A 55198-nucleotide genomic window follows, 5' to 3' on the forward strand; every position below is an offset into this window, starting at 1 on the left:
TGCGGCGAGACGGGGTTATTATGCGGGTGGTTTGAGCGCGTCTGATCCAGAGCGGTGAGAAAGTTGTAAGGGGTTGGATTGGTTGGGGTTTGATCTGAGCTCGACGGGGATCCAGCTTCGTCTGTCCCCGTCAGCAGACCTCCAACCGTAAAATCCCCGCGAAAGCGGGGACCCAGGCTTTTTCTGAAACGCGTGGCGCTCGACGATAAAACACCTGGGTCCCCGCTTTCGCGGGGATTTTACGGGGAGGGCGTTCGGCGGGTTGGAAGCTGAGAACGCCCCCCTCCGGCCCTTCGGGCCACCTCCCCCAGAGGGGGAGGATCTCTAAGCCATACCCTCGACGATCAGGTTCGGCAGCGCCGCGTCGTCGAAGTCGAGCCTCGGCCGGCCGATGCGCACGATGACGAGGTCCCGCGACGGCGAGACGTAGACGCGCTGGCCGCCGAAACCGTCGAAATAGATGAGGTCGTCGGCGATGAACGGCGCGGAGTGCGGGGCGGCGTAGGCGGTGGAGGGGCCGTAGAGGCGCTTGCCGTTCTCGATGGGGGCGGCGCGCCAGACCAGCAGGCCGTAGGCGGGGTTGAGCGGGTTCTCGGCGGTGATCGTGGCGATCCAGTCGGCCGGCAGCACCTGGCGGCCGTCGATCTGGCCGCCGCCGGCGACCAGACGGCCCAGCTGAAGCCAGTCGCGAGCCCGGGCCTGGAGGCCGGCGAAGAAGCGGGGCTCGCCGTCCTCGCGCTCGACCCACAGCCGCGCGTCGGCGCCGCCCATCGGACCCCACAGCGCCTTCGACAGATAGGTCGCCGCGTCGCCCAGCCCCTTGGCCGCGACGGCGCGCGACAGGGCCAGGCCCGCCACCTGGGCGGCGACGTTGTAGTAGTCGAAGACCTCGCCGGACGGCCGCTGCGCCTGGACGGAGAGGGCGGTCTCGCTGATGCGGTCGCCGAGCATCAGGGCCAGGGCCACCGGATCGCCCTTGTCGAGGCTGTGCACGGTGAGACCCGAGCTCATGCCCAAGAGGTGGCGCAGCGGGATCTGGCCGCGCGGATCGTCGCGCCATTCGGCGATGTAGAGGCCGAGCGGATCGTCGATCGAGCCGATCGCCCCGTCGCGGATGGCCGCGCCGTAGAGCAGGCCCAGCGCCGACTTGTGCATCGAGAAGGTCTCGAACAGGCTGTCCTTGGTGACGTGCGGAGCGTAGGCCTCGTGGCGCAGCGCGCCGCCGGACCAGACCAGCAGGGCCAGGCCGTCATAGCTGTCGGAGAAGGCCTGGGCCGCGTCGAGGGCGGCCTGCGAGACCCCGCCGGCGACGACCGGTGAGGCGTCCGGCGCGGCCGCGCCGGCGACGGGTCGCAAGGGGGCGTAGCCGTGGATCTCGTCCACGCCGCGTCCGTTCATCGTCGTCATCCCAAGCCCCCGGAACCGTCACTGAAAACCCCGTGACCCTAGGCTCTAGCGCGGTTCGCAAACGGTTGCGCGCAAAGGCGCCCGCACAGCGGATAGGCGTTCTGTGACCCCTGTGAATCGAGGTCGCGAGGACTAGCGTCGAGCCTGGAATTTCAGCGTCCCGGGGAATGCGCCATGACCTTCGTCGTCCGTTCGGTCGAACCTCAGACGGAGGGGGCGAAGGCCTTCCTCGCCAAGCGTCGCAAGCAGCTCTTCATCGGCGGCGCCTGGGTCGACGCCCATGGCGGCGACACCTTCCCGACCAAGGATCCGGCCACCGGCGTCGTCCTGGCCGAGATCGCCAAGGGCGGGGCGGCCGATGTCGACGCCGCCGTGGCCGCCGCGCGCAAGGCCTTCGACGGCGGCGAGTGGCCCTCGCTCACCCCCATGCAGCGCTCGCGCCTGCTGTGGACCCTGGCCGACCTGATCGAGGCCAATATCGACGAACTGGCCGAGCTGGAGACGCTTGACCAGGGCAAGCCGCTGTATGTCGGCCGCTGGGCCGAGATCCCGGGGGCGGTGAACCAGTTCCGCTACTATGCGGGCCTGGCGACGGCCATCGAGGGCCGCACGATCGACAGCTCGATCAACTATCAGCCGGCCGGCAAGCAGATGGCCAGCTGGACCCTGCGCGAGCCGGTGGGCGTGGTCGCCGCCATCGTGCCGTGGAACTCGCCGCTGGTGCTGACGGCCATGAAGCTGGCGCCGGCCCTGGCCGCGGGCTGCACCGTGGTGCTCAAGCCCGCCGAAGACACCTCGCTGACCGCCGTGCGTCTGGCCGAACTGGTGCAGCAGGCCGGCTTCCCGGCGGGCGTGCTGAACCTGGTGACGGGCCTGGGCGGCGAGGCGGGCGCGGCCCTGGCCGCGCACCATGACGTCGACAAGGTGGCCTTCACCGGCTCGACCCCGACGGGGCGGGCGATCCTCGACGCGGCCAAGGGCAACCTCAAGAAGGTCAGCCTGGAGCTGGGCGGCAAGTCGCCGGTGGTGATCCTGCCCGACGCCGACCTGGATCTGGCAATCCCCGGCGCGGCCAACGCCATCTTCTTCAACGCCGGCCAGGTCTGCGTGGCCGGCTCGCGGCTCTACGCCCACCGCTCGATCTACGACCGGGTGGTCGAGGGCGTCGCGGCCCAGGCCAAGGGCTTGCAACTGGGCCATGGCCTGGATCCGGCGACCCACATGGGCCCGCTGGTGTCGCGCAAGCAGGCCGACCGCGTGGCCGGCTTCGTGGCCGGCGCGGCGGCGGCCGGCGCCGAGGTGCTGACCGGCGGCGTGCAGGGCGGCGACGAGGGCACGTTCGTGACCCCGGCCGTGGTGGCGCGGGTCACCCCCGACATGGCCATCGTCCGCGAGGAGGTGTTCGGCCCGGTCGTCGTCGTCCAGGCCTATGACGAGATCGACGAGGTGGTGGCCGCCGCCAACGACAGCGAGTTCGGCCTGGCGGCCAGCATCTGGACCGAGAGCCTGTCGCACGCCCACCGCCTGTCGCGCCGCATCAAGGCCGGCACAGTGTGGATCAACTGCCACTCGATGTACGACAACGCCCTGCCGATCGGCGGGGTCAAGGCCTCGGGCTGGGGGCGCGACAGCGGCCAGGTCGCCCTCGACGGCTACCTGGAATGGAAGACGGTCTGCGCGGTCGTCTGATGAGCCTGGACATCGTCGAGATCGCCGTCGGCGATCGCACCGTGGGCCTCGCCGTGGCGCGGCCCGCCGGGCCGGCCAAGGCCGCGGTTTCCTTCTCGCACGGGGCCTTCTCGGCGCCGGGCAAGTATGCGGCCCTGCTGGAAGGCTGGGCGGCGCGGGGCCTGCTGGTCGCAGCGCCCCTGCATGTCGACAGCACCGACCACCCGCAGCGCGAGGCCTACGACCAGGGCGCCGTCTGGCGCACGCGGCTGGAGGACCAGGCCGCGACCCTGGACTGGCTGGCCGGGCAGGGGCGTTTCGGCCTCGCCGCCGCCGGGCACTCGTTCGGGGCCTTGCTGGCCCTGGCGGCCGGCGGGGCCAGCGTGCTGGCGCCGCCCGGCGCGCCGACGCTCGACAGCCGGGTGAAGGCCGTGGTCGCCCTGTCGCCGCCGCCCGCCACGCCGCCGCTGATTTCGGTCGAGGGTTTCGCGAGCACGACCGCGCCGCTGCTGGTGCAGACCGGCGACGCCGACGTGCTGCCCGGGTTCGTCGATGACTGGCGCCTGCGCCTGATCGCCTATGAGGCTCCGTCGCCGGGGGATCGCCACGCGCTCGTGCTGCCTGGTGTCGATCACTATTTCGGCGGGCTGATCTGCCGGCCGGAGCTGCCGGGACCCGCGCAGGCCGAGGGACTGGCGCAGGCGATCGCGGCTTCGGCCGACCTGGTGCTCGCCCACGCCGCCGGCGACGCCGAAGCCGCCGCGCGCTTGGCCGCACGGGCCGCCGATCCGAGCTTCACCACCCGCTGACCGTTCTGCGGATAGCGGGTCCGCCGGACCTTTCAGGACGTTTCGGCGGGGGTAAAGTCCTTCATCGAAACAAGGTTTTAGAGGTGCGTCATGGAAGCTCCGGCACTGGCCCAGCGCGGTCGCGCGTCGCTCGATTTCCAGGCGGGCGTATCGAAGGCGACCTTCGGCCTGCACTTCGCCTCCGAGGCGGAACTGGCCATGAAGGGCGTCAACGCCCAGACCCTGCCCGACGACATGGATGAGCGCCACGCGCTGGTCGTCGAGACCCTGGCCGACTCCAAGATCTTCAAGATCCGCGAGCTGTTCGGCGAATGGGCCTCGCGCACCCACGGCGCGCACTGCGACGAAGCCTTCGAGGAGCGCCGCGCGGTTCTCGAGCCCTACCTCAAGACCCTCGACGAAGGCCCGGCCACGCTGGACTACGGCGACGGCGAGACCCCGCCCAGCTACTGGAGCAAGGTCTGGTTCCACCGCACCACCGGCGGCTGGGACCACATCGACCACACCGGCTACGTCCATGGCGAACTGGTGCACAAGCAGCTGGTGGCGCGTGGCTATGGCGGCGACATCTTCGGCCAGCGCCGGGCGGCCGCCCAGCAGGCCCCGCGCCGCGACTACAAGGAAATCCTCGATATCGGCTGCGGCTCGGGCCACTTCACCCAGGCCCTGCAGGAAACCTTCCCGGAAGCCCAGATCACCGGCATCGACTGGTCGGCCCGCATGCTCGAACAGGCCCGCCGCGTGGCCAACGAGAAGGGCTGGAACTGGAAGCTGATGGTCAAGGGCGGCGAGAACTCCGGTTTCGCCGACGAGAGCTTCGATCTCGTGACCACCTTCATCCTGTTCCACGAGGCCCCGCCGCGGATCATCAAGTCGATCCTGGAAGAGGCCTTCCGGATGCTGAAGCCGGGCGGCGACATCATCATGGCCGACGTGCCCCGCTACGCCGAGATCGATAAGATGGCGTCCTGGCGCTACGACTACCTGGCCAAGTGGGGCGGCGAGCCCTACTGGCGCGCCTCGGCGAGCATGGACCTGGTGCAGATCTGCAAGGACATCGGCTTCGTCGACGTCGAGGGCGCCACCCAGGCCCCGACCCACGCCTACTACGTGCTGCGCGCCCACAAGCCCGCCTGATCCTTCCGACAACGAGCGAGCGACATGAACGCGATGACTCCGAAGACCTTCGAGCGCCCGATCTCCGAGCCGGTGAACCGCCGGATGCTGACCGCCGACCAGATCGACGACCTGGGCGAGGCGATCCTGTCCCTGACCCGCGAGGTCTGGGTGCTGACCGACCGCGTGCACGTGCTTGAAGCCGTGCTGGAAAGCCACGGCGTGCTGGCCAATGCGGAAGTCGACAACTTCCAGCCGGGCCCTGAGCTGCAGGCCCAGCTGAACGCCAAGCGCGACGCCATCGTCCAGAACCTGCTGCGTTCCCTGCGGGCGGCGCCCGAGGCGCGCAGCTAAAGAGTCCCCGCTGCATCTGCGCAGTGAGAGCCTGGCGCGGTCGGAAACGACCGCGCCTTTTTTTGTGCGTGGGTGGGAGAGGCGGCGCTCTTTGAAACCTCTCCCATGGGGAGAGGGAGGGGCCCGCGCCGGAGGCGTGGGAGGGTGAGGGGGTATGCCGTTGGCGGTCCCATCCCCTGGCCTGATTGGCCGACGCTTCTGATGTTCGATCGTGGATCTGTCGGTGAGGGTGTAACCCCTCACCCTCCCAGGCTTCGCCTGGGCCCCTCCCTCTCCCTATGGGAGAGGTTCTCCAAAGATGGGAGAGGTCTGTTAAAGCCCCAGCGCCCCGGGGTTCATCACCCCCTTCGGATCCACCGCCGCCTTGACCGCGCGCACCAGATCCAGCGCCGGGCGCTCCAGCACATCGGCGTACGGGTAGAGCTTGCCGAGCTGGAAGTGCACGGCGTCGTGCTGGCCGTAGAGCGCGATGATCTGGGCCTTGAGCCTGTGCACGAAGGCCGTGGTCTCGGGATCCTCGGCGTACTGGGGCAGGCTGGCCAGGTGCTCGGCCGGCAGGACGCCGGCGTGGTAGGCGGTCTGCTCGCCGGGCCAGTAGAGGGCCACCTCGTAGAGGAAGCCGGACGGGCGCAGCACCTCGAACATGCCGCCGCGCCAGACGCCGCGGGCGGTCATTTCCTCGGCGTGGCTGGCGTACAGGGCCTCGAGCGCCGCGTGGAAGGCGGCGACCTGGCTGTGGGGCAGGACGCCGTTCATCGGGGCCCAGCGCTCGCCCTTGGGACCGAGCACGTTGTAGAGCGGGGCGAACGGCATGCCGCGCACGATGGTCGGCATGGTGTTGGGGATCTCGACCCCCTCGGCCGTCATCAGGGTGCGCAGGCGATCCAGCCGCGCCTTGGCCTCGCGGTCATCGACCCCTTCGAGGATGTAGTGGACCATGTACTCGGCCTTGCGCAGGGCGCGGTCGCCGGCCAGGGCCATTTTGGTCAGCTGGCGCAGGCCGGCGGCCAGCGACGGCGAGCTCTTCAGCACGGTCAGGGCCATCTGCACGACGGCGGCGTTGTCCTGGCGGGCGATCTGGCCCTGGGCCAGCGGCGCGTCGATGGCGAAGTGCTCGTCGTCGAGATTCTCCAGCGCCGCCGCCCGCATGGCGCGGGCCAGGCTGGGCAAGTCGGAGAAGGCGAACGAGGCGCACTGGAAGGCGGGCTTCCTGGCGATCAGCGGCAGGGTGATGCGCGCCTTGATCCCGAGCGCGCCGCAGTCGCCCAGGAACAGGCCGCACAGGTCGGGGCCATACCAGCGGGCGAAGGGCGAGCCGCCGCGAGCGGCCGAGCCGGTGCGCAGCAGCGAGCCGTCGGCGATCACCACGTCGAGCGACACGGCCGACTCCGCCGAGCTGCCGAACTGGCCCGACCCATGGCTGATGGCGTGCTGCGACATCGACCCGCCGATCGTGGCGGCCAGGCCCGAGAACGGGCCGAAGAACGGGGTGCGCAAACCCAGCGGATCAAGGGCGTCCTTCAGCTGAGCCCAGGTCACCCCGGTCTCGACCGTGACATAGGCGTCGGTCTGGTTGATCTCGACGATGCGGGAAAGGGCGCCGGTGTCGATCAGCACGGTGTCGGCGCGGGTCGCCAGATAGCCGTCGGTATAGGAGGCGCCGCCGCCGCGCGGGACGATGGCGACCCCGGCCGCGGCCGCCTCGCGCACGACCGCCTGTAGTTGCTCGACGTCGGCCGGACGGACCACGGCCAGCGGCGTCTCCAGGGTGCGATAGACGTCGGTGGCGAAGGGCAGGGCGGCCTCGCCCGTCAGGACGCCGTCCTTGCCGACGATCGCCTCCAGGCGGGCGAGGAGGCCAGCGGCGGCTGGGGCGGTACGCGTCTTGACGGGCATAGGCTCTACTCAGATCAGGTCTTGGGATCAGGTCTTGGCGATGTCTTCGATGGTGGCGCGGAAGCGCTCGGCCGTGTCGGCCGCGGCGGCTTCCGAGGCGTCCTTGCGGGCCAGGTAGAACAGGCGGCCCAGGAAGTCCTGGCGCCAGGCCTCGCGGGCCTCCAGGGCGGCCTGGTCGAGCTGCAGGGCCTCGATCTCGGCGGCCAGGTCCAGGCCCTTGGCAGCGTGGACGCGTTCGGCGGAATCGAGGCGGTCGTGCAGCACGGCCAGTTCGTTGGCCAGGACCATGATCATCGACATGGCCTGGTCGAGGCCCGGGGCCTCGTAGAACTGAGGGCGCTTGCCCTTGGCGTCGCGGATGACGTGCGGGCGCTCGGCCTGCGGAGCGTGGGCGTTCATCGTGTTGTTTCCCAAAAAAACTAGGAGCCGAACTGTGCTCAGGCCTTGCGGGCGATCAGGACTTCCCAGCCGCCGCCGGGGGCGTATTCGCCGGCGGCGAACTCACGGTCGGAGACCGCCGCGCTGGCGTCCTCGCTGTAGCCGGCGGCCTGCTGGGCCACGAACTCCATGATCGCCATCGGGGCGGTGTCGAACTTGACGCTTTCGGGCGGGAAGCCGGCGGCCTTGGCCAGGGCGACCTGGTCGGTCTCGCGCATGGCGCCCCAGAAGGGCTCGTTGTTGTACCAGGTCTCGTTGTCGAGGATGAACTGGGTGAACGGGTCCATGTTGTCGAACGGCGGAAGATCCGCGTGGATCATGTAGCCGCCGGGCGCCAGCAGGCGGTGGCATTCGTTGAAGATGCGCGGCATGGCCTTGCCGGACGTCTCGTGCAGCAGGATGTGGCTGACGATGAGGTCGAAGGAGCCGTCCTCGAAACGGGTCTCCTCGGCGTTCATCTGGGCGAAGTTGACTTCGAGGCCCAGGCCCGCGGCGCGAGCGTGGGCGTAGCGCACCTGAGGGGCGGCGACGTCGACGCCCCAGACTTCGGCGTCAGGGAACAGTTCCTTGTAGGGCAGGGTCGAGTGGCCGACCGTGCAGCCCAGATCCAGGATCCGCTTGGGCTTGAAGCCGTCGAGGCGACGGTTGACGTAGTTGCAGACCGAGCGGCCCATGTCGTCGTTGAACGGGCCCATATAGCCCATGGCGTAGAGATAGACGCCGCGGTCGTAGAGGGCGCCGGTCGAGATGTCGTCCGGGGTCACCGCGCCGGCATAGCCGCCGGGCATGCAGTGGATGTCGATCGAGGTGACGTAGCGCGGGGTCTCGAACGCCTCGGGCAGGTCGAGCTTGCCCTTGGCCGAGGCCGACAGGCCGCGGGCCTTCTCGATCAGGTCGGGCAGTTCGCGGTCGATCGTGACGTTGGTCGATTCCCAGAGCAGTTCCTGGGCGATGCGGTTGGCCGCCGCGTAGTGCTGGAAGTAGAGGTCCTTGACCATGGCCGAACGGATGTCGCGGCGGTCGGCGGGGGCGCGGCCATGCTCGCGCTCGAAGGCCTTGGCGGCGCGGACGCCGAACACGGGACCCAGGCCCGGCAGCAGACCCTGCTGGATGAACTGCTTGAAGCTCTTGGTGAATTCCTGGCGCGACGCTTCGTCGTGGGTCGGCTTGGGCAGGATCGGATGGTCGATCTGCTGGAAGGTGTTGAGCATCTCGGCGGACATGGCGGCCTCCAAACAGCCGGCCCGGAAGGGCGGCGCGAACTGACGCTAATCTGAAGGGGACCGATCAGTCAAAATATTGCGTTCAACGGATGCTCCGCTAGGCGGTCAGCACGCGGGGGAGGCAGGTGGTTAGTGTTCGGAGGCGCCCGGAAAATCCCTCTCTCTGAGAGAGAGGGAGGGGCGCGCCGCCGGAGGCGGGGGGAGGGTGAGAGGTTTCACCTTTGGCAGAAAAGGCCTGATCCCCTCGTCGGGGGCCGGGACGCAAAAGTCTTCGTCAGCCGGTGGAGCCAGACGGCGCTTAGTTCGGAGAGTTTGTTACCTCTCACCCTCCCGCCGCTGCGCGGCGGGCCCCTCCCTCTCTCAAAGAGAGAGGGATCATTCTCAGACCTGCACCGCCCCCGCATCGTACGCGAACAGGCCCAGGGTCTCTTCGTTCTTGATTTCGGTCATGCCGTAGAGGTGGGCCTCGTCGCCTTCCAGGCGGTCGGCGTTGAGGTTCGACTCGACCTGGATGAAGCCGCAGCGCTCCTTGCGGGCGGCCTCGTAGCGGGCCAGGGCCTCGGGGACGTCGGACGCGGCCTCGAAGGCGCGGGCCAGGACGAGGGCGTCCTCGATGGCGGCGGCGGCGCCTTGGCCCAGGAACGGGGTCATGGCGTGGGCGGCGTCGCCCAGCAGGGCCACGCGGCCGCCGCGCACCCAGGTCTTCAGCGGCTGGCGGGCGAAGACGGCCCACTTGTAGAGGGCGGCCGGGTCGATGGTGTCGAGCAGGGCATGGACGTCGCTGCTCCAGCCCTCGAAGGTCTTGCGCAGGTCGGCCAGGTCGGCGCGGATCGTCCAGCCTTCCTCGGCCCAGCCCTCCTGGCGGGCGAAGAACACCAGATTCAGCAGAGTCGAGTTGCGCAGCGGATAGCGCACGGCCATGCGGCCCGGGCCGATGTGAATGCCGGGGAAGTGGGCCAGATCCTCGAGCAGCGGACCCTCGACCGGCACGATGGCGCGCCAGACGACGTGGCCGGTGAAGTGCGGCTCGCCCGGGTCGAAGCCCTTGCGGACGCCCGACTTCACGCCGTCGGCGCCGATCACCGCGTCGCCCTTGATTTCAGTCCCGTCGGCCAGGACGGCGATCGCGCCGTCCGCGGTCGGCTCGGCGCTCACGCAAGGGCTGGACAGGCGCACCGTAGCGCGGCCGGTGGCCTCCAGGGCCTCGACCAGGATGGCGTGCAGGTCGGCGCGGTGGATGTAGACGTAGGGCGCGCCGTAGAGGTCGCGCACCTTCTGGCCGCGCTCGAAGGCGACCAGGTCGCGGCCGTCGGCCCAGTGCTGCACCCGCTGGCGCTGGGGCTCGACCCCGGCCGTGGTGATGGCCTCGGCTAGGCCCAGGTGGTGGTAGACGCGCATGGCGTTGGGGGCGAGCGTTACGCCGGCGCCGATCTCGCCCAGGGCCGGGGCCTGTTCCAGCACCTCGACGGTGTGGCCGGCGCGGGCCAGGGCGATGGCCGCGGTCAGGCCGCCGATGCCGGCGCCGGCGACGATCAGGTGCTGGGGACGCATGGGTAGTCTCCGAACTTAAGCGTAGGTCGCCGCGTCGGCCAGCAGGGCGTCCAGCCCGGCGACCGCGTTGAGGCGAGGAAGGTCGAGAATGTCGAGGCCGTCGGTCGTGCCTTCGGACCGCAGCTTGGCGAGCCATTCGGGCGCGTAGCGGGCCAGGCCGTGCAGCAGCAGCATCGGATGCAGGGCGATGGCGAAGCCGAGCTCCTGCAGCTCCGCGCCCGTGCGTACGGCGGTGATCCCGCCCTCGACGAGGTTGTGGACCAAGGGCACGCGGGCGGCGAAACGGTCGGCCACGGCCTTTGTCTCTTCCAGGGTGCGGGGACCCTCGACGAAGACGATGTCGGCGCCGGCCTCCAGATAGGCCTCGGCGCGATCCATGGCGGCTTGCGGGCCTTCGACGCCCAGGGCGTCCGTGCGGGCGACGACCAGGGTCTGCGAGCGGGCGTCGAGCGCGGCGCGGACCTTGCCGACCATTTCGGGCAGCGGGATCACGCCCTTGCCGCGCATGTGGCCGCAGCGCTTGGGAAAGGTCTGGTCCTCGAGCTGCACGGCGGCGGCGCCGGCGCGTTCGAGCACCTTGACCGTCCGCTGGGTGTTCAGCGCGTTGCCAAAGCCGGTGTCGATGTCGACGATCAGCGGGATCTCGACGCGGTCGGCGATGGCCCGCACCGCGTCGGCCAGCTCGCCGACGCCGACCAGGCCGACGTCGGGACGGCCAAGGCGGGCCAGCGACAGCGCCGCGCCCGACAGGAAAGCCGCCTCGAAGCCGGCCTGCTCGACCAGCAGGGCCGAGAAGCCGTCGTAGCAGCCCGGCGCGGCCAGCAGCCGGCGGCGGCCGTCGGGGCCGGCCGCCAGCCGCTCGCGCAGGCGCTGGGCCGAGCTGTTCACTGGCCTGCGCCCGTCGGGATGTGGCTCTCGTGGTTGGCCAGATACCAGTCGGCGATCTCCTCGCGGGTGGCGAACCACACGCCCGGCAGGCTCTTGGCGTGCTGGATGAACTCGCGCAGGGCGCGGATCCGATAGGCCCGGCCCGAGACGTGCGGGTGCAAACCAACGTTCATCAGCCGGCCCGAGGTGGCGCCTTCCTTGTAGAGGACGTTCAGTTCCTCGATCAGCACGTCGCGGTATTCGTCGGTGGTGTGGCCGCGGCGGGTGAGCAGGGTGAAGTCGTTGATCTCGTTGGAATAGGGCGTCGAGACGATCGGGCCGTTGGGCGTGCGCAGCAGGTAGGGCTGATCGTCGTTGAGCAGGTCGCAATAGAAGGTGCAGCCGTGCTCGGCCAGGATGTCGGCGGTCTGCAGCGTGCCGCGCAGGGACGAGGACAGCCAGCCCTTGGCCCGCTTGCCGACGAAGCGCTCGTATTGCTCCAGCGAGCGCAGGACGATGTCGCGCTCCTTGGCCGGGTCATGGGCGAAGTCGGTCAGCAGTTCGCCCTGTTCCCAGTTGTGGGCCAGAAGCTCCCAGCCACGCTCCAGGCAGGCGTCGGTCATGGCCTTGCGGCGCTCGAAGGTCACCGCGTTGGTGGTGCAGCTGGCCTTGATCCCCATCTCGTCGAAGAGGTCGAACAGGCGCCAGATGCCCACCCGCTGGCCGTATTCGCGCCAGGTGTAGTTGGGGAAGTCGGGCGTATCGCCGGCCAGCACGTCGGGCAGGATCGGCGGCCCGCCGGCGTAGTACTTCTCCTTGGTCGGCTTGGTGAGGTCCCAGGTCTCCAGGTTGAAGGTCAGGACCAGGGCCACGCGCGCGCCGTTCGGCCAGGTCAGCGGCTTGCGGTGCGGAAGCGGAACGTAATCGTATTCCATACTGATGCCCTTTGATCCTTAGTGCTCGAGCAGGAGCGAGCCGAAGCCGTCGATCTTGTCGGTAATTCCCATGCTCCGAAGAGCATGCCAGTAAGTGGCGGTGTTGATGGCCACGACCGGCTTTTCCAGCCAGAACTCGGCAATGCCGGCGACCTTGGCGAAGGCCAGGTTGGTGCCGCACTGGACGACGGCGTCAGCGCCTTCGGACACCTCGATGGCCGCGCGCTTCAGCGTCTGCGGGCTCTCGTGGGCGATCAGCATCGGGGAGGGCGATTTCAGGCCCTTCACCTGGGTGACTTCGTAGCCCAGGTCCTCGAAGAACTTGCGCACCTGGTTGTCGCCGACCGGCATGTAGGGGGTGATGACCCCGATCTTCTTGATGCCGCCATAGGCCTTCAGCGCCGCATCGACGGCGGTGGAGCCCATCACGACCGGGACGCCCTTGGTGCGCTCCAGCATGCGCTGGGTCAGGCGCTCGGCGCCGTCCGCGCCGTCCCAGAAGGTTTCGGCCGACATGCCCATGACCACGCAGGCCGGGTCCATGCTCATGGCGACGTCGACGCTGTCCATCGTCGCGTCGCGAATGTTCTGCAGCATCACCATGAACGACTCGTCGTCGGTGACCTTGGTGTCCGGAATGGCGATCCGCTGGAAGTGGTTGGTGACGCCGCGCGGGCGCATGTCGTCGTATTCGGGCTGGACGCTCGTGTTGGTCGACGGCGCGATCACCGCATACTTCAGGCGGTGTCCCAATGAATCCGGCATGACGCTTCCCTCGACGTTTCGATGGCCGAGGAATGGCAAAGCCGGATCGTCCGCGCCGCAGCCCAGCGGCCGATATCCGCCCGGCGGATAGGAAAAAGCGCCGGGGAAGCGGGATGGGCGGGCGTCGCTAGGGTCGTCGTTGAACCACAACGGAAATTCTCCCCGGGGGACGAGACCATGGCCGCTTTTATCATCGCGACGACCGTCATCACCGACGCGCCCCGCTTCGGGGAATATGTGAAGGCCATCGCCGGCCTCGCCGAGCGCTTCGGTGGCGAGACCTATGTGCGGGGGCCGGTCACCGAGGTCCTGGAGGGCGAGGTGCCCGAGGGCGAGCGCGTGATCGTCACCCGCTATCCCGACGCCGCGGCCGCCAAGGCCTACCTGTATTCGCCGGAGTACCAGGCCGCCAAGGTCCTGCGCCAGGGCGCCGGCACCGTCGTGGTCCGCATGATCGTCGTCGACTGAGATTGACGCGTGTGACGGGGCGCGTGGGGAAGCCGCGCCCGCACCCGCCGACCAAAAACTAGCGAGGTTCCGTGGAACGATTCCAAGTCGTCGTAGCGGGCGCCGGGCCCGTGGGCTCGGTGGCCGCCTATCGGCTGGCGCAGCTCGGCGTCGATGTGTTGCTGCTGGAGAGCGCGCCGCGCTGTCCCGAGGACCTTCGGGCCTCGACCATGCATCCGCCGACGCTCGACATGATGAAGGCGCTGGGCGTGCTGGAGGACCTGGAGGCCCAGGGCCTGCGCGCGCCGGTCTATCACTATCGCAACCGCACGACGGGCGAGGTGCTGGCCTTCGACATGGGCGAGCTGTCCGATATCAGCGAGCATCCGTACCGGCTGCAATGCGAGCAGTTCAAGCTGGCGCGTCTGCTGACCGAGAAGCTGGCCGGCCACCCCAACGGGCAGGTGCGGTTCTCGCATCGCCTGGCCCACTTCACCCAGGACGACCAGGGCGTCACCGTCTCGATCGAGGCGCCGTTCGGCATCGAGCAGGTGCGCTGCGACTATCTGATCGGCGCCGACGGGGCCAATTCGATCGTCCGCAAGTGGCTGGACATCGAGTTCGAGGGCTTCACCTATCCGGAGAAGTTCCTGACCCTGTCGACCGACTGGCCGCTGGAGGACCACTTCAACGGGCTGGCCCACGTCAACTACGTGGCCGATCCCAAGGAATGGTGCGTGCTGCTGCGGGTGCCGTCGCTGTGGCGGATCCTGGTGCCGGCCAATGGCGACGAGAGCGACGAAAGCCTGCTGTCGGACGCCAAGAAGGCCGAGGTGCTGGGCGGGCTGATCGGCGACGGCGAGACCGTGCAGACCGTGCACCGCACGCTCTACAAGGTGCACCAGCGGGTGGCCAAGACCTACCATGTGGGTCGGGTGCTGCTGGCGGGCGACGCCGCCCACCTCAACAATCCGCTGGGCGGGTTCGGCATGAACTCGGGCATCCACGACGTCTGGAGCCTGACCGAAAAGCTGGTCGCCATCCTGCAGGACAAGGCCGATCCGGAGAAGCTGCTGCCGCTCTACGACCGCCAGCGGCGGGCGGTGATGCACAAGTTCATCCAGACCCAGACCATCGCCAACAAGGCGGCGATGGAGGCCGGCACCGCCGAGGCCTATGCCGAGCGCGAGGCCAAGATGCGCCAGATCCTGGCCGACCCGGACCAGCGCCGCGAGTACCTGCTGCTGCAGTCGATGTACAAGAGCCTAGAGCTCGAAGCGGCCACGGCCTGAGGAGCTTGCAGCGATGATCCAGTTCTACACCGTCAACACGGCCAACGGCCAGAAGGCGCGGATCGTGCTGGAGGAGACGGGGCTGGCCTATGCTGCCACCCCGATCGACCTGATGGCCGGCGAGCACAAGCAGGCCGCCTACAAGGCGCTGAGCCCGTTCGGCAAGGCGCCGGCCATCGTCGATCCCGACGGGCCGGACGGCGCGCCGATCGTGGTCTCGGAGACCCTGGCCATCGCCTGGTACCTGGCCGAGAAGGCCGGCGGCGCGCTGCTGCCCAAGGGACCGGCCGAACAGGCCGAGTTCCTGATGTGGGCCTCGGCGGTGTCGTCGTCGGTGGCCGGCGCCTTCACCAACCAGTTCGTGGCGACCTTCCTGGCGCCCGAGAAGACGCCGTGGCTGATCGAGCGCTCGATCGCCGACTGCCACGAGCAGCTGGCGGCGTTCGACGCGCGTCTTTCGACCCGCGACTACATGCTGGGCGGGCGGTTCACGATCCTCGACGCGCTGTTCTTCCCGGTGGTCGCCAATTCGGCCAAGCGGCTGGAGGGCGGGTTGGAGCCTTATCCGAACCTGGCCCGCTACGAGGCCTTCGTCGGCGCGCGCGCCGGCGTGCAGCGGGGCATGGCTTACGGCTGAACGGAAAGCAGCCGGAGCGAACCAGCCCCGGCTGCAACCTCCGCGCCGTTTTCGACCGCAAAGCCTTGTGAGAGTGTGGCTTGCACGGTTAACGCGCAACGAGGCCGCATGGAGCGCAACTGGATCAAGGGGCGGGTGTTCGTGGTCGATGACGACCCGGTGCTGCTCGCCTTCCTCGAAGGGGCGCTGGCCAAGTCCGGCTATCTCGTCCAGGCGTTCGAAACCGCCCGCAGCGCTCTGCACGCCGCGGCGATGGACAAGCCCGCGATCTGGCTGATCGACATCCGCATGCCCGACGTCGACGGCACCGAACTGCTGAAGATGCTGCGCGCCAGCGACGAGCATCGCGAGACGCCGGTTGTCATGCTGACCGGCGACGGGCGCCTGGACCGCATCGCCGCCGCCATGGGCGCGGGCGCGACCACCTACCTCCTCAAGCCGTTCTCGCCGCAGCAGGTGGTGGAGAAGGTCTATGCGGTGCTGAACTTGCGGTAGGGGGCTTATCCCAACACCTCTCCCATGGGGAGAGGGAGGGGCCCGCGCGAAGCGTGGGAGGGTGAGGGGGTACGACGTGAGCCGTCCGTCCCTCGCCTTCGCGGCAGATGTTTGTTTCGCTTGATCGTGGATTTATCGGTGAGGGTGTAACCCCTCACCCTCCCAGGCTATCGCCTGGGCCCCTCCCTCTCCCTATGGGAGAGGTGGATTTCTGACCTCACCACGCCACCTCGGCTCCCGCCAGATCCAGGAACTTGCCCGTATCCTCCAGGCTCAACCCGGCGATCACCTTCTGCTGGCCGGCGACGCTTTCCTCGACGGAGTAGGGGGCGTCGGGGCCGCCGAGGGCGGTGCGGGTCCAGCCGGGGGCCATGGCGATGACCGTGACGCCGTCGCCCTTCAGCTCCACGGCCAGGCCCTTGGCCAGCATGTTCAGCGCCGCCTTGGACGAGCGGTAAGCGTGCGAGCCGCCGTAGACATTGGTTCCGATCGAGGCCAGGCCGCTGGACATCATGACGATGGTCTTGGTCTCGCCGGCCTTGAGGTTGTCGATCAGGGCGGCGGTGATGCGGAACGGCGATACGACGTTGGTGGCCAGGATGTCGGCCCAGATGTCGTAGTCCATGCCGGACAGGGTCTGGTGGGCCATGCCGTCGGGCAGGGGGATGGGGCCGTAGGTGCCGGCGTTGTTGATCAGCACATCGATGGCCACGCCCTTGAGCCGCTCGGCCAGGGCGGCGACGGACGCGGCGTCGTTCACCGACAGGGCCTCGATGCGGACCTTGCCCGGATGGGCGGCGGCGATGGCTTGCAGCTCGGCGGCCGCGCCCGGATCGCGGCAGGTGGCGATGACGTCAGCGCCGGCGGCGGCGTATTGGCGGACGTGCTCCAGGCCGATGCCGCGATTGGCGCCGGTGATCAGGACCGTGGTCATGGCGTGCTCTCTTGTTCGTTGCTGCGCCGACTTGAACCGGTCGGAAAGGCGAGGGCGAGGCGGCGGCGATCTTCGCCGCTGTGCGGATAACGGCCTCGGGCGAGGGGAGCCGGCGAGGGCCGGGCGCTAGGACCGAGGCTCGAAGATTCCCGCTGGAGCCCCCGTGACGCTCATCCGCAAAGCCTATGCCGATACGCCCGCCGGCCAGGTGCACCTGCGCCGGGTGGACGGGCCTGGCGATCCGATCGTGCTTCTGCACCGCACCCCGGTCAGCTCGGCCTGTTTCGACGGCGTGCTGGCTCGCCTGGCCGGTCGCCGCGCGGCGATCGCGCTGGACACGCCCGGCTTTGGCCAGTCGTTCAAGCCCGAGGGCCTGCCCTCGACGGTGGAGTACGGCGCCTGGCTGCTGGCGGCCCTGGACGCCCTGGGCGTCGAGCGTTTCCACCTGGCCGGCCACCATACCGGCACCCACATCGGCGCCGAGATCGCCGTGGCCGCGCCCGACCGCGTGCGCTCGCTGCTGCTGAACGGCGTGCTGTTCGCCACCGCCGAGGAGCGCGAGATGTTCCGCGCCCAGGTCGGCCAGGCCGCGCCGATCGACGCGCACGGCGCCTATCTGATCCAGTCCTGGGGAACGATGAAGGGGTTGCTGCCCCGCTTCGACGCCCAGCTGGTGCAGACCGAGTTCCTGGGCGCGATCGGCGCGCCGGACGGCCGCAACCAGGCCTTCGGGGCGATCTTCGACCAGGACTTCGCCAGCGTCTTCGCGGGCGTGACCTGCCCGGTGACCGTGCTGCAGGCGGCGGACGATCCGCTGGCCGGCTTCGTCGGCCGCATCCGCAAGGCCCGCCCGGGCGTGGTGGTCACCACCCAGGGCAAGACCGGCGTCGCCGCACCCGAGCTGGAACCCGAGATCTTCGCCGAGACCCTGCTGGCCTTCGCGGCCGGTGTCGAAACCACGCCTCCGAACAGCCCCCTTCAGTGGACCCCGCCCATGACCAATCGCCGTTTCTCCCTCGTCCGCGCCGGCCAGGGCTTCGAGCTGGCCGATAGCATCGTGTCGGTCCCGACGCCGGGTTCGGGCGAGGTGCTGGTGCGGGTGCGCGCCGTGGCCCTGAATCGCCGCGACGTGATGATCCGCCAGGGCTGGTATCCGGTAGGAGAGGCCGACGGCTTCACCCCGCTGTCGGACGCCGCCGGCGAGATCGTCGCGGTCGGTGAAGGCGTCGAGGGCCTGGCCGTGGGCGACCGCGTCGCCTCGACCTTCTTCCAGAACTGGGCCGGCGGCCGCATCACCTTCCCGGCGGTGATCTCGTCGCTGGGCGCGGGCGGTGCCGGTGTGCTGGCCGAGCACGTGGTGCTGTCGGCCGGCGGAGTGGTGAAGCTGCCCGACAGTCTCGACTTCGTGCAGGGCGCGACCCTGACCTGCTCGGGCGTCACCGCCTGGTCCTCGCTGGTCACGCACGGCGGCCTTCAGGCCGGCGACTGGGTGGTGACGCTTGGCACCGGCGGCGTCTCCCTGTGGGGCCTGCAGATCGCAAAGGCCTTCGGGGCCAAGGTGGCCGTGGTCGGCGGCGACGACGCCAAGCTGGCCCGCGCGGCGCAGCTGGGCGCCGACCTGACGGTGAACTACCGCACCACGCCCGACTGGGAGGTCCCGGTGAAGGAGGCCTCGTTCGGCGGCGTGCAGCACGCCCTGGAACTGGGCGGCGCCGGCACCCTGGCCAAGTCGCAAGGCGCGCTCGGCGTCGGCGGCCACGTGGCCGTCATCGGCGCCCTGGACGGCTTCGGCGGGACGCTGGACGCCTCGGCCATGGTCATGGCCGCCCAGCGCGCCACGGCGATCTCGGTCGGCTCGCGCGCCGATCACCAGGCGCTGTCGGATTTCGTGACGGCCAAGGGCATCGTCCCGCAGGTCGACAGTGTGTTCGCGTTGGACGCCATCGAGGGCGCCTACGCCCGCGCCGACAAGGGGGCGTTCGGCAAGGTGGTGGTGACGCTGTAGCGTTGTTGGACCCCTCTCTCTTAGAGAGAGGGAGGGGCCCATGGCGAAGCCATGGGAGGGTGAGAGGTTACACCCTCACAGAACAAGGCGCGGTCGTTCGGCCGCGCCTTTCTTGTTTTTCAGTTGTTTGATGGCCGCGTTGCTGTCGTCGGAACGGTGAGAGATCCACGCGGCCGACGGCGTACCCTCTCACCCTCCCACCGCTTGCGCGGCGGGCCCCTCCCTCTCTCCATGAGAGAGGGTTTGGAGTCAGGCTTCCACCACCTCGACCAGCGCCCCGCCCGGCGCGCGCAGCACGCCGGCGCGTTTGCCGCCGTAGACGGCGCCGTCGCGGACCGTGGGGGCGATGATCCAGTCGCCCTGGACGCTGTCGAAGTCCGGATGCTTGAGCGTGCAGATGGCGATACCGGGCGGCAGGGCGCCGGCGTGGCCGGGGCGCACCGTGGCTTGCGCCGGGTACTGGTCGAACTCCAGGAAAACGTCCTTCTGATAGGTCGCCGTCGCCAGGGCGTGGCGGCTGTCCTTGGGTAGGTCGAAGGCGTCGTTGATCATGTTGTAGACGATGGTCATCGGCGCGCCGACGTCCAGGCCCAGGGTCTGGCCGAACCAGGCGCCGCTGGCGTCCATGTCGTCGCTGGCCAGGACCAGGATGAACAGCTTGTCGATCAGGCTGCCGGGGTAGGGCAGGCCGTTGCCGGGCGAGACGATCTCGGTGAGGTAGACGATCTCGCCGTCGGGACCTTTCACCTGCATCGGATGGATGGTGGGCAGGCCGTCGATGCGCTTGGGCGGACCGATGATCTCGAACGGCGCGGACTGCATGCGCTCGTTCACGGCCATGACGTCCTGGCAGCAGATCTCGATCGCCGCCCAGCCGTAGGTGCGCAGGGGCCGGTATTCCGGGACCGGGTCGCCCTCGACGAAGCGCAGGAAGACGTCGGCGCCGCTGGCCGGCTGCAGCACGGCGTAGGGCCGGCCGGCGCTGGCCGGCGCGCCCCAGCTGGCGGCGAGGTCGGCGGGGATCTCGCCCTGCTCGACCACCGTGTAGTCCAGCCATTGGGCGTAGCGCTGCGCGGTCGCGGCGACGTTCGGCGTCACCAGGGTGGCGGCCCTGAGAAGGTTCATCGATCAGATCCTGAAAAAGCTAGTCGCGCAGCTCGACGGCCACGTCTTCGGAGGCGACGTCGCCGGTGGCGACGGCGGCCTCGGCCTCCTGCTGGACGATGCGCAGCACGCGGGCGAGGTACTCCTGCAGCCACAGGCCGCGCTCGGCGGCGGCTTCGGCCGAGGGCTCGAAGCGTTCGATCTGCGCACGGTCGAGGCCGCCTTGGGCTTCGAGAACGCGTTCCAGCGTGTCGAGTCGGGCGCGGGTGACGGCCAGTTCCTGGACCACGGCCATGGTCACGGCCAGCACGCGCTCGACCTCGGGATTGGCGAAGAAATAGGGGCGCTTGCCGGCGGGCTTGGCGCCGGCGTCGGCCAGGGCGTCGGCGATGCTCATTGAGTTTTCCGCGCTCCGATCACGCGCCACGCGGCCTTGCGGCCGTAATCTTCGCTGTCGTCGTCGGCGGCGTCGGGGAAGACCTCGCGGTCGACCACGGCGGTGACGCCGTCATGGATCAGCTCGTCGGCCTCGAAGCCGGCCTCGACCATGCGGGCGTCCAGGTCGATCTCGTGCAGCGTGCTCCAGAAGGGCTCGTTGTTGTAGAAGGCGTCCCAGTCGCGCATGGCCTGCTCGAACAGCGGCATGGTCGGCGCGTACTGCGGCTGCTCGACGTGCAGCACGACGCCGCCCGGGGCCAGCACGCGGCGGCTCTCGGCGAAGATGGCCTTCATCGAGGTCAGCGACAGCTCGTGCAGGAACATGGTGGTCTGCACCCAGTCGAAACTGCCGGTTTCGAAGCGCGACAGGTCGGCGCCGTCGGCCTGGACGAAGCGGATGTTGGTCACGCCCAGCGAGGCGGCGCGGGCGGCGGCGTAGCGCAGCATCGGCCCGCCGACGTCGATGGCCACCACTTCGGCATCCGGGAAGGCCTGGGCGATCGGCAGGACGCTGTGGCCGACGGTGGCGCCGATGTCGAGGATGCGCTTGGGCTTGAAGTCCGGCAGCCGGCGCTTGACCCAGCGCACCACGGCGTGGCCGCCGCCGTCAGAGAAGCGGCCGAGCAGCCCGCCGGTCGTGGCGAAGCCGCCGTGATCGTAGTTGGCGCCGCCCGAGACGTCGCCCTCGAAGCGCTCGACGTGATAGCTGCCGGGCATGCAGTGGTGGTCCACCGCCGACACGTAGCGCGGGATCGTCAGGGTCGGGTCGAGCTCCAGCTGGCCCGAGGCGGCGTTGAGGGCGGCGGCCTTGGCGGCCAGTTCCTCGGCCTGGCGCAGGGTGGTCCAGCGGCCGGCCTGCTGGCGTTGCTCCATGGTCAGGCGGCGCAGGGCCGACCAGGTCTGGAAGGCGGGATCCTTCAGCAGCGCCTTGCGGACCTCGTGGCGATCGTCGGGGGCGCGGCCGTGGGTCTTTTGGAAGGCCGGCTCGACGCGGGTCTCCCAGGCCTGCTTCACGCCGGGGATGAGGCGGGTCGACAGGTGGCGGTTGAGCTGGGCCAGGACGTTCAGCCGCTCGATCTCGTCGTGCGACATCTCGGGAAACACCCCGTGGCGGCCGACCTTGCGATAGTCGGGCGGGCCGTCATAGGCCTGGATCGGCCCCTCGTTGACGCGACCGGTCATGGCGCACTCCTACTGTAGGCGGAAGAGCTTGCGCCGCTCCGGCCGGGTCGGGGCGGACGACGGCGGGAAAATCCGCCTGTCAGGCGCCGGGAACGGCGACCCGCTCGCCGGCGGCGGCCTCGACGCGGGCCTCCTCGACCTCATGGGCGGCGGCGAAGCGGTAGCGGCCCAGGGGGAGCAGGACGAGGCCGCCCAGCACCAGCAGCACGGTCGCCACGACCAGCGACAGCTGGTAGCCGCCGCTGCGGTCGAAATCGGCCCCGAACGCCACCGGCCCCAGGCCCGAGCCCGCCGCATAGGCGCAGTAGAGGCAGCCGTAGAGGGTCGAATAGGATCGCGCTCCGAAATAGCGGGCGATCAGGAAGGCCAGCAGGTCGAACTCCATGCCCGCCGCGACCCCGACCAGGGCGATGGCGACCAGCGCGCCGGTGAAGCCAGGGTCCTGGCCGTGCAGGATCAGGCAGCCCAGGGCTGGCAGGCACAGCAAAACGAGCGCCACGGCCGGGGCCCAGAAGCGATCGACCAGCCAGCCGCCGGCCACGCGTCCGGCGATCACCGACAGGCCGACCACGGGCGCCAGGCTGACGATCTCGGCTTTGCTGAAGCCCTTCAGCTTCAGCATGTTCTCGAGATTGGGCAGCGGGCCGGCGATGGCGAAGGAGAACAGCAGGAAGCCGCTGGCGATCAGCCAGAACTTCGCATCGCGCAGGGCCTCGGGAAGCGTCAGGCCCGGCAGGGGCGCGGTCTCGGTGTGGACGCGGCCGACGCCGGGGTCCTTGAAGGCCAGCAGGGCCACCGGCAGGGCGATGACCAGGGGCAGGGCGCCGGTGACGAGATAGGCCGCGCGCCAGCCGTGGGCCTCGATCATCCACATCAGGAACGGCTTGATCATGAAGCCGAAGACGCCGGTGCCCATCAGGGCGACGCCCAAAGCCAGGCCTTTGTTCAGCTCGAAGCCGTTGTTGACGGCGCGGGTCCAGGTGGTGGGCAGGGTGCCGGCGCCGACCGCGCCCATCAGCGCCCAGTTCAGGTAGAACAGCGGCAGGGCGCCGTTGGTCAGCGAAAAGGCCATGAAGGCGAAGGCGAACAGCACCAGCGAGGCGATCGCCACGGGCCGCACGCCGATCCTGTCGCCCAGCCAGCCGATGATCGGGCCGACGATCATTACGGCCACGGTGGCGACCGGCAGGCCCAGCATGATCGAGGCGAAGCTCCAGCCGAATTCCTTGGCCAGCTGCGGGGCCAGCATGCCGATGCTGTAGAAGGGCAGGGGCGAAAGACCCAGGCCGACGCCCAGCACGACGCTGAGCAGCAGCGGCCAGCCCCTCCGGAACTCGCCTTGCTGGAATTCGCCAGCCTGGTTTTCGGATAGTTTCGCCATCGCCGTTTGCCCCGCCGCGATCACATCGGTAGGCGAGGCAGCCTGGGGCGCTGAACGTCGCCCGCAACAGGAATATCCGGAGCAGTCGCCTTGCGATCAGACGTCAGGCCCGGCGCCGCCCTTTCGGGGGTCAAGGTGCTCGATCTTTCCCGCGTGCTGGCCGGTCCTTGGGCGACCCAGGCCCTGGCCGACATGGGCGCCGAGGTCGTGAAGGTCGAGCGGCCGGGCGTCGGTGACGACACCCGGGCCTGGGGGCCTCCGTTCTTCGAGACGGTGGACGGGGGAAGGGGCGACGCGGCCTATTTCACCTGCGCCAACCGCAACAAGCGCTCGGTGACCATCGACATGGCCGACCCGCGCGGCGCCGACCTGATCCGCCAGATGGCGGCCGAGGCCGACGTGGTGGTCGAGAACTTCAAGGTCGGGGGTCTGGCCAAGTACGGCCTCGACTACGAGAGCCTGGCGAAGATCAATCCGCGTCTCGTCTACTGCTCGATCACGGGGTTTGGCCAGACCGGCCCCTACGCGGCGCGGGCCGGCTACGACTACATGATCCAGGGCATGGGCGGGTTGATGTCGATCACCGGCCAGCCGGACAGGGAGGCGGGCGCTGAGCCGATGAAGGTGGGGGTGGCGGTCGTCGACCTGTTCACCGGCCTCTATGCGGCCAACGCCATCCTCTGCGGCCTGCTGCACGCCCGCGCGACGGGGGAGGGCCAGCACATGGACATCGCCCTGTTCGACGTGCAGGCCGCCGTCCTGGCCAACCAGGCCAGCAACTATTTCGCGACCGGCCAGGCGCCGGGACGCCTGGGCAACGCCCATCCGAATCTGGCGCCCTATCAGGTGTTCGCCACGGCCGACGGGGCGATGGTGCTGGCGGTGGGTAACGACGGCCAGTTCCGGGCCTTCGCCAAGGCGGCCGGTGCGCCCGAGCTTGGCGAGGATCCGCGCTTTGCGACCAACGCCCAGCGGGTGGCGGCGCGGGCGCAGCTGGCCCAGGCCATGGCGCCGATCCTGGCCGGCCGCGAGACCAAGGCCTGGATCGCCCTGCTGGAGGCGGCCGGCGTGCCGTGCGGGCCGATCAACACCATCGACCAGGTGTTCGAAGAGCCGCAGGCGGTGCATCGCGGTCTCGTCGTCGAGCAGGCGCGGGACGATCTCGCCGTTCCGATCCGCACCGTGGCCTCGCCGATCCGGGCGTCGAGGACGCCTGTCGTGGTCGAGCGTCCGCCGCCGAGCCTCGGGGCGGATACGGCGACGGTGCTGAAGGGGCTGGGCAAGAGCGAGGCGGAGATCACCGAGTTGGCGGTGGCGGGGGTGATCTAGCGCCTGTCGATATCTACTGAGCCGACCTCAGATCCGATCTTCCCCGCGAAGGCGGGGATCCAAGCGGGTTTTCGGGATGGGGCGCGGCCGTGGAGCGCCCGCTGACTCGGCTTGGATCTCCGCCTTCGCGGGGATGCTCGGTAAAAAATAGCGGGGGTGATGGAGATCCCTACCGCGCCGCCCGCGCCACGCCTTCGGGCATGGCCCCGGCGAAGTCGATGACGCACATGGCGCCGTACGAGCGGTGGCCGCCGCAGGCGACGCCGGCGCTGCTGTAGCCGGTCGACAGGATGTTGCGGCGGTGGCCGCGGCCGGGCACGCGGCTGTCGACGATCAGCTGGCGCACCACGTCGCGCGGATCCTCGTAGCCGTAGGAGATGTTCTCGGCCGACATGCCGGCATAGACGCCGTACTTGCGCAGCCGCTGGCCCAGGCTTCCGCTCGCGCCGTGGCCGACGTCGCCGCGCGAGCCTTGGACGCGGGCGTGGTCGCGGGCCGCGTCGTCGATGCGCCCGTCCGAGGTGAGCGGCGGCAGGGGGCGCTGGCGCTGCAGCTCGGCGACGGCCTCGTCCAACGCCTGAGGATCCTCGCGATAGAGGCCCTGGTCGCGGCTCAGTTCGCGGGCGTAGGCCTGGGGGTTGGTCCGCACATAGTTGATCTCGTCGAGCACCGCCTGCTCATGGGTCTGGGCGGCGGCCGTCTGGGGCAAGGCAAGCAGCAGCAAGCCGGCGAGCGCCAGCACTGGGCGACGGTAAGAACGCATGGGTACCTACAAGATCGGAAAGCCCCTCGGTCTGTGCCTTAGCACGCTTCTTCGGATTCGCACGGCGCCGCCGAACGTCGCGGGCGTAGGGATATCCGCGAGGCGATAAAATCGGCGACGAGCCGCCCCGGCGCCCGGCGAGGCGGCATCAAGGCGGCACGACAACCGCCGGATTCCACGATGCTTCTCGCCCTGCTGACGCTGCTGCACGTGCTGGTCTTCGTCTACTGGCTGGGCGGGGACCTGGGGGCCTTCTACATCTCGCGCTACCTGACCGACCCGGCGCGGACGGTGAAGGAGCGGGGCCTGGCCCTGCGCGTGCTCAACGATATCGACATGGCGCCGCGCACCTGCCTGATCCTGGCCCTGCCGACGGGCCTGACCCTGGCCACGGTCAAGGGCTGGTGGGACGTCTCGCCGGTGGCCGTGGCGGCGGTCTGGGCGCTGTGCCTGTTCTGGCTGATCATGGCCTGGAGCATCCACATCCACCACAGCCCGCCCAAGGCCGGGATCCGCCGCATCGACATCGCCATCCGCTGGGCCGTGCTGGCGGGCCTGGGCGGCTACGCGCTCGCCAGCCTGGCGGGCCTCGTAGCCGCGCCGTTGTTCATCGCCCTGAAGATGCTGATCCTGGCGATCGCCATCTCCTGCGGCCTGCTGATCCGCCGCCAGCTGGCGCCGCTGGGCGCGCCGGTGACCACCATGCTGACCACCGGCCCGACGCCGGAAAGCGACGCGGCGATCAGCGCCGTGCTGGAGGCCACGCGTCCCGTGGTGCTGACCCTCTGGGTCCTGCTGATCGGGGCCGCGTTCCTCGGCCTCTTCACCCCAACCTGACGGAGCTCGCCATGACCCTGCGTTTCGAACCGACCATGGTGGCCGAGGACAAGACCGCCCGGCAGCTCTACGAGGCGGTGAAGGCCAATCCGGCCCGCGCCCGCTTCGGCTTCGGGTCCAAGGCGGCGGTGGTCAATATTGACTTCCAGCAGGCCTATACCCGGCCAGACCTGTTCCCCAAGAGCGCCTACGTCACCGATCCCGACCAGATCGCCCACGTCAACCGCCTGTCGGCCCTGGCCCGCGCGCGCGGCATGCCGGTGATCTGGACGCGGGTGATGTACAAGCCCGACGGCGGCGACGCCGGCGTCTGGGGCACGCGCACCGACACGCCCGACAGCCTGCAGAACATCAAGCAGGACAGCGAACGCCACGCCTTCGACCCGCGTGTCGAGATCGATGCGGCCGTGGACCTCGTCTACGACAAGCGCATGCCCAGCGCCTTCTTCGAGAGCCCGCTGCAGAGCTATCTGGTCTGGCACAAGGTCGACACCGTGATCCTGACCGGCGGCTCGACCAGCGGCTGCGTGCGGGCCAGCGCGGTGGAAAGCCTGTCGCGCGGCTACCGCACCATCGTTCCCGAGCAGTGCGTGGCCGACAAGCACGAGAGCTACCACTTCGCGAACCTGACGGATCTGCAGTTGAAATATGCCGACGTGGTGGACGTGGAAGAGGCGGCGGCCTGGCTGAAGGGGTGAGAGGACCTCAGCCGTCTAAGTGAGAGTTGGCGCTCAGGCGTGGATTTCAACGTCCGCTCACGACCCCTCGCAGACCTTCGTGACGTCCGTTATCGAGCGTCAAGCCGCGCCCAGCCGATTCCAGCCGAACAGCCCGGCGAACTTGCCGGTCTCGCCGACCGTCTCCGGACGGACTCTGGCGGCCGGGTTCATCCCGAGCCGTTCGGACACTCGCAGGATAATCTCGCTGTGCTTGGCCGCGATCCCCAGCGCCGTATGCGGCACGATCTGACCGAGCGATCCGACGCTGCGGGTTCCTTCCCGAGCGACCAGCGCCAGCGTGTTGCGGAACATAAACCAGGCGACGCAATAGACCGCCAGCAGCGGGCCGTCGGCGGCGGTGTAGACTCCGGGCGGCATGGCGCCGATAGCCCGGCCCCATTCCGTTCGCCCCTTCCCCGGTGATGAAGTCCGGCTTGCTCGGCAGGCCGACCGGCTGTGGTTCGCGGCTGTTGAGCCGCCGACGGCCGGGGTTGCCTTCAAGGCGCTTGATCGCGGTCGGCTTTAGAGGCGCGGGCATGACGCGCTCCTGTGACGGGCAGGCGCGGAATCTACCACCGAAGCGGAATTCCGGACCGTGGAGGCCGATTAGGCGTCAGCGCGCATCGGGTAGCCGTCCAGGTCCGGTTGGGCCTATGGAGTCAATCAGGAGTCCGGGGCGGGCGGGTCCTGCGGCGGACGCAAGAACCTTCGCTCGGTGCAGTGATCAATCGCCTCGACGGCGACCGCATGCATCAACTCTAAAATTCGCGCCTGAACGCCAAAAATCTCCTCTGCAAGGTCGTGCATCGTTTTGGAAGAGTCGAACGATAGCCGCTCTCCGTGAGCGCATCGATGACGCAGGTCAACGATGCGCCCGACAGCGCCCTTATAGTCAATAATTAGAGCGGGACTTATTCCGATGTTCGAAAGTAGCGTCTCTAGATTTGCAATGTTCAGATTGCTGATTTCAAAGAAAACCTGCTCCGACGGGAACCCTAGGCTATCCACATATGAAACTCCATCGAGCAGCCTAGTTACAAGTTGCTCTGTGGATGACCGCTCTATTTCCCTTCGCCACGCCTTAGCGAGAAGGGTTCGTTGTATCAGATCCGAGCATTTAGAAGGGTCGGTTGATTGGTTCTTGATGTCGATAAGAATTTGGCTGGCGATAAGCTTTAGAAAAGCTTCATAATGAGCGTATGTGATGGCTACGAATGAGCGATACGAGCAACGAAAATGAAGCTCTTCGCCGACGTCAGATAATAGACGAACCTTTAGAATGGCGAGCTCCTTCTCTCGCCACCGCAACTCTTCATCGATCAATCTGAGAAGTGCGCTGCTGACCATTAGGCAACGCTATCGATCGCCTCTTCGATCACTTGAATGCGCCCCCGCAACTTGGACTTCTTATTTGCGCCGGGGCCGACGTTCTCGCGAAACTGACTCGTTTGTCTGGCCTTTAAGATTGCTTTGTACAGCGTACCAGAATCGACCTGCTCGGCTTTATCGATGCGATTGCTCAAGGCGATTGCGATCGCCTCATAGTGAGCGGGCGCTAGCCCACCCACCGGCGCATCGTCTTTGTATTTGCAAAACGCGCCCGGGCCGAGGGTCTTATCGACGAGATCAAAGACCCGCCTAAACTGACCCTTTTCCTCTTCTAGGTCGAAGTGCTCTTTTTGCAGAAGCACCGATTCCATATAGCTATCGAGCCAGTCGGCGACATGGCCATGATAGTAGTCTGGACCGTTCTTGGCAGCGAAGAACCGCAAAACTAGCTCCTCGCGGCCACGCTTTTCGACGTCAGGTTCGGCTAATGACTCAGTTGTCCGCCAGAAAGACGGCCACTGCACGAGCTCCATCACGAAATTGTAGAAATCGATGCCGATCTCACCGAACAGGCGAGCAGAACAATTTCGAAGCTCCTGAGGACTTAGCAGCGAACCGCCTGTATTCAGGCGTTTGAACATTTCATAGCGCAGGAATGATTTACTCTGACGTTTGATAACGACCGCACGGATGGTCGATCTCTTCAACTGAAGTTTGAGCGGAAGCGGAAGCGTTTCGTATTTGTAGCCGTTTAGAGAGTCGATGATGTCGCAACCCGCGAGCTCAAGTTCTTCAACTCCGATAAGATCGGGTTGAACCAGCTGGATCATCGTGCTGACCCGCTGCAGCCCATCAATGAGCTCAAGCGTTCCATCCTCGTTTTCAATAAAGAATATTGGCGGGATCGGAAGCCGAAGCAGAATGGACTCAACAAGTCGAGATTTCTGATCTGTCGACCAGCGAAACAGGCGCTGGTACTCTGGATCAATCTTTATCTCACTGCTAGCCTTGAGGCTAATAACCTCACCGAACGAGATATCAATTGCTTCTGTTCGGACTTCACCGATCTTAGCATCGATCTCGTTTAGGAGCGCACTTTGCGAATCTACGTCGGGCATATCGAGCGTTCTCTTCGTGCACGCTTGCGCGGGCAGGACTGGCTTGTGTTGATCCCAGCCTAGAGCGAATGCTAAGCGGCACAATTGGCGATTCGAGAGGCCATGATAGCTGATCACAATCATGCGGATAGGCTACGGACGGTAACTCTCGTTCGGAGCGCCATGTAGGGCCGCACGGAAGGCGGTTTTCTGGCTACGCGCAAACGTCTCCTCCCCACCCGGAGTGGACGTTGGTCGCGTCTGTTTGCGGCGTCGATTAACGTAGCGGCCTCATCCCACCGCCGCCACCGCCGCCCGCCCGGCCTCGACGCCGGTGAGCCAGGCCCCGTGGGCCGTCGAGAACGCGTCGGGCGAGCAGGCCTCTCCGGCGAAGAAGATCCGGTCATCGACCGGCGCCGCCAGCCGGGCGCGGTCGCCGGCGCGGCCTGGCAGGGCGTGGGAGTAGGAACCGCCGGCGAACGGGTCGGCGGCCCAGGCGGTTTCCGCCAGCACATGGACGCGCGAGCGCAGGCCCGAGCCGTAGAGACCGACCAGTTCGTCGATCGCGAAGGCGGCCGCCGCGCCCGGGCCTTGCGCCTCCAGCGACCGGGCGTGGGCGCCGCCCAGGAACACCTCGATCACGGGCCGGTGCAGAGGGAGCAGGTGATAGGCGCCCGTCGCCGTCCTGCGAGGATCGCCGAACAGCTGGCTTTCGGGCGCGAAGGCTTCCGGCTCATCGACCTGGAGGAAGACCTTGTCGGCCAGGCCCAGCGGCAGGCCGGCGGCGGCGTCCAGCTTGTCCGGCAGGTCGGGGACGAAGCGCAGGGCGCCGGAGGCAAGGATCGCGGTGGGAACGCAGATGATCGCCGCCCGCGCCGAGATCGCGCCCTGCGGCGTTTCTAGCACCAGGCGCGGGCCGTCGTGGCGGATCGTGGTCACCGGCGTGGAGAGACGCGTCGGCAGGGCGGGCGCCAGGCGGGCGAGACCCGCGCCGTAGCCTTCGGCCACGCGCCAGTCGACCTCGCTGTCGTCATAGGCGGCGTAGTCGTGCAGCGAGACCTGGTCGAACTCGGCGCCATTGTAGAAGGCGCTGAAGGCGTTCAACAGCGGGTTCCAGGGATCGCCGGGCAGCATCAGCTGCGAGGCCGGACGGTCGGGACCGCCGTCCTCGGCCGCCGCCGCCAGCCGTTCGTCCAGAGCCTGGAAGGCCGGGCCGAACGCGGCGCGCTCCTCGCGATCGAAGGCGGGGGTGTCGGCGATGTTGGCCCAGGGTGGCGGGGTGCGGTCGATGGTCAGGCCCAGGGCCTCGAAGCGGGCGATCAGCGGGTTGCGGTCGGCCGAGTGCAGCCACTCGCAGCCCAGGTCCAGCGGCCCGACGGGCGAGGGGATCGTCCAGCCGCGTCCGCCCAGCCGGTCGCGGGCTTCCAGCAGCAGGCCCGAGCGGCCGCTGGCGGCGACTTCCCCGGCGGCGGCCAGGCCCGCCGCCCCGGCGCCCACGATCGCGATATCGACGTCTGTCATGCGATCTCAATAGCAGGGCGGGGCGGTGGTTCCGACAGACGGCGGGCAAAAGAAAAGGCCGCCAGCGGGGGGAGCTGGCGGCCCTCAGTATGGGATTCCGGGGAGGAAATCCGAAGCTTAGTCGACGACCTGATAGCGGCCCGAGGCGTCGGGGCAGACGCGGACGAAGCGCTTCTGGGTGCGGCCGTCGGGCAGGTAGATCGGGCTTTCGGCCAGGGTGCAGCCGTTGGCGTCGGCGCGGCCTTCGGTCACCCGGTAGGAGCGCTCGGACTCGTAGGTGTAGCCGCCGCGACGGTCGTACTGGGCGTCGTCGTAGCCGCCGGCGTTGCGGTCGTAGTCGTCATAGCGGTCGTTGTAGGCGCGGGGCGGCGGCGGAGGCGGCGGGGTCGCGCCGGGAGCGCAGGCGGCCGAGCTCTTGCCGATGTTGCCGCCGACGACCGCGCCGAGCAGGCCGCCCAGCACCGCGCCTTCGGTCTTGGCGCCGCGGGCCGCGACGCTGCTGCCGATGGCCGCGCCGATGCCGGCGCCGGCCAGGCCGCCGCCGGTGGCGCGGTTGGTCGTGCTGCGACGGCAGGGGTCGTAGTAGTAGCCGTTGCGGTCATAGGCGCCGCCCTGGCCGCCCTGATAGCCGCCCTGGTCGTAGCCGTAGGCCTGGGCCGAGGCGATCGTCGGGGCCGCGGCGCCGACGAGGGCCGCGCCGGCGACGATGGCGCTGATGGCGGTCCGGATCATCATCGAAAAACTCTCCCTGAAGGCGGGCGTGACGATCGAGGGACCGTCCGTTGCTCGCACCATGCCAAGCCGTAGCTGAACGGTCGTTGACCGGGCCGTTCATCTTCGTTCACGCACGCGGCCCCCGAATGAGGTATGGACGCGTTCGAACTGGCTTCTTCGGCGTCGAACTTGGCGCGGAAGAGGCGGAAATTAGGCCATGCCCATGGCTTGGCTTGAACGGATCGGAGCCCGGCGCGGTTCCTTAAGGCGACTTTTGACAATGCGAGAACTGACTATCGACGCCGTCGGCGGCCAGGGCGACGGCGTGGCGGCCGGCCCGGCCTTCGTGCCGCTGACCCTGCCGGGCGAGAAGATCACCGCCCGCATGGAAGGCGCACGCGGCGAGCTCGTCGACATCCTCGAGGCCAGCCCCGAGCGGGTCGCGCCGCCGTGCAGGCACTTCGGCCACTGCGGCGGCTGCGCCCTGCAGCACTGGGACATCGCGCCCTATCTCGACTGGAAGCGCGATCAGGTGCGGTTCGAGTTGAAGCGCGAGCGGATCGAGACCGAGATCCTGCCGACCATCGCCTCGCCGCCGGCCTCGCGCCGCCGGGTGGCGCTGCACGCGCGCGGCGGCAAGGGCGGGGTGCGCCTGGGCTTCAAGGAGCGCCGCTCCTGGAACCTGGTGAAGATCGAGGAATGCCCGGTCACCCATCCCAAGATCGTCGCGGCCCTGCCGGGTCTGGCGCGTCTGGCCCAGCCGTTCCTCGAGCATCCGAAGTCGGCCCCGACCCTGCACGTCACCCTGACCGGCACGGGCCTGGACATCGACGTCACCGGCGTGGAGCGCAAGAGCGGCGGGCTGTCGGCCGACGCCCGCGTGCAGGCGGCGATGGTGGCCGGCGAGTTCGACTTCGCCCGCGTCACCCTGGCCGGCGAGACGCTGTACATGGCCCGTCAGCCGCTGGTGAAGCTGGGGCCCGCTATCGTGCCGCTGCCGGCCGGCTCGTTCCTGCAGGCCGTGCCCGCCGCCGAGAAGGCCATGGCCGACTTCGCCCTGGCGCACGTGGCCGGCGCGGCCAGGATCGCCGACCTGTTCTGCGGCGTTGGCACCTTCACCTTCCGCCTGGCCGAGATCGGCTCGGTCTACGCCGCCGACTCCGCCGAGCCGGCGATCGCGGCCCTGAAGTCGGCCGTCGGATCGGCGCCGGGCCTCAAGGCTATCGTCGCCGAGGCGCGGGATCTCACCCGCCGGCCGATGCTGTCGACCGAACTCGACAAGATGGACGCCGTGGTCTTCGACCCGCCGCGCGCCGGCGCGCTGGAGCAGGTGCACGAGATCGCCAAGTCGAAGGTCTCGCGGGTGGTGGGGGTTTCCTGCAACCCGGCGACCTTCGCCCGTGACGCCGGCGTCCTGATCGACGCCGGTTTCAAGCTGGAGAAGGTGCTGCCGGTGGACCAGTTCCTCTGGTCGCCGCATATTGAGCTGGCCGGCGTCTTCTCGCGATGAGGCGGCATGGTCCAGGACGAACGAAGAGGCGAGGGCGGGCGTAGGGCGTTTACGCTCGACGCCGCCGCCCAGCGCGGCAAAGCGGCGGCCAAGGCCGCCTGGTGGACCGCCGCCGGCGGGCTGGCCAAGTTCATGACCCGGCCGGCCGAGGGCAAGGCCGCGCCGCGCCTGGCGTCGGAGTCCCCGCCGTTGTCGCGGGCGCGCCTGCGCCGCGCCTATTTCGCCGCCTTCGAGAAGGACGCCGCCGACGTCGCCGCCGGCCTCTATCCGCCGATGGAAGACGCGCCCGCCGATCCGGCCGGCTCTATCCTCAAGGCCTGGGACTTCCTGGCCGACGCCCGCGAGGTCGACCAGCGCCGCCGGCGCGGGGACGGCGTCGAGGTGCGTGACGATCCGAAAAGCCAGGGTTATCCGGCCTATTACCGGCAGAACTTCCACTATCAGTCGGGCGGCTGGTTCACCGCCGAGAGCGCCCGTCGCTACGACGCCCAGGTCGAGGCGCTGTTCTCCGGCGCGGCCGGTGCGATGCGCCGGCGGGCCTTGTCGCTGCTGGCGCGGCACTGGCGGGGACGCGACCAGCGGGCGCTCAGCGCCGTCGACGTCGCCTGCGGTTCGGGCGCCTTCCTGCGGGACCTGGCGCAGGCCTTCCCGCGCGCGGCCCTGGCGGGCGTGGACCTGTCGCCGGCCTATCTGACCGAAGCCCGCACCCGCTCTGGCCGGGGCATGGTGCAGGCCAACGCCGAACATCTTCCTTTCGCGGATTGCAGCCTGGACGCCGTCACCTGCGTCTACCTGTTCCACGAACTGCCGCCGCGCGTGCGCCCCATCGTCGCCGCTGAACTGGCCCGGGTGCTCAAGCCTGGCGGCGTGCTGGCCTTCGCCGACTCCGTCCAGCCCTCCGACGAGCCGCAGCTGGCGCGGATGCTCGAGGTCTTCCCGGCCTATTTCCACGAGCCGTTCTACGGCAGCTACGCGCAGGAGGACCTGGAGGCGCTGTTTGGCGCGGCGGGGCTACGGGTCATCGGGCGCGACAAGGCGTTTTTGACCAAGGCGTTGTTGCTCGCAAAATAGCCCCTCTCCCCTTGCGGGAGAGGGTGGCCTCGCGGAGCGAGGTCGGGTGAGGGGTCTCTCAAATCTCAAAGCTGCTTACAGCGGTCAGGCCGGGTGCGGTTTTGGTTTCTGAGGGACCCCTCATCCGTCGGCTTCGCCGACACCTTCTCCCGCAAGGGGAGAAGGATCATTGCTGCGTGCTCACCACCGCGAACCCGGCCCCCTGCGGGTCGGTCGCCATGTAGATCCAGCTGCCGCCGGGCACCTGGTGGACGTCCATCATGGTCGTGGCGCCGGCGGCCAGGGCGCGGTCGCGGGCGGCGCAGGCGCTGTCGACCTGGGCGTAGTAGTTCCAGAACGACGCCGGCATGTCGGCGGTCCTGGTCATCATGCCGCCGACGTCGGGACCGCCAGCCTCGTAGGCGAAGAGCTGGTAGGTTCCGATCGGGCCCATGTCGATGGCCTGGGTCTTCACCCAGCCGAACAGGCCCGAATAGAAGGCAAAGGCGCCTTCCAGGTCGCCGGCCATCAGTTCGCGCCAGCCGAAGGTTCCCGGCGCCCATTCGGGCGGCTGCGGCGGGATCTCGTCCTGCGGGAACGGCTTGAACAGCGTGAAGACCGCCCCGTACGGGTCGGCGACGACCGAGAACCGGCCGATCGTCGGGATGTCGCCGGCGGGGATGAACACCGAACCGCCGGCCGCGACGACCTTCTCCACATAGGCGTCGACGTCGTCGACGAAGATGTAGCCGATCCAGCCGGGGCGGGAGCCTTCCGGACAGCCGCCCTCGGGGGTGAACACCCCGCCGACCCCGGCGTCGCCGACATTGAGGATGGTGTAGGGCGTGGGGCCGGGCAGGCCGGAGTCGGTCGGCGTCCAGCCCACGACCTCGGCATAGAACTTGGCCGCCGCCTCGACGTCGGTGGTCATCAGTTCGTACCAGCCGAACTTTCCGCTCGTATCCGACATGCTCGTTCTCCCTTTTTACTTTTTATGGCGCCCCGGCTCGGGCGGTTCTCGGCCAGGACGAACGGCGGGCGTTCGCACCGACAGGTGGCTGGGTGATTTTCTAGTCCGGCATGGTCTCGAAGGCCGCCAGGCCCGGCGGCAGCACCACCCAGGCCGGCTTGTCGCGCAGGAAGAGGGCCATGGTCGGCGCGAACTGCGCGGCGTCGTCCAGCGAGCCGGCGTAGATCGTGTGGCTGGCGTCGACCCCGACCTCGCCGCCGAACACCAGGCCGCCGCAGGTCGGGCAGGCGTTGCGCAGGGCCGTGCCGCCCCGGAAGGCCGGCGAGCGGACCTTCAGGGTCTCGCCGGTGATCGTCACCGCCGAGGCCGCAAAGCCCATGAACGGCACGAAGCCCGAGCCCGAGGCCTTGCGGCAATCGGCGCAGCAGCAATAGCCCTGGTAGATCGGTTCGCCCGCGGCGCTCCAGCGCACGGCGCCGCATAGGCATCCGCCAGCGTAACGGTGTTCGGTCGTCATGGGCGGCATTGGCGGACCTTCCTGTGACAGACGCAAGCGTGGACGTTCGTCAGCCGCCTTTCCCTCCGTCGTCATCCCGGCCGGAGGACCGCGTAGCGGGCCGCAGAGCCTGGACCCAGGCGACTGGACGCGGCGTCCAGATCAGGCGCCCCTGAGATGGCTGGCGCAATACGGCGGCCCCTGGGTCCCGGCTCTCCGCTTCGCTTCGGCCGGGATGACGGGCCTGGGGGTGGAAGGAGCGACTAGAACAAACTCAACTGATCCCCCGCCTTGGGCGGGACGCGGAACTGGGTGATGTCGAGGCGGGGCAGGGGCTTGTCGAGTTCGAAGCGGCGCAGGGCGGCGTGGAAGCGCTGGTTCAGCACCTCGGCGATCGGGCCTTCGCCGGTCATGCGCTTGCCGAACTCGCTGTCATAGGCCGCCCCGCCGCGCATCTGGCGCACCAGCGACATCACCCGCTTGGCGCGGTCGGGGTGGTCGGAGGCCAGCCACTGCTCGAAGAGGCCATGGATCTCCATCGGCAGGCGGATGGCGACGTATCCCGCAGCCACCGCGCCGGCTTCCTTGGCCCGTTCCAGCACCGCCTCCATCTCGTGGTCGTTCAGCGACGGGATGGCCGGGGCGAACATGACGATGGTCGGCACGCCGGCTTCGGACAACTGGCGCACGGCGTCGAGCCGCCGCTCGGGCGTGGCGGCGCGGGGCTCCATGCTGCGGGCCAGGCGACGATCGAGCGTGGTGATCGACACCGCCGCGCGCGCCAGGCCGGCGCGGCCCATCTCACCCAGGATGTCGAGGTCGCGGGTGATCAGGGCCGACTTGGTGATGATCGAGAACGGGTGGCGATAGCGGCTCAGCGTCTCCAGCACGCCTCGGGTGACGCGAAGCCCGCGCTCCTGCGGCTGGTAGGGGTCGGTGTCGCCGCCGATATGGACGCTGCCGACTTTGTAGGTGGGCTTGGAAAGCTCGCGGTCGAGCAGCTTGCCGGCTTCGGGCTTGAAGAACAGCTTGCTCTCGAAGTCGAGGCCGGGGGAGAGGCCGAGATAGGCGTGGGCGGGCCGGGCGTAGCAGTAGATGCAGCCGTGCTCGCAGCCGCGATAGGGGTTGATCGAGCGGTCGAAGCCGACGTCGGGGCTCTTGTTGCGGGCGATGACGGTCTTGGACTTCATGGCCAGTACGCTGGTGGTCAGCGGCCGGGCGGCGTTGTCCTCCTCCGTCCAGCCGTCTTCGAAGGGCTCAGACGTGCGGCTCTCGTAGCGGCCGGTCTCGTTGCTCCGCGCCCCGCGCCCGCGCAGGGCGGCGGTCCCGGTCTTGTAGGCGGTGTCGGTGAAGGAGCGGCGCGACAGCATGAGGCGAACCTTACGCGCACATTTAGAACATAACAAGAACGATGCTTGACGCCGCATGGGGCGAGGCCGCAAAGGCGGATGCATGATCTCTGTGATCCTTCCCGCCGTCGCGCCCGGCCCAGCCTCCGTGCATGCGCTCGCCCAGCTTCTGGCCCAGCTGGTGCCGGCGGCCGTCGACGGCCTGGTCAAGGAGGTGGTGATCGCCGGGCCGGCCGAGCCGGGCTTGGATGCGCTGATCGAGGACAGCGGCGCGCGGTTCGTGGCGGCGTCGGGCGACCGGGGCGCGCTGCTGGCGGCGGGAGCGGCTGTGACGCGGGGCGACTGGATCCTGGCGCTGGATCCGGCGCGGGGCCTGCCGGAGGCCTGGCGCGGACCGGTCGAAGCGCATCTGGCCGGCGGCGCAGGGGCGGCGGCCCTGCTGGTTCCGGCGGGCGGGCTGCTGGCGCGGCTGACGGCGGCGCCGCTGGGGCTGCTGGTGCGGCGGCTGGACTATGCGGCGGGGCCGGGGTTCGTGGGCGCGGCGCCGGAGAAGGCGTTGGCGGGACGGCTGAAGGCGCGGCGGTTGAAGGTCTAGCGCTAGCCCCCTCCGGCCCTCCGGGCCACCTCCCCCAGAGGGGGAGGATTTGCGGGCGCGTTGCTCTTCGAGATGCTCCCCTTTTGGGGGAGCTGTCGGCGAAGCCGACTGAGGGGGTCTTGCGGGATTGAAGTGACCTGCCGCCCCGCGTTATCGAAGACCCATGTCGCTCGCCCACGCCTCCGCCGCCGCATCCGTGAAGGGCGTCGGCTGGCTGCGGCGCAGGATCCGGTCCAGCGAGCTTTGGCTGATCGCCGTGGCCACCCTGATCGGGGTGGCGGCCGGAACCTTCGCGGTCGTGCAGGCCCAGGTGGCGCACGGCCTGCAGATGCTGCTGTTCCAGATCGACATCAACGAGCGGCTGAGCGCGCAGACCCACGTGGCGCCCTGGCGGCTGCTGGCCATTCCGATCGGCGGCCTGCTGCTGGGCGCGGCCGGCTGGGCCTGGGCCAAGTACCGGCCGCGTCCGGCTGTCGACCCGGTCGAGGCCAACGCCCTGCACGGCGGGCGGCTGTCGATGAAGGACAGCGCCTTCATCTGCGGCCAGACCATGCTGTCGAACGGAGTGGGGGCCTCGGTGGGGCTGGAAGCGGCCTATGCCCAGGCGGGCGCGGCGGCGGCCTCGTTCGCCGGACAGCGGCTGAACCTGCGCCGGGCCGACATGCGCACCCTGGTGGGCGCCGGGGCCGGCGCGGCGATCGCCGCCGCGTTCGGAGCGCCGCTGACCGGGGCCTTCTACGCCTTCGAGATCGTCATCGGGGCCTATACCGTCGCCAACCTGGCCCCCGTGGCCGCTGCGGCCCTGGCCGCCGTGCTGGTGGCTGGCAAGATGGGTGCGATCCCCTATCTGCTGAAGACCGATACCCAGGCCGTGCAGTCATGGACCGACTATGGCCTCTACGCCCTGCTGGGCCTGATCAGCGCGGTGCTGGGCATCGCCCTGATGCGGCTGGTGGCCAACGCGGAGCGGCTGGTTACCCGCTCGCCGATCCCGCGCTGGCTGCGGCCGGCGATCGGCGGCGTCGGGCTCGCCGCCCTGGCCCTGGTGACGCCCCAGACCCTGTCGGCCGGGCACGGGGCGCTGCACCTGAACCTGATGACGGAGCTGCCGCTGAAGATTCTGGTGCTGCTGCTGGCGATGAAGGCGCTGGCCTCGGTTATCTCGCTGAGCTTCGGGTTTCGGGGCGGCCTCTTCTTCGCCTCGCTGTTCCTAGGGGCGCTGATCGGCCAGGTGTTCTCGGCGCTGTCGCTGCTGATCCCCTGGGCGCCGAGCCTGGATCCGACCGTCGCGGCCCTGGTCGGCATGGCCGCGCTGGGCGTGGCCGTGGTCGGCGGACCCTTCACCATGTCGTTCCTGGTGCTGGAGGCGACCGGCGACTTCACGGTGGCGGCCGCGGCCCTGGTGGCCTCGATGATCGCCAGCGCCATGGTGCGCGAGACCTTCGGCTATTCGTTCTCGACCTGGCGCCTGCATCTGCGCGGCGAGACCATCCGCAGCGCCCACGACGTCTCGTGGATGCGGCCGCTGAGCGCCGGGCGGATGATGCGCAAGGATGTCCAGACCGTGCCGGCCTCGACCACCCTGGCCGAGTTCCGCCGTCGTTTTCCGTTGGGTTCGACCAAGCGGGTGATCATGGTCGACGAGACCGGGCTCTATGCCGGGGTGATCCCGACCGCCAAGGCCTATGTCGACGGCGGCGACGGCGAGAAACCCGTGGCCAGCCTGGCGATCAACGCCGACACGGCGCTGAAGCCCGACCAGACCATCAAGGACGTCATGCGCGCCTTCGACCACGGCGAGACCGACGAGCTGGCGGTGATCGACGACAAGAAGAACGTGCTGGGCGTGCTGTCGGAGGCCTACGCGACGCGGCGCTACGCCGAGGAGCTGGAGAAGGCGCGCAGGGAGCTGACGGGCGAGGCGGGGTGAGTTTCCCTCTCCCCTTGCGGGAGAGGGTGGCCTCGCGGAGCGAGGTCGGGTGAGGGGTTTCTCAGAAGCTTGCGGAGAGGTCTTTCGACCCCTCATCCGTCGGCTTCGCCGACACCTTCTCCCGCAAGGGGAGAAGGAAACAGATTACATATCCAGCCGGAAGTCGATCACCCGCTGGCCGCTGGCCACGGCGTCCAGCGTCTTGGTCTCCGCGCCGAGCAGGCGGCGGTAGGTCCAGTACGAGGCCATGACCTTCTCGACGTAGTTGCGGGTCTCCTGGGCCGGGAGGCTCTCGATCAGCAGCAGGCTGTCGCAGTCCTGGCCCAGCTGCTGCTGCACCTTCAGCAGGGTGCCCGGGCCGCCGTTGTAGGCGGCGACGGCGCGCAGGATGTCGGGGCTCTGCAGGCCGCGGTCCATCAGCCATGTGAAGTAGTCCTGGCCGACCCGCAGGTTGAAGGCCGGGTCGAACAGCGGGGTGTTGTCGGCCAGCAGCTTGTCGTCGCCGGCGGCGCGGGCGGCGGCGACGGGCATCAGCTGCATCAGGCCCACGGCGCCGGCACCGGAGACGGCCATCGGGTCGAAGCGGCTTTCCTGGCGCACCAGGGCGTAGACCAGGGCCTTGCTGATCGTGAAGCCGCCCTTGGGGGCCAGCTCGGGCAGGGGATAGTCCTCGCCGCCGATCTTCTTGACCGGACGGCCGGCGTTGAACGGCGCGCGGGCGTTGAGGGCGAGCGTCAGGGCGCTCCAGTCGGCGCGGGCCTTGTCGTCGGTCGCCAGCGACAGGCCGGCCCGCAGCTCGGCGCCGGCCTCGGTCCAGCGGCCCAGCTGGGCCAGCGAGGCGGCGCGGCGGGCGCGCTGGTCTGAGGACAGCAGCTTGCCCAGCGAAGCCGGGTCAGGGCCGTTGTAGGAGACGCGGGTGATCAGGGCGGCGATCGGGTCGTCCGGATCGTTGGCCACGGCCACGCCGGCCATGGACAGCTGGCGGGCGGCGATCATGCCGTAGAAGGTCTGCGGCGCCTGGGCGGCCTGGTTCAGCAGGTCGCGGACAGCCGTCCTGTCGCCCGCCATGCTGGCCGAGCGGGCGGCCCAGAAGGCGCCGGCGGCGCGCAGCCAGTCGTCCTGGCCCTCGTCATGGGCCACCTGCTCGAAATAGCCGCGCGCCTCGGCGTAGGATTCCAGGCGGAAGGCGGCGAGGCCGGCGATCCAGCGCTCGTTGGCCAGCTTGGCCAGCTTGAGCGCGGCCTTCACGTCGCCGGAATAATAGGCCTCGCGGGCGGCGCGGCCCTTGTCGGCCGGACCAGCGCTGCGCACGCCCTGGGCAACCTCGACGAACAGTTCGGGGGCCTTGGGCTCGGGCGAGCGGGCGGGCTTGCGCTTCAGCGCCAGGGCGTAGACGCGCTCGGCGCCGGCCTCGTCGCCATAGAGCTTCAGCCAGCCGGTCAGGTCGTCATAGCTGGCCGTGTAGGCCGTCGGGTGCATCAGCCGGGTCAGCGACAGCTTGCCGATCAGGCTGCGGTCGCGGGTGTTGGCGAAGGCGGCTTCGGCGGCGTCGAAATCACCGCGGTCGGCCGCCGTGAAGGCGGCCTGGTAGAAGCGCTGGTCGCTGTCGGACAGAGGTTCGAGCCCCGCGGCCCGCACCGCGGGCGCGGCGAGGTTCAGGCAAAGCGCGAGGGCCGAGACAACGGCCAGAGGGCGAGCGAAAAGCTGCAAATCGTATCCGCGCAAGGCCTTTGCAAAGGCGGCGCGCGTCCCCGTTCCGACTGGTCAGCGGCTTGTTTAATGGGGCCTTTCCGGCCGATCAAGTCTTTCGGCCAGCATCAAGAGGTCCTGCCAGGCCTTCTTCTTGGCCGCCGGCTGGCGCAGCAGGAAGGCCGGATGCAAGCTGGGCAAGGCCGGAACCTCGATCGAACCGTCCTCGGAGCGCCACTCGAACCAGCGGCCGCGAAGCGACAAAATGCCTTCCTCACGGCGCAACATGCTCTTTGCGGAGGCGCCGCCGACCATCAGGATCAACTTGGGTTTGACCAGGGCGATCGTTCGCTCGACGAACGGGGCGCAGACGGCCTGCTCCTGGGGCGTGGGCGTGCGGTTGCCCGGCGGGCGCCAGAAGACGGTGTTGGTGATGAAGGCGCGGTCCTGCAGACCGGCGGCCTTGAGCATGCGGTCGAGCAGTTGGCCGGCCCGGCCGACGAAGGGCTGGCCGCGGGCGTCTTCCTCGGCGCCGGGGCCTTCGCCGATGACCATGACCGGGGCGTCGCCGGGGCCGCGCGAGAACACCGCCTGCTTGGCGCCCTGGGTCTTCAGCGGGCAGCCGTCGAAGGCGGCGATGGCGGCGGCGAGGCTTTCGAGGTCGTCGCAGGCGGCGGCGAGCGCCTTGGCCTCCGCAGCGGCCGCGCCGATGTCGACGCCGCCGAACGCGCCGGGACGGGGAGGGGGCGCGGCGACGACCACGGGCTGGGGCTGGCTGCGGGCCCGCAGCAGGGCCGCGCCCTCGGCCAGGCGGTCGATCGGCTCGTCGGCGTAACAGGCCTCGACCCCCGCATCGGCCCAGAAGGCCAGCAGGCTTTCGACGGCGCGCGGATCGACGGCGAGGCTCATGACGTTTTCTCTAGCGAGTATAATGGGCTGCGTCACCGATATGTCCGCGCTGCGGTGCAACAAAAACTATCCGGTTTTCCTTGACCGCCGTGGCGTCACGTTCGGATAAAGTCCGACTCAAACAGGAAGAAGGCAGGCTCCACTCAAGAGCCTGGGGCGGGAGAAGCCATGAGCGAAGTCCTCGAACGCGAGTCGATGGAATACGACGTCGTCATCGTCGGGGGCGGCCCGGCGGGCCTGGCGTCTGCCATCCGTCTCAAGCAACTGGCCGAGAAGGCCGGAACCGAAATCAGCGTGGCCCTGGTCGAAAAGGGCTCGGAGGTCGGCGCCCACATCCTGTCGGGCGCGGTCATCGATCCCAAGGCGCTGAACGAACTGATCCCCGACTGGAAGGAAAAGGGCGCGCCGCTCGAGACCCCGGTCACCAAGGACAAGTTCCTGCTGCTCGGTCCTCAGGGCGAGCTCGGCCTGCCGATGTTCGCCATGCCGCCGTTCATGCACAACCACGGCTGCTACATCGCCTCGCTGGGCAACGTCACCCGCTGGCTGGCCGCCCAGGCCGAAGAGCTGGGCGTCGAGATCTATCCGGGCTTCGCCGCCTCGGACACGGTCTGGCGCGAGGACGGCTCGCTGAAGGGCGTGGTCGTCGGCGTGGTTGGCGTCGCCAAGGACGGCCACGAGAAGCCGGACTACCAGCCGGGCATGGAACTGCACGGCAAGTACGTGTTCATCGCCGAGGGCGTGCGCGGCTCGCTGGCCAAGCTGCTGATCGCCAAGTTCGAGCTGGACGCCGGCAAGTCGCCGCAGAAGTACGGCATCGGCATCAAGGAGCTGTGGCAGATCCCGGCCGACAAGCACCAGCCGGGCCTGGCCCAGCACACCACCGGCTGGCCGCTGGACAACCAGACGGGCGGCGGCAGCTTCATGTACCACTTCGGGGACAACTACGTGTCCATCGGCTACGTGGTGCACCTGAACTACAAGAACCCCTGGCTGTCGCCGTTCGACGAGTTCCAGCGCTTCAAGCAGCACCCTTCGGTGCGACCCTACCTGGAAGGCGGCAAGCGCATCGCCTACGGCGCGCGGGCCATCACCGAGGGCGGCTACCAGTCGATCCCGAAGCTGTCGTTCCCGGGCGGCGTGCTGATCGGCTGCTCGGCCGGCTTCGTGAACGTGCCGCGCATCAAGGGCAGCCACAACGCCATGAAGACCGGCATGCTGGCCGCCGAGGAGGCGTTCAAGGCCATCGCCGCCGGCCGCGAGGGCGACGCCCTGGTCGAGTACGAAGCCGCCTTCGAGAAGTCTTGGGTGGCCAAGGAACTGAAGGTCGTCCGCAACGCCAAGCCGCTGCTGGGCAAGCTGGGCACGGCCCTGGGCGGGGCGGCCGGCATGTTCGACATGTGGTGCGCGCACCTGCTGGGCGGGTTCTCGTTCTTCGGCACGCTGAAGCACGAGAAGACCGACGCGGCCTCGACGGGCCTGGCCAAGGACTACAAGCCGATCGTCTATCCCAAGCCGGACGGCGTGATCAGCTTCGACAAGCTGTCGAGCGTCTTCCTGTCGGCCACCAACCACGAGGAAGACCAGCCGGCGCACCTGAAGCTGAAGGACCCGTCGATCCCGATCGACGTCAACCTGCCCAAGTACGGCGAACCGGCGCGTCTCTACTGCCCGGCCGGCGTCTACGAGGTGCTGTACGACGAGCAGGGCGCCAATCCGAAGTTCCAGATCAACGCCCAGAACTGCGTCCACTGCAAAACCTGCGACATCAAGGACCCGTCGCAGAACATCGTCTGGACGACGCCCGAAGGCGGCGGCGGTCCGAACTATCCGAATATGTAGGGCTCTTTGCCTCTCCCCTTGCGGGAGAGGGTGGCCTCCCGGAGGGAGGTCGGGTGAGGGGTCTCTCAGACATAGAACGCCGCGACAGCCGATCAGCCGTCGCGGCGTTTTTCGTTCGTGCGACCCCTCATCCGTCGTCCCGCGGACGACACCTTCTCCCGCAAGGGGAGAAGGATGCTTGAACGAGGCCCTGAAACCGAACAGGGTGGCCGGATGATGCGTTTCCGAGTCCTCCTGTCCCTGGCCTCCACCGCCGTCCTGGCCGCCTGCGCCACGTCGGGGCCGCCTTTGCGCGGCGAGCAGAGCGGGTGGAACAACACGCCCTGGGACGGGCGTTCGGCCTACGGCCAGTTCCTGGCCGGCCAGGCGGCGATGGAGGACGGGCGCAGCGAGGAAGCCGCCGCCTATTTCCAGGCCGCCCGCAACCTGGGCGAGGACCCGGGCCTGATCGCCGAGCGGGCCTTCACCGCTTCGCTGCTGGCCGGCGAGGTGTCGCGCGCCGCCGAACTGGCGCCGGTCGCGCCGGGCGGGACCGAGGGCGTGCGTCGCCTGGGCGTGCTGACCCAGGCCGTCGACCTGCTGTCGCGCGGCAAGGGCAAGGATGCTCAAACCTTGCTGGCCGATCCGACCCTGGGCTTCCCGCATCGTCCGGTCGTCACCCTGCTGACCCCGTGGGCCGCCGCCGCGGCCGGCGACGCCGCCAAGGCCCAGACCCTGCCCGAGCTGCGCAACGACCGCCTGGTGCAGTATTTCGGCCGCCTGGGCCACGCCGAGATCCTGGAGCGGGCCGGCAAGACCGCCGAGGCCGAAGCCGACTACAAGGCGCTGATGGAGGTTCCGGCCGTGCGGCCGATGTTCGCCATCGACTACGGCGCGTTCCTGGAGCGCCGCAAGCGCCGCGACGAGGCCGTGGCCCTCTACGACTCCATCCTGGCCGACGCCCCGACCGACTCGGCGCTGCTGGAGGCGCGCGCCCGCGCCGCCGCGAAGAAGGCCGCCCCGCCATTGAACACGGTCCGCCAGGGTGCGGCCAACAGCCTGGTCGCCTGCGCGGCGGTGTTCAGCAACGAGCGCCAGAGCCAGTTCGCCCTGGCCTATCTGCGCCTGGCCCTGCACCTGGATCCCAAGCGCGAGGACGCGCTGCTGATGGTCGGCGACCTGCTCGACCAGGGCGGCGATCCCGAGGCGGCTCGCGCCGCCTATGCCCGCGTTCCGGCCACTTCGTCGCGCTATCCCGCGGCCCAGGGCAAGATCGCCTGGACGCTGCAGAACGCCGGCGACAAGGCCAAGGCCCTGACCATCGCCGAGGCCGCCGCCAAGTCGCCCAACGCCGGCCGCAGCGCCCAGCTGGTCTATGCCGACCTGCTGCGGGCCAACGACCGCTGGGCCGACGCCGTGGCGGTGATCGATCCGCTGGTGGCCGCCGAGAAGGACAAGCCCGACTGGCGGCTGCTCTACATGCGCGGCGTGTCGCTGGAACGAGCCGGCCGCTGGCCCGACGCCGAGCGCGACCTGCAGCAGGCACTCAGCCTCAATCCCGACGAGCCCGAACTGCTGAACTATCTCGGCTACTCGTGGATCGATCGCAACGAGCACCTGGCCGAAGCCCTGACGATGGTGCAGAGGGCCGTGAAGGCCAACCCGCAGTCGGGCGCCATGCTCGACTCCCTGGGCTGGGCCTATCACCGCCTGGGCGACGACAAGGCCGCCGTCGAGATGCTGGAACAGGCCATCGAGTTCGAGCCCGGCGATCCGGACATCAACGACCACCTGGGCGACGTCTACTGGCGTCTGGGCCGCAAGACCGAGGCCCAGTTCCAGTGGCGGCGCGTGCTGAGCCTGGAGCCGACGCCCGAGCAGAAGGCCGCCGCCGAGGCCAAGCTGAAGGACGGGCTGGGGTCGAAGGGCCCCGCCAAGGCCCCGGCCGTGGCCAACGGCGCCGACACGCTTTAGGTCTACGGGCCACAAGCCCAGTTCTCGGATACCTCGATGCGCCGTTCCGCCTTCGCCCCGGCCAAGGTCAACCTGTTCCTGCACGTCGGCGGGCCCGACGCGGAGAACTATCACCCGCTGTCGAGCCTGATGGTGTTCGCCGACGTCGGCGACACGGTGTCGATCCAGCCGGCCGATGCGCCCAGCTTCGAGGCGACCGGCCGGTTCGGCGGCGAGATCCCGGTCGACGGCGGCAATCTGGTGGTCCGCGCCGCGCGGGCTTTGCACGAGGCCGTCGGCGGACCGGCCCCACCGGTGCGGCTGATCCTCGACAAGGCCCTGCCGATCGCCGCCGGCCTTGGCGGCGGCTCCAGCGACGCTGGCGCGGCCCTGCGGCTGCTGCGCGAGGCCCTGGGGCTGTCGCTGTCGGACGCCGAACTGGAAGCCGTGGCCGGCTCGCTGGGCGCGGACGGGGTTCCGTGCCTGTGGGCCGCGCCGGTGATGGCGCAGGGCAGGGGAGAGCGGCTGTCGCCGGCCCCCGCGCTGCCCGAACTGCACGCGGTGCTGGTCAACCCGCTGGTTCCGTCGCCGACCGGGGCGGTCTATCGCGCCTATGACGCCGCCGTGGATCCGCGCGGGGAGGCTCCGCCGCCGACGCCCGACGCCTTCGAAAGCGCCGAGGAGGTCTGCGCCTGGCTCGCGGCCCTGACCCGCAACGACCTGCAGGCCCCGGCCGTGGCCCTGGAGCCACGTATCGGCGAGGTGCTGGAGCTGCTGGCCGGCGAGCCCGAGGCGCTGCTGGCGCGGATGTCGGGCTCCGGCGCGACTTGCTTTGCCCTGTGCGCCAGCGACATCGAGGCCGAGGGCCTGGCCGAGCGCATCGAGGCGATGCGGCCTGACTGGTGGGTGAAGCGGTGCCGCCTGGGCGGGCCGTTCTAGGCTCTCTTGGGCGTCATCCCGGGCGAAGGCGCGTCGCGCCGCAGACCCGGGACCCAGGGGCCGCCGCAGTGCGATTACAGCCGCTTGGGCGGGAGCTTCCGTAGCCGCACCCAATCCCCTGGGTCCCGGCTCTACGCTGCGCTTCGGCCGGGATGACGATGTTTTTGCGCTGAAGGTGTTTGCCGCAATCCTCGCGCTGGCGGGGAGGGCGCCGTTCCGCCTAGTGTCCCTGGCCTTTGTGTTTAGGGAGTCCAGCATGGACCGCCGCCTGTTCCTCGCCGCCGCAGCGGCCGCCGCCGCCTCTTCGGCGCACGCCCAGGAAGCCGCCCCCGCGCCCCAGCCGGCCGCTCCGCCGCCACCCGCGCCCAAGCCGCCCACGCGGGTGGCCGTCGAGACGCCGCTGGGCCGCATCGTCATCGAGCTGGCCACCAAGGAAGCGCCGATCACCACGGCCAACTTCCTGCGTTATGTGGATCAGAAGCGCTATGACGGGGCGACCTTCTTCCGGGCCTCGCGAGCGCCGGGCGCGCCGGAGTACGGCCTGATCCAGGGCGGGGTGCAGGGCGATCCCAAACGGGTGCTGCCGCCGATCGCCCACGAGCCGACCACCAAGACCGGCCTCAAGCACGTGGACGGCGTGGTCTCGATCGCCCGCAACGCGCCCGGAACGGCGACCTCGGACTTCTTCATCCTGATCGGCGACGCCCCGGGCCTGGACGCCAATCCGGCCGCCTCGGGCGACAACCAGGGCTTCGCCGCCTTCGGCAAGGTGGTCGAGGGGATGGACGTCGTGAAGAAGATCCTGGCCCTGCCGACGCCGGGCAAGGCGATCAATCCGGTGATGACCGGCCAGATCATCGACCCGCCGCTGAAGATCATCTCGGCGCGGCGCGTTCCGTAGGGGGCGACACCGAGCCAGCAAAGAAAAAGGGCGCGGAGGCCGAAGCTTCCGCGCCCTTCTTTTTTGGACCGCTTACCAGCGGAGCCCGAAGGCTCAGCTGTGGTAGGCGCGTTCCCCGTGTTCGGAGATGTCCAGACCTTCTTCTTCCGCGTCCGGCGAGGCGCGCAGGCCGATCACCAGCTTGATGACCAGGAAGACGATGATCGAGGCGACGGCCGACCAGACGATCGTGACGCCGACGCCCTTCAGCTGGGCGATGACCTGGGTGACCAGGTCGTAGGCGGCGGTGTCGCAGGTCGAGATGTCGCCGTCCTTGGCGCACGAGGTGTAGTCGACGACGCCGGCGCCGCCCCAGGCGGGGTTGACCACCAGGCCGGTGCCGATGGCGCCGACGATGCCGCCGATGCCGTGGATGCCGAAGGCGTCCAGGCTGTCGTCGTACTTCAGGGCGTTCTTAACGGCCGAGCAGAAGATGATGCAGATCGGCGAGACGACCAGGCCCAGGATCAGGGCGCCCATCGGACCGGCGAAGCCGGCGGCCGGGGTGACGGCGACGAGACCGGCGACCACGCCCGAGGCCAGGCCCAGGGCCGACGGCTTCTTGCGGGTGATCCACTCGACGATGATCCAGGACAGACCGGCCGCGGCGGTGGCCACGAAGGTGTTGACCATGGCCAGCGAGGCGTAGGCGTTCGACTCGAGGTTCGAACCGGCGTTGAAGCCGAACCAGCCCACCCACAGCAGGCCAGCGCCCACCAGGGTCAGGGTCAGCGAGTGCGGGGGCATCGGTTCCTTGCCGAAGCCTTGGCGCTTGCCGAGGATGATGGCGCCGACCAGGGCGGCGATACCGGCGTTGATGTGGACCACGGTGCCGCCGGCGAAGTCGAGGGCGCCGAAGCTCCAGATCAGGCCGGCCTTGACGGGCGCGGTCGGGTTCAGGGCGATCGCGTCCGGACCCGGCCACCACCAGACCATGTGGGCCATCGGGTAGTACGAGAGCAGCGGCCACAGCACGGCGAAGGCCACGATGGCGGCGAACTTCATGCGCTCGACCAGCGAGCCGACCACCAGAGCCGCGGTGATGGCGGCGAAGGTCGACTGGAAGGCGATGAAGGTCAGTTCCGGGATCACGACGCCGGTCGAGAAGGTGGCGACCACGCTGGATGGCGTGACGTCCTTCAGGAACAGACGGCCCAGACCGCCGACGAAGGTGTCCCAGTGTCCGCCGTCGGTGAAGGCGAAGCTGTAGCCCCACAGGAACCAGGCGACGAAGCCGATCAGGGCCACGGTCGAGACCTGCATCATGACCGACAGCATGTTCTTGGAGCGGACCAGGCCGCCGTAGAACAGGGCCAGGCCCGGCAGGATCATCAGCAGCACCAGCAGCGCCGAGGTCAGCATCCAGGCGTTGTCGCCCTTGTCCTGCTTGTCGACGATGGTGGGAGCGGCGGCTTCGGCGGGCGCGGCGGCCGGAGCGGCGGCCGGGGCCGGCGCGGCCTCGGCGGGCGCGGCGGCAGCGGCGGCCGGCGCGGCCTCCTGAGCGAAGGCGGTGGCGCCGATCGGCGCCCCCGCGAGAGTCGCGGCGAGCATCAGCCCAGCCAGCGGCTTAAAGGTGAGTTTCATCGTTGGTATCCCCTTTCCCCGACGATTACAGAGCGGCCGGGCCGGTTTCGCCCGTCCGAATGCGCACGGCTTCTTCGACATTGAGGACGAAGATCTTGCCGTCGCCGATCTTGCCCGTGGCCGCGGCGGCCTTGACCGCTTCGACCGCCTTGGCCGCGGACGCATCGTCCACCACGGCTTCCAGCTTCACCTTGGGCACGAAGTTCACTTGGTACTCCGCGCCGCGATAAATCTCGGTTTGGCCCTTCTGGCGGCCGTAACCCTTCACTTCCGACACCGTCAGGCCTTCGACGCCCGCGGCGACCAGCGCCTCGCGGACTTCATCGAGCTTGAAGGGTTTGACGACCGCTATGATCAGTTTCATCCGCCTTGCTCCGGCCCGCCGTACAGGCAGGCCCCCCTTGTTTGGTTGCTAGAGCGCGTTCGCTCACTCGATCACCGCGACGCCGCCGGAATGCGGCCGCGTCGTTTCCCCGGCGCTCGCACGCTATCGGCCACGGTTCCTGGAACGGGGGCACGGGTTAGGGTTTGAGAAACGAAAGGGACGAGGCGCCGGAAAAATAATCATAGAACATCGATATTGCACTTTTAGAAGGCAAAATAAGCGTCCAGCGGCGCCGTGGCGCGGGACGTCGCTGAACGTCTACAATCGCGGCTCCCATCTCCCTTTCGGAGGATTCTCCATGCCGCCCCTGTGGGCCAAGATCGCCCCGTGGGCGCTGCTGATCTGCTCCAACGTCTTCATGACCTTCGCCTGGTACGGCCACCTCAAGCACCGCGCCATCGCACTGCCTCTGGCCATACTGACCAGCTGGATGATCGCGCTGCCCGAATACATGCTGGCGGTTCCCGCCAACCGCATCGGTGCGGGCGTCTATTCCACGGCTCAGCTCAAGACCGGCCAAGAAGCGATCACGCTGATCGTCTTCACGTTGTTCTCCTACTTCTACCTCGGAGAGGCGATCCGCTGGACGACGGCGCTGGGTTTCCTGCTGATCTTCGCCGGAGCTTCACTAGTGTTCTTTTTCAAGTAACGGCGAAGTCTGGATCACGAGCCCGTGAGGTCGTGCAACGGACTCGCAATCTGGAGCGTACAGCCGGCCTGGAATTCGAGCGAAAGGACCAGGCCATGTATGTGACGCGCTTTCTCTCCGCCGCCGCCGCCGTCGCGCTGCTCTCGGGCGTCGCCATCGCCCAGACGACGGCCCCGGCCCAGCCGCCCGCCGCTCCGCCTCCCGCGACCACCGCCGCCCCGGCGACAGCGGCCGCCAAGGTGACCCCGAACGGCGACCTGATCGCCACGGCCAAGGCCTCGGGGCAGTTCACGGTCTTCCTCAAGGCCCTGGACGCCACCAACCTGACCAGCGTGCTGGCCAGCAATCCGAACCTGACGGTGTTCGCCCCGACCGACGCGGCCTTCGCGGCCCTGCCGGCCGGCGAGCTCGACCGCCTGATGCAGCCGGCCAACGCCGCTCAGCTGCAGAAGGTGCTGACCTACCACGTGATCAACACCAAGGTGGACAGCAGCAAGATCAACGGCGCCAAGGGCGAGGTGAAGACCGTCGAGGGCTCGTCGGTCGTGCTCGACGGCAGCGGCGCGACCCCGATGGTCGACGGCGCCAACATCGTCCAGGCCGACGTGCTGGCCACCAACGGCGTGCTGCACGTGGTCGACAAGGTGCTGATCCCCAAGGACGTGCCGATCCAGGCGGCCGCGGCCGCGACGGATGACGCCGCCACCAGCATGGCCTCGACGACCGCCAGCGCCGACGTGATGTCGGCCACCGACGCCGGTTCCGACGTCGCCGCCCAGGCCGCCCCGGCGCCGGCTCCGGATCAGGCCGCGACCCCGTCGGCGACCGACGCTCCGGCCGACCAGGCCCTGAACCCGACCACCGCGCCGGCCCCTGCCGATCCGACCGCCGCCACCACGGCGCCGGCCGCCGACACCGGCACGGCCGCGCCGACCTCGGCGACCCTGCCGGCCTCGTCGCTGAACCCCGAGCAGCAGGCGACCCTGAAGGCCGGCGACGCCAACGTGGTCTCCAACCCGCCGGTCGCCGACACGCCCGAGAACCGCAAGGCCTACGGCTCGCCGATGTCCAACGCCGGCAAGCGCTCGGCCGCCAAGGGCAACTAAGTTCGAACGGGGTGTAACAAACGACGTCCCCTTCGCTTGAAGCGACAGTCGGCGGGCCCTATGGTCCGCCGACTTTTTTCAGGCCCTTGTTCGGACGTCATGCCCGCCGCCCCCAAATCGTTTCAAAGCCTCATCCTGACGCTCCATAACTACTGGAGCGAAAAGGGCTGCGTGATCCTGCAGCCGCACGACGTGGAAGTGGGGGCGGGGACGCTGCACCCGGCCACGGTGCTGCGCGCGCTCGGTCCCAAGCCGTGGAACGCGGCCTACGTCCAGCCCTCGCGCCGTCCGGGCGACGGCCGCTATGGCGAGAACCCCAACCGCCTGCAGCACTATTACCAGTACCAGGTGATCCTGAAGCCCAACCCGGCCGATATGCAGGACCTGTATCTGGGCTCGCTGGAGGCCATCGGCCTGGACCTGCGCACCCACGACATCCGCTTCGTCGAGGACGACTGGGAAAACCCGACCGTCGGCGCCTGGGGCCTGGGCTGGGAAGTCTGGTGCGACGGCATGGAAGTGTCGCAATACACCTACTTCCAGCAGGTGGGCGGCCTGGACGTGAACCCGGTTGCGGGCGAGCTGACCTACGGCCTGGAACGCCTGGCCATGTACGTGTTCGGCGTCGACAACGTCTACGACCTGCCGTTCAACGATCCGGACTCGCCGCTGGGCGCCCTGACCTATGGCGACGTCTTCCTGGCCAACGAGCGCCAGCAGTCGGAAGCCAATTTCCACGGCTATGACGTCGCCGTGCTCAAGCAGCAGTTCGAGCAGATGGAGCAGCAGGTGCCGCTGATGCTGGCCCGCTCCTACAAGAACGAGACCCTCGTCCTGCCCGCCTACGACATGGTCCTCAAGGCCAGCCACCTCTTCAACCTGATGAACGCCCGCGGCGCGATCGCCGTCGCCGAGCGCGCCAGCTACATCGGCCGCATCCGTGACCTCTGTAAGATGTGCGCCCAGAAGTGGGTCGAGCTGCAGGAAGCCGCGTAACTCCAATGCCCCAACTGCTTCTCGAACTGTTCTCCGAAGAGATCCCCGCCCGCATGCAGGGCCAGGCCGCCAAGGACCTGGAGCGCATGGCGCGCGAGCACCTGGCCGCCGCCGGCTTCCTGCCCGAGGCCCTGAAGACCTTCGCCGGCCCGCGCCGCCTGACCCTGGTGGCCGAAGGCCTGCCGCTGGCCCAGGCCGACCGCAAGGAAGAGCTGAAGGGCCCGCGCGTCGGCGCCCCGCAGCAGGCCATGGACGGCTTCCTGCGCAAGGCCGGCCTGACGCAGGACCAGCTGGTCGAGCAGAACGGCGTCTGGATGGCCTTCGTCGAGAAGAAGGGCCGCCCGACCGCCGAAATCGTCGCCGAGATGGTGGAAGCCATCGTCCGCGGCTTCGCCTGGCCCAAGTCGATGACCTGGGGCACGGGCAAGCTGCGCTGGGTGCGTCCGCTGAAGCGGATCCTCTGCGTGCTCGACCGCGAGGTCGTGCCGTTCAGCATCGACGGCATCGCCAGCGGCGACGTCACCGAGGGCCACCGCTTCATGGGTGAGGCCAAGCCCTTCGTCGCCAAGGACTTCGACGAATATGTCGCCGGTCTGGAAGCCCACTTCGTCGTGCTCGACGTCGAGGAGCGCAAGGCGCGCATCCTCGAAGGCTGCAAGACCCTGTGCTTCGCCCGTCATCTCGAACTGGTCGAAGACCAGGGACTTCTGGAAGAAGTCGCGGGCCTCGCCGAATGGCCGACGCCGGTGCTGGGCGACATGGACCCGTCGTTCCTCGACCTGCCGCCCGAGGTGATCCGCACCTCGATGCGCACGCACCAGAAGTACTTCGCCGTGCGCAAGCCTGGCGAGGCGGGTCTGGCCCCGCACTTCATCACCGTGGCCAATATCGAGGCCAAGGACGGCGGCAAGGTGATCGCCGCCGGCAACGCCAAGGTGCTGTCGTCGCGCCTGTCGGACGCCCGGTTCTTCTGGGACGAGGACGTCAAGGCCGGCTTCGAGCCGTGGCTGGCCAAGCTGGACGGCGTGACCTTCCACGCCAAGCTCGGCACGATGAAGCAGCGCGTGGACCGCATCGTCGCCCTGGCCGGCGAGATCGCGCCGCTGGTCGGCGCTGATGTCGACAAGGCCAAGGAAGCCGCGCGCCTCGCCAAGGCCGACCTGACCTCGCAGATGGTCGGCGAGTTCCCCGAGCTGCAGGGGATCATGGGCGGCTACTACGCCCGCCATTTCGGCCTCGATCCCGAGATCGCCGCGGCGATCCAGGACCACTACAAGCCGCAGGGCCCCTCCGACGCCGTCCCGACCGCGCCGCTGAGCGTGGCGGTGGCGCTGGCCGACAAGCTGGATACGCTGGTCGGGTTCTTCGCGATCGACGAGAAGCCGACGGGGAGCAAGGATCCCTATGCGCTGCGTCGCGCGGCGTTGGGGGTGATCCGGATCATTTTGGAGGGGGGCTTCCGCGCTCCGCTTCTCCAGACCAGCAGCGCGGCGTTCGCGGGCGTGTGGTCGGCGCTTGGCGGCGGATCGTTCTCCGTTTCCCTGCGCCCTGATGCGCCGCAGCCTGAGGACGAGCCCTCGAAGCGGGCTCGTGACGTGGTTCTCGGCATCCTCGCCTTCTTCGCCGACCGCCTGAAGGTCACCCTGAAGGACCAAGGCAAGCGACACGATCTGGTCGACGCCGTGTTCGCTCTGGGCGACGACGACCTCGTGCGGATCGTCGCGCGAGTCGAGGCGCTGGACGGTTTCCTGAAGACCGACGACGGCAAGACCCTGCTGGCCGGCTACAAGCGCGCCGCCAACATCCTCAAGGCCGAGGAGAAGAAGGGCGCTCTGCCGGTCGGCGAACCGGAAGAGCCGGCCGCCGACAGCGCCGCCGAGGTGGGTCTCTACCAGGCCCTGCGCCTGCTGAAGGCCCCGCTGGCCGACGCCCTGGCCAAGGAAGACTTCACCGGCGCCATGGCCCAACTGGCCGAACTGCGCGGTCCGGTCGACGCCTATCTCGACGGCGTCTTCGTCAACGACCCCGAGCACCGCGACAACCGCCTCAAGACCCTCGCCGCCGTTCGCGCGGCCATGGGCCAGGTGGCGGACTTCGGTCTGGTTGGAGGGTAGGCCGCTTCGCGGCGCCCCCTCCGGCCCTCCGGGCCACCTCCCCCAGAGGGGGAGGATCTAGGTCGCTTTAGATGCTCCCCCTCTGGGGGAACTGTCGCGGAGCGACTGAGGGGGCGGCCCGCCAGGGCGGCTACTCACACACATCCGCCCACTTGGCGTTGACCGCCTCGGTCCCGTCCGCCTCCTCGATCACCAGCGCGCCGTCGGACCAGACGAAGCGCTCGGGGCCGTCGAAGCTGTCCTGCTCCTGCTGGATGTCGACCTGGCCGCAGACCGAGACGACGTCGCCGTCCTGGTGGGGGAAGACCTGGCCGAAGACGACGGCCGTGGCCTCGGGGAAGCGGTTCTGCACGGCGATCTTGCCGCCGGAGATCGCCAGCTGGTCGTCGCCCCTGTCTTCCACCGCCTCATCGGCGGCGTCGTGGAACACGTAGGCCACGAGGCCCAAGCCCGTGCCGAGCAGGATCACGGCGGCGCCGACCGCGGCCAGGATGCGGATGTCGATCTTCATGCCGCTAGTCGGCCGCAGGTTGCGGTGGGCGTCAACTGACCTTCAAATTATCCCGTCATTCCCGCCCTTGTGGCGGGAACCCCTGGTTCCGTTCGCATGTGAGGCGCAAGCGGATCGCTGGCGATCCGCCCCATCCGCACCTGCGGCTGACAGAGGGTTTCCCGCCACAAGGGCGGGAATGACGGGAGTTTAGGGAGCGGCCTATTCCCGCAGCAGCGGCAGCGACAGCCCGCCGGCCTGCCGCGCGCCGAGGATCTCTCGCCGGAACCGGAACAGCTCCGCCGGGCGGCCGCCGGTTTCGCTGTCGAGGCGGCCCAGGCCCTCGACCAGGTCCTCGCGCTCGACCACGCGGCGGAAGTTCTGCTTGTGCAAGGGCACGCCGGCGATGGCCTCGACGGTGCGCTGCAGGGTCGAGAGGGTGAACTCGGCGGGCGTCAGTTCGAACACCA

General features: G+C 69.0%; 51 protein-coding genes and 2 pseudogenes (1 of these 53 cut by a window edge). 24 read left to right on the top strand and 29 right to left on the bottom strand.

Translation table 11 applies throughout. The annotated features are described in order from the left end of the window. Positions 1-324 precede the first annotated feature (324 nt). A complete protein-coding gene (locus AC07NG_RS22030) occupies positions 325-1398 on the bottom strand; it encodes a serine hydrolase domain-containing protein (RefSeq protein WP_494596355.1) in 1074 nt (357 codons plus the stop codon). Between the two features lie 183 nt (positions 1399-1581). On the opposite strand from AC07NG_RS22030, the gene AC07NG_RS22035 reads away from it, so the two are divergent. The 4 genes from AC07NG_RS22035 (at position 1582) to AC07NG_RS22050 (ending at position 5354) form a co-directional block, all read left to right on the top strand. Next, a complete protein-coding gene (locus tag AC07NG_RS22035; protein ID WP_494596357.1) occupies positions 1582-3096 on the top strand; it encodes an aldehyde dehydrogenase family protein in 1515 nt (504 codons plus the stop codon). Further along, a complete protein-coding gene (locus AC07NG_RS22040; RefSeq protein ID WP_494596358.1) occupies positions 3096-3884 on the top strand; it encodes an alpha/beta hydrolase in 789 nt (262 codons plus the stop codon). The genes AC07NG_RS22035 and AC07NG_RS22040 overlap by 1 nt, the downstream gene beginning before the upstream one ends. Before the next feature lie 90 nt (positions 3885-3974). After that, a complete protein-coding gene (locus AC07NG_RS22045) occupies positions 3975-5021 on the top strand; it encodes a class I SAM-dependent methyltransferase (protein ID WP_492854895.1) in 1047 nt (348 codons plus the stop codon). Between the two features lie 24 nt (positions 5022-5045). Then, positions 5046-5354 carry a hypothetical protein gene (locus tag AC07NG_RS22050; protein ID WP_110121739.1) on the top strand — a complete coding sequence of 103 codons (309 nt, stop codon included), beginning with the start codon at positions 5046-5048 and terminating at the stop codon, positions 5352-5354. Positions 5355-5666: 312 nt separating this feature from the next. On the opposite strand, the gene AC07NG_RS22055 is transcribed toward AC07NG_RS22050, so the two are convergent. The 7 genes from AC07NG_RS22055 to AC07NG_RS22085 form a co-directional block, all read right to left on the bottom strand. Beyond that, complete coding sequence (locus AC07NG_RS22055; RefSeq protein ID WP_494596359.1) at positions 5667-7250, bottom strand: FAD-binding oxidoreductase; 1584 nt, start codon at positions 7248-7250, stop codon at positions 5667-5669. Between the two features lie 27 nt (positions 7251-7277). Then, complete coding sequence (locus AC07NG_RS22060; protein ID WP_101714787.1) at positions 7278-7649, bottom strand: hypothetical protein; 372 nt, start codon at positions 7647-7649, stop codon at positions 7278-7280. A gap of 38 nt (positions 7650-7687) precedes the next feature. Further along, entirely contained in the window at positions 7688-8911 is a 1224-nt protein-coding gene (locus AC07NG_RS22065) for a class I SAM-dependent methyltransferase (RefSeq protein WP_492854897.1), read from the bottom strand. A 381-nt stretch (positions 8912-9292) separates the two neighbouring features. Continuing rightward, the gene (locus tag AC07NG_RS22070) at positions 9293-10462 is read right to left on the bottom strand and encodes an FAD-dependent monooxygenase (RefSeq protein ID WP_494596361.1); all 1170 of its coding nucleotides are present in this window, start codon (positions 10460-10462) and stop codon (positions 9293-9295) included. 15 nt (positions 10463-10477) lie between these two features. Continuing rightward, positions 10478-11350 (bottom strand): isocitrate lyase/PEP mutase family protein, encoded by an 873-nt coding sequence (locus tag AC07NG_RS22075; protein ID WP_494596362.1) that lies wholly within the window; start codon positions 11348-11350, stop codon positions 10478-10480. Continuing rightward, positions 11347-12264 carry a polysaccharide deacetylase family protein gene (locus AC07NG_RS22080; RefSeq protein ID WP_494596364.1) on the bottom strand — a complete coding sequence of 306 codons (918 nt, stop codon included), beginning with the start codon at positions 12262-12264 and terminating at the stop codon, positions 11347-11349. The genes AC07NG_RS22075 and AC07NG_RS22080 overlap by 4 nt, the downstream gene beginning before the upstream one ends. Before the next feature lie 18 nt (positions 12265-12282). Continuing rightward, the gene (locus tag AC07NG_RS22085; protein WP_492854901.1) at positions 12283-13029 is read right to left on the bottom strand and encodes a maleate cis-trans isomerase family protein; all 747 of its coding nucleotides are present in this window, start codon (positions 13027-13029) and stop codon (positions 12283-12285) included. Positions 13030-13206: 177 nt separating this feature from the next. On the opposite strand from AC07NG_RS22085, the gene AC07NG_RS22090 reads away from it, so the two are divergent. The 4 genes from AC07NG_RS22090 to AC07NG_RS22105 all read left to right on the top strand — a co-directional run bounded on the left by AC07NG_RS22090 (position 13207) and on the right by AC07NG_RS22105 (position 15900). Next, positions 13207-13497: a DUF1330 domain-containing protein gene (locus AC07NG_RS22090; protein WP_494596365.1), complete on the top strand. Its 291-nt coding sequence runs from the start codon at positions 13207-13209 to the stop codon at positions 13495-13497. Positions 13498-13568: 71 nt separating this feature from the next. After that, positions 13569-14768, top strand: a complete 1200-nt coding sequence (locus AC07NG_RS22095) for an FAD-dependent oxidoreductase (protein ID WP_110121748.1) — start codon at positions 13569-13571, stop codon at positions 14766-14768. Between the two features lie 13 nt (positions 14769-14781). After that, complete coding sequence (locus AC07NG_RS22100) at positions 14782-15405, top strand: glutathione S-transferase family protein (protein WP_494596367.1); 624 nt, start codon at positions 14782-14784, stop codon at positions 15403-15405. Positions 15406-15513: 108 nt separating this feature from the next. After that, positions 15514-15900 carry a response regulator gene (locus AC07NG_RS22105; protein ID WP_494596369.1) on the top strand — a complete coding sequence of 129 codons (387 nt, stop codon included), beginning with the start codon at positions 15514-15516 and terminating at the stop codon, positions 15898-15900. Between the two features lie 217 nt (positions 15901-16117). Here the strand turns inward: AC07NG_RS22105 and AC07NG_RS22110 are convergent, their stop codons facing one another. Beyond that, positions 16118-16834, bottom strand: coding sequence for an SDR family oxidoreductase (locus AC07NG_RS22110; protein ID WP_494596371.1), 717 nt, complete (start codon positions 16832-16834; stop codon positions 16118-16120). A gap of 163 nt (positions 16835-16997) precedes the next feature. Here AC07NG_RS22110 and AC07NG_RS22115 point away from each other — a divergent pair, with 163 nt between their 5' ends. Next, on the top strand, positions 16998-18839 hold the full coding sequence (locus tag AC07NG_RS22115) for an alpha/beta fold hydrolase (RefSeq protein ID WP_494596373.1): 1842 nt from the start codon (positions 16998-17000) through the stop codon (positions 18837-18839). Positions 18840-19088: 249 nt separating this feature from the next. Here AC07NG_RS22115 and AC07NG_RS22120 read toward each other — a convergent pair whose 3' ends face one another. From AC07NG_RS22120 to AC07NG_RS22135, 4 genes are all read right to left on the bottom strand, one after another. Continuing rightward, entirely contained in the window at positions 19089-19964 is an 876-nt protein-coding gene (locus tag AC07NG_RS22120) for a VOC family protein (RefSeq protein WP_494596375.1), read from the bottom strand. Positions 19965-19983: 19 nt separating this feature from the next. Continuing rightward, positions 19984-20340, bottom strand: a complete 357-nt coding sequence (locus AC07NG_RS22125) for a hypothetical protein (protein WP_494596376.1) — start codon at positions 20338-20340, stop codon at positions 19984-19986. Further along, positions 20337-21563 carry a class I SAM-dependent methyltransferase gene (locus AC07NG_RS22130; protein WP_494596377.1) on the bottom strand — a complete coding sequence of 409 codons (1227 nt, stop codon included), beginning with the start codon at positions 21561-21563 and terminating at the stop codon, positions 20337-20339. The genes AC07NG_RS22125 and AC07NG_RS22130 overlap by 4 nt, the downstream gene beginning before the upstream one ends. 79 nt (positions 21564-21642) lie before the next feature. Further along, the gene (locus AC07NG_RS22135; protein WP_494596378.1) at positions 21643-22944 is read right to left on the bottom strand and encodes an MFS transporter; all 1302 of its coding nucleotides are present in this window, start codon (positions 22942-22944) and stop codon (positions 21643-21645) included. 90 nt (positions 22945-23034) lie between these two features. On the opposite strand from AC07NG_RS22135, the gene AC07NG_RS22140 reads away from it, so the two are divergent. After that, positions 23035-24273, top strand: a complete 1239-nt coding sequence (locus AC07NG_RS22140; protein ID WP_494596379.1) for a CaiB/BaiF CoA transferase family protein — start codon at positions 23035-23037, stop codon at positions 24271-24273. Between the two features lie 169 nt (positions 24274-24442). Here the strand turns inward: AC07NG_RS22140 and AC07NG_RS22145 are convergent, their stop codons facing one another. After that, positions 24443-25036, bottom strand: a complete 594-nt coding sequence (locus tag AC07NG_RS22145) for a CAP domain-containing protein (protein ID WP_492854911.1) — start codon at positions 25034-25036, stop codon at positions 24443-24445. 180 nt (positions 25037-25216) lie between these two features. Here AC07NG_RS22145 and AC07NG_RS22150 point away from each other — a divergent pair, with 180 nt between their 5' ends. Together AC07NG_RS22150 and AC07NG_RS22155 are read left to right on the top strand one after the other, a co-directional pair. Next, positions 25217-25873, top strand: coding sequence for a hypothetical protein (locus AC07NG_RS22150; RefSeq protein WP_492854912.1), 657 nt, complete (start codon positions 25217-25219; stop codon positions 25871-25873). An 11-nt stretch (positions 25874-25884) separates the two neighbouring features. After that, positions 25885-26571 carry an isochorismatase family protein gene (locus AC07NG_RS22155; protein WP_494596380.1) on the top strand — a complete coding sequence of 229 codons (687 nt, stop codon included), beginning with the start codon at positions 25885-25887 and terminating at the stop codon, positions 26569-26571. Between the two features lie 99 nt (positions 26572-26670). Here AC07NG_RS22155 and AC07NG_RS22160 read toward each other — a convergent pair whose 3' ends face one another. The 5 genes from AC07NG_RS22160 to AC07NG_RS22180 all read right to left on the bottom strand — a co-directional run bounded on the left by AC07NG_RS22160 (position 26671) and on the right by AC07NG_RS22180 (position 31274). Then, positions 26671-27093, bottom strand: coding sequence for a P27 family phage terminase small subunit (locus AC07NG_RS22160; protein ID WP_494596381.1), 423 nt, complete (start codon positions 27091-27093; stop codon positions 26671-26673). Between the two features lie 162 nt (positions 27094-27255). Beyond that, entirely contained in the window at positions 27256-27939 is a 684-nt protein-coding gene (locus AC07NG_RS22165) for an MAE_28990/MAE_18760 family HEPN-like nuclease (RefSeq protein WP_494596383.1), read from the bottom strand. Then, positions 27939-29039: a DUF262 domain-containing protein gene (locus AC07NG_RS22170; RefSeq protein WP_494596385.1), complete on the bottom strand. Its 1101-nt coding sequence runs from the start codon at positions 29037-29039 to the stop codon at positions 27939-27941. Before AC07NG_RS22170 ends, AC07NG_RS22165 begins: the two co-directional genes overlap by 1 nt. Positions 29040-29309: 270 nt before the next feature. Next, on the bottom strand, positions 29310-30539 hold the full coding sequence (locus AC07NG_RS22175; RefSeq protein WP_494596387.1) for a flavin monoamine oxidase family protein: 1230 nt from the start codon (positions 30537-30539) through the stop codon (positions 29310-29312). Positions 30540-30656: 117 nt separating this feature from the next. Continuing rightward, positions 30657-31274 carry a hypothetical protein gene (locus AC07NG_RS22180; protein WP_494596389.1) on the bottom strand — a complete coding sequence of 206 codons (618 nt, stop codon included), beginning with the start codon at positions 31272-31274 and terminating at the stop codon, positions 30657-30659. A gap of 259 nt (positions 31275-31533) precedes the next feature. Here AC07NG_RS22180 and AC07NG_RS22185 point away from each other — a divergent pair, with 259 nt between their 5' ends. Then, the gene (locus AC07NG_RS22185) at positions 31534-32763 is read left to right on the top strand and encodes a class I SAM-dependent RNA methyltransferase (protein ID WP_494596390.1); all 1230 of its coding nucleotides are present in this window, start codon (positions 31534-31536) and stop codon (positions 32761-32763) included. A 6-nt stretch (positions 32764-32769) separates the two neighbouring features. Next, on the top strand, positions 32770-33834 hold the full coding sequence (locus AC07NG_RS22190) for a class I SAM-dependent methyltransferase (protein ID WP_494596392.1): 1065 nt from the start codon (positions 32770-32772) through the stop codon (positions 33832-33834). A gap of 166 nt (positions 33835-34000) precedes the next feature. Here AC07NG_RS22190 and AC07NG_RS22195 read toward each other — a convergent pair whose 3' ends face one another. From AC07NG_RS22195 to AC07NG_RS22205, 3 genes are all read right to left on the bottom strand, one after another. Next, entirely contained in the window at positions 34001-34783 is a 783-nt protein-coding gene (locus AC07NG_RS22195) for a VOC family protein (protein WP_494596394.1), read from the bottom strand. Between the two features lie 100 nt (positions 34784-34883). Further along, positions 34884-35309, bottom strand: a complete 426-nt coding sequence (locus tag AC07NG_RS22200) for a GFA family protein (RefSeq protein ID WP_494596396.1) — start codon at positions 35307-35309, stop codon at positions 34884-34886. 233 nt (positions 35310-35542) lie between these two features. Next, the gene (locus AC07NG_RS22205; protein WP_494596398.1) at positions 35543-36649 is read right to left on the bottom strand and encodes a PA0069 family radical SAM protein; all 1107 of its coding nucleotides are present in this window, start codon (positions 36647-36649) and stop codon (positions 35543-35545) included. An 82-nt stretch (positions 36650-36731) separates the two neighbouring features. Here AC07NG_RS22205 and AC07NG_RS22210 point away from each other — a divergent pair, with 82 nt between their 5' ends. Both AC07NG_RS22210 and AC07NG_RS22215 read left to right on the top strand, forming a co-directional pair. Further along, complete coding sequence (locus AC07NG_RS22210; protein ID WP_494596399.1) at positions 36732-37223, top strand: cell wall biosynthesis glycosyltransferase; 492 nt, start codon at positions 36732-36734, stop codon at positions 37221-37223. 163 nt (positions 37224-37386) lie between these two features. Next, complete coding sequence (locus tag AC07NG_RS22215) at positions 37387-39153, top strand: chloride channel protein (protein WP_494596400.1); 1767 nt, start codon at positions 37387-37389, stop codon at positions 39151-39153. Positions 39154-39297: 144 nt separating this feature from the next. Here the strand turns inward: AC07NG_RS22215 and AC07NG_RS22220 are convergent, their stop codons facing one another. Further along, the gene (locus AC07NG_RS22220; RefSeq protein WP_494596402.1) at positions 39298-40863 is read right to left on the bottom strand and encodes a lytic transglycosylase domain-containing protein; all 1566 of its coding nucleotides are present in this window, start codon (positions 40861-40863) and stop codon (positions 39298-39300) included. 66 nt (positions 40864-40929) lie between these two features. Continuing rightward, positions 40930-41751, bottom strand: a complete 822-nt coding sequence (locus AC07NG_RS22225) for a uracil-DNA glycosylase (RefSeq protein WP_494596403.1) — start codon at positions 41749-41751, stop codon at positions 40930-40932. Positions 41752-41919: 168 nt separating this feature from the next. On the opposite strand from AC07NG_RS22225, the gene AC07NG_RS22230 reads away from it, so the two are divergent. From AC07NG_RS22230 to AC07NG_RS22240, 3 genes are all read left to right on the top strand, one after another. Then, entirely contained in the window at positions 41920-43593 is a 1674-nt protein-coding gene (locus AC07NG_RS22230; protein WP_492854927.1) for an electron transfer flavoprotein-ubiquinone oxidoreductase, read from the top strand. Between the two features lie 216 nt (positions 43594-43809). Further along, positions 43810-45546 (top strand): tetratricopeptide repeat protein, encoded by a 1737-nt coding sequence (locus AC07NG_RS22235; RefSeq protein ID WP_492854928.1) that lies wholly within the window; start codon positions 43810-43812, stop codon positions 45544-45546. A 36-nt stretch (positions 45547-45582) separates the two neighbouring features. After that, positions 45583-46464 (top strand): 4-(cytidine 5'-diphospho)-2-C-methyl-D-erythritol kinase, encoded by an 882-nt coding sequence (locus tag AC07NG_RS22240; RefSeq protein ID WP_494596406.1) that lies wholly within the window; start codon positions 45583-45585, stop codon positions 46462-46464. Positions 46465-46476: 12 nt separating this feature from the next. On the opposite strand, the pseudogene AC07NG_RS22245 reads toward AC07NG_RS22240, so the two are convergent. Continuing rightward, a pseudogene (locus tag AC07NG_RS22245) lies at positions 46477-46652 on the bottom strand (hypothetical protein); the annotation flags it as partial. Positions 46653-46720: 68 nt separating this feature from the next. On the opposite strand from AC07NG_RS22245, the gene AC07NG_RS22250 reads away from it, so the two are divergent. Continuing rightward, positions 46721-47365, top strand: a complete 645-nt coding sequence (locus AC07NG_RS22250) for a peptidylprolyl isomerase (protein WP_492854930.1) — start codon at positions 46721-46723, stop codon at positions 47363-47365. A gap of 93 nt (positions 47366-47458) precedes the next feature. On the opposite strand, the gene AC07NG_RS22255 is transcribed toward AC07NG_RS22250, so the two are convergent. Beyond that, the gene (locus AC07NG_RS22255; protein WP_494596408.1) at positions 47459-48988 is read right to left on the bottom strand and encodes an ammonium transporter; all 1530 of its coding nucleotides are present in this window, start codon (positions 48986-48988) and stop codon (positions 47459-47461) included. Between the two features lie 25 nt (positions 48989-49013). Further along, positions 49014-49352 carry a P-II family nitrogen regulator gene (locus tag AC07NG_RS22260; protein WP_035046383.1) on the bottom strand — a complete coding sequence of 113 codons (339 nt, stop codon included), beginning with the start codon at positions 49350-49352 and terminating at the stop codon, positions 49014-49016. A 319-nt stretch (positions 49353-49671) separates the two neighbouring features. On the opposite strand from AC07NG_RS22260, the gene AC07NG_RS22265 reads away from it, so the two are divergent. The 4 genes from AC07NG_RS22265 to glyS all read left to right on the top strand — a co-directional run bounded on the left by AC07NG_RS22265 (position 49672) and on the right by glyS (position 54238). Beyond that, positions 49672-50022: a DMT family protein gene (locus tag AC07NG_RS22265; RefSeq protein ID WP_110121777.1), complete on the top strand. Its 351-nt coding sequence runs from the start codon at positions 49672-49674 to the stop codon at positions 50020-50022. 32 nt (positions 50023-50054) lie between these two features. After that, positions 50055-51128 carry a fasciclin domain-containing protein gene (locus tag AC07NG_RS22270; RefSeq protein ID WP_487292519.1) on the top strand — a complete coding sequence of 358 codons (1074 nt, stop codon included), beginning with the start codon at positions 50055-50057 and terminating at the stop codon, positions 51126-51128. Positions 51129-51227: 99 nt separating this feature from the next. Beyond that, positions 51228-52124, top strand: coding sequence for a glycine--tRNA ligase subunit alpha (locus tag AC07NG_RS22275; protein ID WP_110121778.1), 897 nt, complete (start codon positions 51228-51230; stop codon positions 52122-52124). A gap of 5 nt (positions 52125-52129) precedes the next feature. Further along, positions 52130-54238 carry a glycine--tRNA ligase subunit beta gene (gene glyS / locus AC07NG_RS22280; protein ID WP_494596411.1) on the top strand — a complete coding sequence of 703 codons (2109 nt, stop codon included), beginning with the start codon at positions 52130-52132 and terminating at the stop codon, positions 54236-54238. Between the two features lie 130 nt (positions 54239-54368). Here the strand turns inward: glyS and AC07NG_RS22285 are convergent, their stop codons facing one another. Beyond that, positions 54369-54749 (bottom strand): hypothetical protein, encoded by a 381-nt coding sequence (locus AC07NG_RS22285; protein WP_494596413.1) that lies wholly within the window; start codon positions 54747-54749, stop codon positions 54369-54371. Between the two features lie 201 nt (positions 54750-54950). After that, positions 54951-55198, bottom strand: a pseudogene (locus tag AC07NG_RS22290) (NUDIX hydrolase) (its annotated part continues 779 nt past the right edge of the window); the annotation flags it as partial.

Source organism: Caulobacter sp. GW821-FHT10C03 (assembly GCF_059415485.1).

Excerpts from the sequence above, each read along its gene's own strand:
- AC07NG_RS22030 (WP_494596355.1), bottom strand. The coding sequence starts at position 1,398 with ATGAACGGACGCGGCGTGGACGAGATCCACGGCTACGCCCCCTTGCGA.
- AC07NG_RS22035 (WP_494596357.1), top strand. The coding sequence starts at position 1,582 with ATGACCTTCGTCGTCCGTTCGGTCGAACCTCAGACGGAGGGGGCGAAG.
- AC07NG_RS22040 (WP_494596358.1), top strand. The coding sequence starts at position 3,096 with ATGAGCCTGGACATCGTCGAGATCGCCGTCGGCGATCGCACCGTGGGC.
- AC07NG_RS22045 (WP_492854895.1), top strand. The coding sequence starts at position 3,975 with ATGGAAGCTCCGGCACTGGCCCAGCGCGGTCGCGCGTCGCTCGATTTC.
- AC07NG_RS22050 (WP_110121739.1), top strand. The coding sequence starts at position 5,046 with ATGAACGCGATGACTCCGAAGACCTTCGAGCGCCCGATCTCCGAGCCG.
- AC07NG_RS22055 (WP_494596359.1), bottom strand. The coding sequence starts at position 7,250 with ATGCCCGTCAAGACGCGTACCGCCCCAGCCGCCGCTGGCCTCCTCGCC.
- AC07NG_RS22060 (WP_101714787.1), bottom strand. The coding sequence starts at position 7,649 with ATGAACGCCCACGCTCCGCAGGCCGAGCGCCCGCACGTCATCCGCGAC.
- AC07NG_RS22065 (WP_492854897.1), bottom strand. The coding sequence starts at position 8,911 with ATGTCCGCCGAGATGCTCAACACCTTCCAGCAGATCGACCATCCGATC.
- AC07NG_RS22070 (WP_494596361.1), bottom strand. The coding sequence starts at position 10,462 with ATGCGTCCCCAGCACCTGATCGTCGCCGGCGCCGGCATCGGCGGCCTG.
- AC07NG_RS22080 (WP_494596364.1), bottom strand. The coding sequence starts at position 12,264 with ATGGAATACGATTACGTTCCGCTTCCGCACCGCAAGCCGCTGACCTGG.
- AC07NG_RS22085 (WP_492854901.1), bottom strand. The coding sequence starts at position 13,029 with ATGCCGGATTCATTGGGACACCGCCTGAAGTATGCGGTGATCGCGCCG.
- AC07NG_RS22090 (WP_494596365.1), top strand. The coding sequence starts at position 13,207 with ATGGCCGCTTTTATCATCGCGACGACCGTCATCACCGACGCGCCCCGC.
- AC07NG_RS22100 (WP_494596367.1), top strand. The coding sequence starts at position 14,782 with ATGATCCAGTTCTACACCGTCAACACGGCCAACGGCCAGAAGGCGCGG.
- AC07NG_RS22105 (WP_494596369.1), top strand. The coding sequence starts at position 15,514 with ATGGAGCGCAACTGGATCAAGGGGCGGGTGTTCGTGGTCGATGACGAC.
- AC07NG_RS22110 (WP_494596371.1), bottom strand. The coding sequence starts at position 16,834 with ATGACCACGGTCCTGATCACCGGCGCCAATCGCGGCATCGGCCTGGAG.
- AC07NG_RS22120 (WP_494596375.1), bottom strand. The coding sequence starts at position 19,964 with ATGAACCTTCTCAGGGCCGCCACCCTGGTGACGCCGAACGTCGCCGCG.
- AC07NG_RS22125 (WP_494596376.1), bottom strand. The coding sequence starts at position 20,340 with ATGAGCATCGCCGACGCCCTGGCCGACGCCGGCGCCAAGCCCGCCGGC.
- AC07NG_RS22130 (WP_494596377.1), bottom strand. The coding sequence starts at position 21,563 with ATGACCGGTCGCGTCAACGAGGGGCCGATCCAGGCCTATGACGGCCCG.
- AC07NG_RS22135 (WP_494596378.1), bottom strand. The coding sequence starts at position 22,944 with ATGGCGAAACTATCCGAAAACCAGGCTGGCGAATTCCAGCAAGGCGAG.
- AC07NG_RS22145 (WP_492854911.1), bottom strand. The coding sequence starts at position 25,036 with ATGCGTTCTTACCGTCGCCCAGTGCTGGCGCTCGCCGGCTTGCTGCTG.
- AC07NG_RS22150 (WP_492854912.1), top strand. The coding sequence starts at position 25,217 with ATGCTTCTCGCCCTGCTGACGCTGCTGCACGTGCTGGTCTTCGTCTAC.
- AC07NG_RS22155 (WP_494596380.1), top strand. The coding sequence starts at position 25,885 with ATGACCCTGCGTTTCGAACCGACCATGGTGGCCGAGGACAAGACCGCC.
- AC07NG_RS22165 (WP_494596383.1), bottom strand. The coding sequence starts at position 27,939 with ATGGTCAGCAGCGCACTTCTCAGATTGATCGATGAAGAGTTGCGGTGG.
- AC07NG_RS22170 (WP_494596385.1), bottom strand. The coding sequence starts at position 29,039 with ATGCCCGACGTAGATTCGCAAAGTGCGCTCCTAAACGAGATCGATGCT.
- AC07NG_RS22175 (WP_494596387.1), bottom strand. The coding sequence starts at position 30,539 with ATGACAGACGTCGATATCGCGATCGTGGGCGCCGGGGCGGCGGGCCTG.
- AC07NG_RS22180 (WP_494596389.1), bottom strand. The coding sequence starts at position 31,274 with ATGATGATCCGGACCGCCATCAGCGCCATCGTCGCCGGCGCGGCCCTC.
- AC07NG_RS22185 (WP_494596390.1), top strand. The coding sequence starts at position 31,534 with ATGCGAGAACTGACTATCGACGCCGTCGGCGGCCAGGGCGACGGCGTG.
- AC07NG_RS22190 (WP_494596392.1), top strand. The coding sequence starts at position 32,770 with ATGGTCCAGGACGAACGAAGAGGCGAGGGCGGGCGTAGGGCGTTTACG.
- AC07NG_RS22195 (WP_494596394.1), bottom strand. The coding sequence starts at position 34,783 with ATGTCGGATACGAGCGGAAAGTTCGGCTGGTACGAACTGATGACCACC.
- AC07NG_RS22200 (WP_494596396.1), bottom strand. The coding sequence starts at position 35,309 with ATGCCGCCCATGACGACCGAACACCGTTACGCTGGCGGATGCCTATGC.
- AC07NG_RS22205 (WP_494596398.1), bottom strand. The coding sequence starts at position 36,649 with ATGCTGTCGCGCCGCTCCTTCACCGACACCGCCTACAAGACCGGGACC.
- AC07NG_RS22210 (WP_494596399.1), top strand. The coding sequence starts at position 36,732 with ATGATCTCTGTGATCCTTCCCGCCGTCGCGCCCGGCCCAGCCTCCGTG.
- AC07NG_RS22215 (WP_494596400.1), top strand. The coding sequence starts at position 37,387 with ATGTCGCTCGCCCACGCCTCCGCCGCCGCATCCGTGAAGGGCGTCGGC.
- AC07NG_RS22225 (WP_494596403.1), bottom strand. The coding sequence starts at position 41,751 with ATGAGCCTCGCCGTCGATCCGCGCGCCGTCGAAAGCCTGCTGGCCTTC.
- AC07NG_RS22230 (WP_492854927.1), top strand. The coding sequence starts at position 41,920 with ATGAGCGAAGTCCTCGAACGCGAGTCGATGGAATACGACGTCGTCATC.
- AC07NG_RS22235 (WP_492854928.1), top strand. The coding sequence starts at position 43,810 with ATGCGTTTCCGAGTCCTCCTGTCCCTGGCCTCCACCGCCGTCCTGGCC.
- AC07NG_RS22240 (WP_494596406.1), top strand. The coding sequence starts at position 45,583 with ATGCGCCGTTCCGCCTTCGCCCCGGCCAAGGTCAACCTGTTCCTGCAC.
- AC07NG_RS22250 (WP_492854930.1), top strand. The coding sequence starts at position 46,721 with ATGGACCGCCGCCTGTTCCTCGCCGCCGCAGCGGCCGCCGCCGCCTCT.
- AC07NG_RS22255 (WP_494596408.1), bottom strand. The coding sequence starts at position 48,988 with ATGAAACTCACCTTTAAGCCGCTGGCTGGGCTGATGCTCGCCGCGACT.
- AC07NG_RS22260 (WP_035046383.1), bottom strand. The coding sequence starts at position 49,352 with ATGAAACTGATCATAGCGGTCGTCAAACCCTTCAAGCTCGATGAAGTC.
- AC07NG_RS22265 (WP_110121777.1), top strand. The coding sequence starts at position 49,672 with ATGCCGCCCCTGTGGGCCAAGATCGCCCCGTGGGCGCTGCTGATCTGC.
- AC07NG_RS22275 (WP_110121778.1), top strand. The coding sequence starts at position 51,228 with ATGCCCGCCGCCCCCAAATCGTTTCAAAGCCTCATCCTGACGCTCCAT.
- glyS (WP_494596411.1), top strand. The coding sequence starts at position 52,130 with ATGCCCCAACTGCTTCTCGAACTGTTCTCCGAAGAGATCCCCGCCCGC.
- AC07NG_RS22285 (WP_494596413.1), bottom strand. The coding sequence starts at position 54,749 with ATGAAGATCGACATCCGCATCCTGGCCGCGGTCGGCGCCGCCGTGATC.